The 57,671-nt window shown below is 43.2% G+C and carries 56 protein-coding genes and 2 tRNA genes (2 of these 58 only partly in view); 38 read left to right on the top strand and 20 right to left on the bottom strand.

Annotated features, from left to right (window positions below; all coding sequences use genetic code 11):
• The 4 genes from NZ583_03115 to NZ583_03130 all read left to right on the top strand — a co-directional run.
• Window positions 1-1,191 carry the 3' portion of a PEP-utilizing enzyme gene (locus NZ583_03115; protein MCS7280604.1) on the top strand. 663 nt of this gene lie to the left of the window's left edge, so only the last 1,191 of its 1,854 coding nucleotides appear in the window; the start codon falls outside the window, past its left edge; the stop codon is at window positions 1,189-1,191.
• 46 nt (window positions 1,192-1,237) lie between these two features.
• On the top strand, window positions 1,238-2,299 hold the full coding sequence (locus NZ583_03120) for a phosphoenolpyruvate synthase (protein ID MCS7280605.1): 1,062 nt from the start codon (window positions 1,238-1,240) through the stop codon (window positions 2,297-2,299).
• Window positions 2,300-2,394: 95 nt separating this feature from the next.
• Complete coding sequence (locus tag NZ583_03125) at window positions 2,395-3,723, top strand: phenylacetate--CoA ligase family protein (GenBank protein ID MCS7280606.1); 1,329 nt, start codon at window positions 2,395-2,397, stop codon at window positions 3,721-3,723.
• Window positions 3,724-3,735: 12 nt separating this feature from the next.
• Window positions 3,736-3,918: a hypothetical protein gene (locus tag NZ583_03130; protein MCS7280607.1), complete on the top strand. Its 183-nt coding sequence runs from the start codon at window positions 3,736-3,738 to the stop codon at window positions 3,916-3,918.
• Here the strand turns inward: NZ583_03130 and NZ583_03135 are convergent.
• The 8 genes from NZ583_03135 to NZ583_03170 are packed head-to-tail and all read right to left on the bottom strand — an operon-like array spanning window position 3,906 to window position 13,579.
• Window positions 3,906-5,996, bottom strand: coding sequence for a molybdopterin-dependent oxidoreductase (locus tag NZ583_03135; GenBank protein MCS7280608.1), 2,091 nt, complete (start codon window positions 5,994-5,996; stop codon window positions 3,906-3,908). The genes NZ583_03130 and NZ583_03135 overlap by 13 nt on opposite strands.
• Window positions 5,993-6,982, bottom strand: a complete 990-nt coding sequence (locus NZ583_03140; GenBank protein MCS7280609.1) for an amidohydrolase — start codon at window positions 6,980-6,982, stop codon at window positions 5,993-5,995. The genes NZ583_03135 and NZ583_03140 overlap by 4 nt, the downstream gene beginning before the upstream one ends.
• A 9-nt stretch (window positions 6,983-6,991) precedes the next feature.
• On the bottom strand, window positions 6,992-7,195 hold the full coding sequence (locus tag NZ583_03145) for a 4Fe-4S binding protein (protein MCS7280610.1): 204 nt from the start codon (window positions 7,193-7,195) through the stop codon (window positions 6,992-6,994).
• A gap of 15 nt (window positions 7,196-7,210) precedes the next feature.
• The gene (locus tag NZ583_03150; protein MCS7280611.1) at window positions 7,211-8,896 is read right to left on the bottom strand and encodes an FAD-binding protein; all 1,686 of its coding nucleotides are present in this window, start codon (window positions 8,894-8,896) and stop codon (window positions 7,211-7,213) included.
• 2 nt (window positions 8,897-8,898) lie between these two features.
• The gene (locus NZ583_03155) at window positions 8,899-9,924 is read right to left on the bottom strand and encodes an amidohydrolase (protein ID MCS7280612.1); all 1,026 of its coding nucleotides are present in this window, start codon (window positions 9,922-9,924) and stop codon (window positions 8,899-8,901) included.
• On the bottom strand, window positions 9,921-11,801 hold the full coding sequence (locus tag NZ583_03160; GenBank protein ID MCS7280613.1) for a TRAP transporter fused permease subunit: 1,881 nt from the start codon (window positions 11,799-11,801) through the stop codon (window positions 9,921-9,923). The genes NZ583_03155 and NZ583_03160 overlap by 4 nt, the downstream gene beginning before the upstream one ends.
• Window positions 11,802-11,804: 3 nt before the next feature.
• On the bottom strand, window positions 11,805-12,818 hold the full coding sequence (locus tag NZ583_03165; GenBank protein MCS7280614.1) for a TAXI family TRAP transporter solute-binding subunit: 1,014 nt from the start codon (window positions 12,816-12,818) through the stop codon (window positions 11,805-11,807).
• Window positions 12,819-12,829: 11 nt separating this feature from the next.
• Window positions 12,830-13,579 (bottom strand): FadR family transcriptional regulator, encoded by a 750-nt coding sequence (locus NZ583_03170; GenBank protein MCS7280615.1) that lies wholly within the window; start codon window positions 13,577-13,579, stop codon window positions 12,830-12,832.
• A 147-nt stretch (window positions 13,580-13,726) separates the two neighbouring features.
• On the opposite strand from NZ583_03170, the gene NZ583_03175 reads away from it, so the two are divergent.
• From NZ583_03175 to NZ583_03225, 11 genes are all read left to right on the top strand, one after another.
• A tRNA-Pro gene (locus NZ583_03175) sits at window positions 13,727-13,802 on the top strand.
• Between the two features lie 30 nt (window positions 13,803-13,832).
• A complete protein-coding gene (surE, locus tag NZ583_03180; protein ID MCS7280616.1) occupies window positions 13,833-14,582 on the top strand; it encodes a 5'/3'-nucleotidase SurE in 750 nt (249 codons plus the stop codon).
• A complete protein-coding gene (locus NZ583_03185) occupies window positions 14,579-15,682 on the top strand; it encodes a fructose-1,6-bisphosphatase (protein ID MCS7280617.1) in 1,104 nt (367 codons plus the stop codon). Before surE ends, NZ583_03185 begins: the two co-directional genes overlap by 4 nt.
• Before the next feature lie 2 nt (window positions 15,683-15,684).
• Window positions 15,685-16,995, top strand: coding sequence for a tRNA (N6-isopentenyl adenosine(37)-C2)-methylthiotransferase MiaB (miaB, locus tag NZ583_03190; GenBank protein ID MCS7280618.1), 1,311 nt, complete (start codon window positions 15,685-15,687; stop codon window positions 16,993-16,995).
• Window positions 16,996-17,011: 16 nt separating this feature from the next.
• A complete protein-coding gene (locus NZ583_03195; protein ID MCS7280619.1) occupies window positions 17,012-17,509 on the top strand; it encodes a bifunctional nuclease family protein in 498 nt (165 codons plus the stop codon).
• 2 nt (window positions 17,510-17,511) lie between these two features.
• Window positions 17,512-18,168 carry a histidinol phosphate phosphatase domain-containing protein gene (locus tag NZ583_03200; GenBank protein ID MCS7280620.1) on the top strand — a complete coding sequence of 219 codons (657 nt, stop codon included), beginning with the start codon at window positions 17,512-17,514 and terminating at the stop codon, window positions 18,166-18,168.
• Complete coding sequence (gene hisC / locus NZ583_03205; GenBank protein ID MCS7280621.1) at window positions 18,165-19,232, top strand: histidinol-phosphate transaminase; 1,068 nt, start codon at window positions 18,165-18,167, stop codon at window positions 19,230-19,232. Before NZ583_03200 ends, hisC begins: the two co-directional genes overlap by 4 nt.
• Before the next feature lies 1 nt (window position 19,233).
• Window positions 19,234-19,896: a (d)CMP kinase gene (gene cmk / locus NZ583_03210; protein ID MCS7280622.1), complete on the top strand. Its 663-nt coding sequence runs from the start codon at window positions 19,234-19,236 to the stop codon at window positions 19,894-19,896.
• Window positions 19,883-20,722 carry a 4-hydroxy-3-methylbut-2-enyl diphosphate reductase gene (gene ispH / locus NZ583_03215; protein MCS7280623.1) on the top strand — a complete coding sequence of 280 codons (840 nt, stop codon included), beginning with the start codon at window positions 19,883-19,885 and terminating at the stop codon, window positions 20,720-20,722. The genes cmk and ispH overlap by 14 nt, the downstream gene beginning before the upstream one ends.
• Entirely contained in the window at window positions 20,715-22,331 is a 1,617-nt protein-coding gene (locus NZ583_03220) for a 30S ribosomal protein S1 (protein ID MCS7280624.1), read from the top strand. The genes ispH and NZ583_03220 overlap by 8 nt, the downstream gene beginning before the upstream one ends.
• Entirely contained in the window at window positions 22,331-22,504 is a 174-nt protein-coding gene (locus NZ583_03225; GenBank protein ID MCS7280625.1) for a Trm112 family protein, read from the top strand. The genes NZ583_03220 and NZ583_03225 overlap by 1 nt, the downstream gene beginning before the upstream one ends.
• A 30-nt stretch (window positions 22,505-22,534) precedes the next feature.
• Here the strand turns inward: NZ583_03225 and NZ583_03230 are convergent, their stop codons facing one another.
• The 3 genes from NZ583_03230 to NZ583_03240 form a co-directional block, all read right to left on the bottom strand.
• Complete coding sequence (locus tag NZ583_03230) at window positions 22,535-23,206, bottom strand: hypothetical protein (GenBank protein ID MCS7280626.1); 672 nt, start codon at window positions 23,204-23,206, stop codon at window positions 22,535-22,537.
• Window positions 23,207-23,334: 128 nt separating this feature from the next.
• Window positions 23,335-24,051, bottom strand: a complete 717-nt coding sequence (locus NZ583_03235) for a tRNA 2-thiocytidine(32) synthetase TtcA (GenBank protein MCS7280627.1) — start codon at window positions 24,049-24,051, stop codon at window positions 23,335-23,337.
• Window positions 24,048-24,587: a flavodoxin family protein gene (locus NZ583_03240; GenBank protein MCS7280628.1), complete on the bottom strand. Its 540-nt coding sequence runs from the start codon at window positions 24,585-24,587 to the stop codon at window positions 24,048-24,050. Before NZ583_03240 ends, NZ583_03235 begins: the two co-directional genes overlap by 4 nt.
• Before the next feature lie 103 nt (window positions 24,588-24,690).
• On the opposite strand from NZ583_03240, the gene NZ583_03245 reads away from it, so the two are divergent.
• From NZ583_03245 to NZ583_03260, 4 genes are all read left to right on the top strand, one after another.
• Window positions 24,691-25,149: a hypothetical protein gene (locus tag NZ583_03245; GenBank protein ID MCS7280629.1), complete on the top strand. Its 459-nt coding sequence runs from the start codon at window positions 24,691-24,693 to the stop codon at window positions 25,147-25,149.
• Between the two features lie 52 nt (window positions 25,150-25,201).
• On the top strand, window positions 25,202-26,755 hold the full coding sequence (locus NZ583_03250; GenBank protein MCS7280630.1) for a long-chain-fatty-acid--CoA ligase: 1,554 nt from the start codon (window positions 25,202-25,204) through the stop codon (window positions 26,753-26,755).
• 78 nt (window positions 26,756-26,833) lie between these two features.
• The gene (locus NZ583_03255) at window positions 26,834-27,781 is read left to right on the top strand and encodes a TAXI family TRAP transporter solute-binding subunit (GenBank protein MCS7280631.1); all 948 of its coding nucleotides are present in this window, start codon (window positions 26,834-26,836) and stop codon (window positions 27,779-27,781) included.
• An 18-nt stretch (window positions 27,782-27,799) separates the two neighbouring features.
• Window positions 27,800-29,650 (top strand): TRAP transporter permease, encoded by a 1,851-nt coding sequence (locus tag NZ583_03260; protein ID MCS7280632.1) that lies wholly within the window; start codon window positions 27,800-27,802, stop codon window positions 29,648-29,650.
• On the opposite strand, the gene NZ583_03265 is transcribed toward NZ583_03260, so the two are convergent.
• From NZ583_03265 to NZ583_03305, 9 genes are all read right to left on the bottom strand, one after another.
• The gene (locus NZ583_03265; GenBank protein MCS7280633.1) at window positions 29,621-30,193 is read right to left on the bottom strand and encodes a hypothetical protein; all 573 of its coding nucleotides are present in this window, start codon (window positions 30,191-30,193) and stop codon (window positions 29,621-29,623) included. The genes NZ583_03260 and NZ583_03265 overlap by 30 nt on opposite strands.
• A gap of 31 nt (window positions 30,194-30,224) precedes the next feature.
• A complete protein-coding gene (locus NZ583_03270) occupies window positions 30,225-30,431 on the bottom strand; it encodes a hypothetical protein (GenBank protein MCS7280634.1) in 207 nt (68 codons plus the stop codon).
• Window positions 30,432-31,116: 685 nt separating this feature from the next.
• Window positions 31,117-32,115, bottom strand: a complete 999-nt coding sequence (locus tag NZ583_03275; GenBank protein MCS7280635.1) for an amidohydrolase — start codon at window positions 32,113-32,115, stop codon at window positions 31,117-31,119.
• A 17-nt stretch (window positions 32,116-32,132) separates the two neighbouring features.
• Window positions 32,133-33,611, bottom strand: coding sequence for a tripartite tricarboxylate transporter permease (locus NZ583_03280; GenBank protein MCS7280636.1), 1,479 nt, complete (start codon window positions 33,609-33,611; stop codon window positions 32,133-32,135).
• Window position 33,612: 1 nt separating this feature from the next.
• Window positions 33,613-34,035 carry a tripartite tricarboxylate transporter TctB family protein gene (locus NZ583_03285; GenBank protein MCS7280637.1) on the bottom strand — a complete coding sequence of 141 codons (423 nt, stop codon included), beginning with the start codon at window positions 34,033-34,035 and terminating at the stop codon, window positions 33,613-33,615.
• 4 nt (window positions 34,036-34,039) lie between these two features.
• Window positions 34,040-35,011, bottom strand: a complete 972-nt coding sequence (locus tag NZ583_03290) for a tripartite tricarboxylate transporter substrate binding protein (protein ID MCS7280638.1) — start codon at window positions 35,009-35,011, stop codon at window positions 34,040-34,042.
• Complete coding sequence (locus NZ583_03295) at window positions 35,004-35,234, bottom strand: ferredoxin family protein (protein ID MCS7280639.1); 231 nt, start codon at window positions 35,232-35,234, stop codon at window positions 35,004-35,006. The genes NZ583_03290 and NZ583_03295 overlap by 8 nt, the downstream gene beginning before the upstream one ends.
• 3 nt (window positions 35,235-35,237) lie before the next feature.
• On the bottom strand, window positions 35,238-36,899 hold the full coding sequence (locus tag NZ583_03300; GenBank protein ID MCS7280640.1) for an FAD-binding protein: 1,662 nt from the start codon (window positions 36,897-36,899) through the stop codon (window positions 35,238-35,240).
• Window positions 36,900-36,964: 65 nt separating this feature from the next.
• Window positions 36,965-37,037: transfer RNA gene (locus NZ583_03305), tRNA-Phe, on the bottom strand.
• A gap of 146 nt (window positions 37,038-37,183) precedes the next feature.
• Here NZ583_03305 and NZ583_03310 point away from each other — a divergent pair.
• The 19 genes in view from NZ583_03310 to NZ583_03400 are tightly spaced (at most 52 nt apart) and all read left to right on the top strand, a layout consistent with a single transcriptional unit that may run on beyond the window.
• On the top strand, window positions 37,184-38,836 hold the full coding sequence (locus NZ583_03310; GenBank protein MCS7280641.1) for an AMP-binding protein: 1,653 nt from the start codon (window positions 37,184-37,186) through the stop codon (window positions 38,834-38,836).
• A gap of 31 nt (window positions 38,837-38,867) precedes the next feature.
• Window positions 38,868-39,383, top strand: coding sequence for a ribosome maturation factor RimP (locus NZ583_03315; GenBank protein ID MCS7280642.1), 516 nt, complete (start codon window positions 38,868-38,870; stop codon window positions 39,381-39,383).
• A 6-nt stretch (window positions 39,384-39,389) separates the two neighbouring features.
• Complete coding sequence (gene nusA / locus NZ583_03320) at window positions 39,390-40,652, top strand: transcription termination factor NusA (GenBank protein ID MCS7280643.1); 1,263 nt, start codon at window positions 39,390-39,392, stop codon at window positions 40,650-40,652.
• Window positions 40,653-43,337, top strand: coding sequence for a translation initiation factor IF-2 (infB, locus tag NZ583_03325; GenBank protein MCS7280644.1), 2,685 nt, complete (start codon window positions 40,653-40,655; stop codon window positions 43,335-43,337).
• A gap of 5 nt (window positions 43,338-43,342) precedes the next feature.
• Window positions 43,343-43,642, top strand: a complete 300-nt coding sequence (locus NZ583_03330) for a DUF503 domain-containing protein (protein ID MCS7280645.1) — start codon at window positions 43,343-43,345, stop codon at window positions 43,640-43,642.
• A complete protein-coding gene (rbfA, locus tag NZ583_03335; GenBank protein MCS7280646.1) occupies window positions 43,632-43,982 on the top strand; it encodes a 30S ribosome-binding factor RbfA in 351 nt (116 codons plus the stop codon). The genes NZ583_03330 and rbfA overlap by 11 nt, the downstream gene beginning before the upstream one ends.
• A complete protein-coding gene (locus tag NZ583_03340; GenBank protein MCS7280647.1) occupies window positions 43,966-44,916 on the top strand; it encodes a bifunctional oligoribonuclease/PAP phosphatase NrnA in 951 nt (316 codons plus the stop codon). The genes rbfA and NZ583_03340 overlap by 17 nt, the downstream gene beginning before the upstream one ends.
• Window positions 44,913-45,806, top strand: a complete 894-nt coding sequence (gene truB, locus NZ583_03345; GenBank protein ID MCS7280648.1) for a tRNA pseudouridine(55) synthase TruB — start codon at window positions 44,913-44,915, stop codon at window positions 45,804-45,806. The genes NZ583_03340 and truB overlap by 4 nt, the downstream gene beginning before the upstream one ends.
• 1 nt (window position 45,807) lies before the next feature.
• The gene (gene rpsO, locus NZ583_03350; GenBank protein MCS7280649.1) at window positions 45,808-46,077 is read left to right on the top strand and encodes a 30S ribosomal protein S15; all 270 of its coding nucleotides are present in this window, start codon (window positions 45,808-45,810) and stop codon (window positions 46,075-46,077) included.
• Window positions 46,078-46,088: 11 nt separating this feature from the next.
• The gene (gene pnp, locus NZ583_03355) at window positions 46,089-48,167 is read left to right on the top strand and encodes a polyribonucleotide nucleotidyltransferase (protein ID MCS7280650.1); all 2,079 of its coding nucleotides are present in this window, start codon (window positions 46,089-46,091) and stop codon (window positions 48,165-48,167) included.
• Window positions 48,168-48,173: 6 nt separating this feature from the next.
• Window positions 48,174-49,436, top strand: a complete 1,263-nt coding sequence (locus tag NZ583_03360; GenBank protein MCS7280651.1) for an insulinase family protein — start codon at window positions 48,174-48,176, stop codon at window positions 49,434-49,436.
• Window positions 49,424-49,867, top strand: a complete 444-nt coding sequence (gene dut / locus NZ583_03365) for a dUTP diphosphatase (protein ID MCS7280652.1) — start codon at window positions 49,424-49,426, stop codon at window positions 49,865-49,867. The genes NZ583_03360 and dut overlap by 13 nt, the downstream gene beginning before the upstream one ends.
• Window positions 49,867-50,730 carry a site-specific tyrosine recombinase XerD gene (gene xerD, locus NZ583_03370; GenBank protein ID MCS7280653.1) on the top strand — a complete coding sequence of 288 codons (864 nt, stop codon included), beginning with the start codon at window positions 49,867-49,869 and terminating at the stop codon, window positions 50,728-50,730. The genes dut and xerD overlap by 1 nt, the downstream gene beginning before the upstream one ends.
• Window positions 50,731-53,343: a CBS domain-containing protein gene (locus NZ583_03375; GenBank protein MCS7280654.1), complete on the top strand. Its 2,613-nt coding sequence runs from the start codon at window positions 50,731-50,733 to the stop codon at window positions 53,341-53,343.
• Window positions 53,333-54,025, top strand: a complete 693-nt coding sequence (locus tag NZ583_03380; protein MCS7280655.1) for a segregation/condensation protein A — start codon at window positions 53,333-53,335, stop codon at window positions 54,023-54,025. The genes NZ583_03375 and NZ583_03380 overlap by 11 nt, the downstream gene beginning before the upstream one ends.
• Window positions 54,022-54,846, top strand: coding sequence for a signal peptide peptidase SppA (sppA, locus tag NZ583_03385; protein MCS7280656.1), 825 nt, complete (start codon window positions 54,022-54,024; stop codon window positions 54,844-54,846). Before NZ583_03380 ends, sppA begins: the two co-directional genes overlap by 4 nt.
• Before the next feature lie 35 nt (window positions 54,847-54,881).
• The gene (locus NZ583_03390; GenBank protein MCS7280657.1) at window positions 54,882-55,364 is read left to right on the top strand and encodes an adenosine-specific kinase; all 483 of its coding nucleotides are present in this window, start codon (window positions 54,882-54,884) and stop codon (window positions 55,362-55,364) included.
• A gap of 52 nt (window positions 55,365-55,416) precedes the next feature.
• Window positions 55,417-56,601: an aminotransferase class I/II-fold pyridoxal phosphate-dependent enzyme gene (locus tag NZ583_03395; protein MCS7280658.1), complete on the top strand. Its 1,185-nt coding sequence runs from the start codon at window positions 55,417-55,419 to the stop codon at window positions 56,599-56,601.
• Window positions 56,598-57,671: the 5' portion of a homoserine dehydrogenase gene (locus NZ583_03400; GenBank protein ID MCS7280659.1), read on the top strand. The gene runs 219 nt beyond the window's last position; 1,074 of the gene's 1,293 nt are visible here — the first part of the coding sequence; the start codon lies at window positions 56,598-56,600; its stop codon lies beyond the right edge, outside the window. The genes NZ583_03395 and NZ583_03400 overlap by 4 nt, the downstream gene beginning before the upstream one ends.

Genomic DNA, 57,671 nt, shown 5'->3' on the forward strand with positions numbered 1-57,671 from the left:
ATAAGCGAAAGTGCGATAGGGAAAATGATAGCAGGAGTTGAGGCTTACATGTTTAAACCAGAAGAAGAACTCTGCAGACTCGCAAGGAGAGCCCATGCCGAACCGAAAGTTGCGGAGATACTCAAAAAGGATAAGCCCGCAAAAGAGAAGATGGAGGAACTCAAGACATTTGAGGTTGGAAGAAGATGGCTCGACGAACTTGAGGACTCAAAGGATCCATGGTTCTATGTGAGCTGCGGAAGTGGGTGGTACCATTACGAGGGAAGCTGGATAAATAATCTTGATATACCTTTCGGATACTTAAAGAGTTATCTCGAAAGGTTGGATAGGGGAGAAAAGATTGAAAGGTCACTTAGCGAGATTGCGGAAGCGAGAGAAAAGATTGTGAGCGAGTATAAAAGGCTCATAAAGACTGATGAAGACAGAGAAAGCTTTGAGAGTGCCTACCGCGATTGTCTAACCTTGTACAGATTCGCCGAAGGCCACATATTCTGGGTTGAGAACTGGCTCCACACAATATGGTTCGAAAAGGCAAGAGAAGTCGGAAGGGTTCTCGTTAAAGCCGGTGCTCTCAAGCACGAAGATGACATATTCATGTTCAACAGGCTCGAAATCCCGACTCTCATAGAAGACGTATGCACCGCCTGGGCACTTGGAGAGGGGGTACCCACGCTTAAATGGGCTGAGAAGGCAGAGAAGAGAAGAAAGATACTGGAGGCTGCCGCAAAATGGACACCTTCTCCCGCTTTAGGAGTACCTCCGAAAGAAGTTGCGGAGCCCTTTACTGTTATGCTCTGGGGTATAACGACTGAAAAGGTCGAAGAGTGGTTAAAAGGTGTGTCAATAAAACCGGAAGAGGTGGTGGAGATAAAAGGTTTCGCTTCCTCCAAAGGCCAGGTAGAAGGTCCGGCAAGGGTCGTAAAGACCATAGAGGAGATAGTCACGCTCCAGGAGGGAGAGATACTAGTTTGTCCGTCAACCAATCCATCTTGGGCTCCTGTCTTTACGAAGATAAAAGCGGCTGTTACGGACATTGGAGGGGTTACATGCCACGCGGCAATCGTGGCAAGAGAATACGGGCTTCCTTCAGTCACTGGGACTGGAATTGCAACCCAGGTGATAAAGACGGGAGACATAATAAGGGTGGATGGAGATACAGGTGTTGTGACAATTATAAAAAGGGCCGCATAAATTCGGGGGCCTTTTCGGCCCCTGTCGTCGATTGGGGGGATCTATTATGGGAAAATTCACCAAAGGATTCCATGAGATAAGAAAGGACATGTTCCAAATTTGCGGTGGAAAGGCTTCGCATCTAGGGGAGCTAACAAGTATAGGACTTAATGTTCCGTATGGTTTTTGCGTCACCGCGGACGCTTTTTTCCATCATCTTAGAAAAAACAACCTCGAAAAGAGAGTATTTGAGATCGCAAAAACGATAAACTACGACGACATATCAGATCTTGATAGAAAAACGGAAGAGATCCGTTCGCTAATTGAAAACGCGGATATGCCAGATGAAATTGCGGATGAAATAGTGGAAGGGTACGAAAGTTTAGGAAAGGACGAACCTTATGTGGCTGTGCGTTCGTCGGTTGCCATAAAGGATAGTGACATATCCTCATTTCCGGGACTCATGGACACGTACCACTACGTAAAAGGAACTCAAGCAATTATGGACTACGTAAAGAAATGTTGGGCTTCGGTTTTTACGTCCAGGGCAACGGCAGCGCGGTATAGAAAAGGGATAGAACACGAAAGGGCAATAATCGCGCCTATTATCCAGAGGATGGTAAATGCAAAGTGCGCCGGTGTTATGTTTACATTGAACCCCGTAGATGGAGACGTATCCAAAATCGTGATAGAAGGTGCTTGGGGAATAGGGGAAGGGGTCGTATCCGGAAATGTGACACCCGACAGATTCGTGATAGACAAAATATTGCTCGAAATTAACGAGCGGAAAGTCTCCTTAAAAACGGTGAAGTACGTTTACGACCCGGAACTAAAACGACCATCATACAAGGAAGTACCAGAGGAAGATAAAAGTAGATGCTGTTTAGAGGAAAAGGAGATAATGGAACTTGTAAGACTCGCAAAACTTATAGAAAACCACTACAAGACTCCCATGGATATAGAGTGGGCTGTGGATAAAGACTTTGAATTTCCGAAGAACGTTTTTATACTCCAGGCCCGGGCCGAGTCTGTCTGGAGTAAGAAAAAAGCAGAGCCTGTAATAGGTAAAAAGAGTAGTTATGAACTCTTGATGGAAAGGGCCATGAAAACTATAAAGGTTGGACAATAACGAAGATAAGTCAAGACTTTAACCTAGAATTTTCTTGACATTCGCGATCTTTTTCGGTCTAGTTCAATAACGAATGTAAAACGGAGGGTATGGTCATGGCAGAAAGAGATAGTATCTATTGGAATCCGATTCTAGAGACTATGCCTAAAGAGAAACTAAGGGAATTGCAAATAAAGAAGTTCAAAAGGATCTTTGAGTGGGCTTACAACAATTCTCCTTTTTACAGAAGGCTCTACAAAGAGGCAGGCATTGAACCAGAAGACATAAAGTCATACGAAGACATAAAAAAAGTCCCAAAGATAGACAAAGGGATGTTGAGGGATGTTCAAACGAGAGAGCCATTCCCATATGGAGATATACTTGCCGTTCCTTTAAGAGAAGTTGTTGTTTTCAGGCAGACGAGCGGAACGACAGGAACCCCTGTTTACCAAGCCGACACTTGGCAGGACTGGGAATGGTGGTCGGAATGCTGGGCATACATACTTTACGCACAGGGCTACAGAGAAGAAGATCGAGTCTTTCTTCCCTTTGGTTACAACGTGTTCGTTGCTTTCTGGGCGGCCCATTATGCTGCAGAAAAGATAGGATGTGAAGTTGTCCCGGGTGGGGTACTCGACACGGAAGCAAGGATCTTAAAAATGCAGGAGCTTAAATGTACGGCCTTTGCCGCAACCCCCACATACGTACTGGGTATGGCAGATACAGCGAGGAAAATGGGTATAGATCCAAGATCTTTGGGAATAAAGAGAATTACATGTGCGGGTGAGCCGGGTGCGAGCATTCCGGCAACTAAAAAGAGAATTGAAGAGGCTTGGGGAGCAAAAGTTTATGATCATGCGGGTGCAACAGAGATCGGTGCGTGGGGATACATGTGCACTGAGCAGACGGGATTACACGTAAATGAAGCCTTCTTCCTTGTGGAGATTGAGGATGTGGAGACGGGTGAGATAGTAGAGGAGCCGATGAAGAACGGAAAGATGATCGTGACGGCTTTCGACAGATACGCAAAGCCCTGTATCCGTTTTGATTCGAAGGATATCATAAGGTGGGCAAACTACGATTGTCCCTGTGGCAGAACTTTTAGACTAATAGATGGCGGAGTAATAGGAAGGGCAGACGACATAACAAAGGTAAAAGGTGTACTACTTGCCCCAACTGCCATCGAAGAGGTAGTCCGGAGTTTTAAGGAGCTGAGTAACGAGTATGAGGTTATAGTCTCTAAAAAGGGCGACATAGATGACATACTCTTAAAAATTGAAATATTGCCCGAATACGAAAGTAAAAGAGAGGATATTCTTTCAAGACTTAAAGACCAGCTAAGGCTAAAGACGAATCTCGGTTACAGAATTGAAGTACACCCATTCGGTTCCCTTCCTAGGTACGATGTAAAGGCAAAGAGATTCAAAGACTTAAGGAAGCAGTAAGGGAGGACTGTTATGGAGCATTACGACATTTTCGCAATGGATAAAAAGATACAGGAGATAAAGGAAGCGGTCAAAGAACTCGAGAGGCTTGGGGAAGGAATAGAGGCTGTAAAAAGGAACTTAGTGCGACTTAAAGCGACTCTAAAGATGCTTGAACTAAATATCTCTGATGTAAAGCTTGTCTATCCTTCTTGAGGATCAAGCCGTACTATCCTACAAGGTATCGCCCTAAGGTTGGGTGTCCCGAACTCCCTTCCAAACGGGGGGCTATCGTCTGTTAGGATATTTATATTGGACCTATCCCATCCGAATAAAGTCTCTTCCTTTTCCTCAGGAAAGTACCATCCGTAATCGCATAAAACTGTATTTTCGTGAATGTCCGGATTTATCTTTACCTTTTGGAGTATCCTTCCTTGCCGGGTTTCGATGTATACGTAAGAACCCTCTTTTAAACCGAAAGATTCTGCAACGTCTGGATGGATCTCCACGCAGGGCTCAGGATACTTTTTTCTCAAAGCTTCTATATTTTTTCCTCCAGAGTGTCTAAAATATGTGCGCTTAAGACTCGTAAGGATTAGAGGATATTGAGGATCTTTATCTTCACAAAGAACCTTTTCCAAATCGACGGAAGGTAAAGGGGGAAAACCCCATTCTTCCAATCTTTTTGAATATATCTCCACCTTGCCAGAAGGCGTTGGGAAACCGTTTTGTATGTGATGGTTAGGTTTTGGCTCACCCTTTACGTATCCGATCTCGCATAAATCGTCAAACCTTATCCCTAAAGGAGAAAGGATGTAGTCGAGACACTCTTTTTCGGTTTTCCAGAAAAGATCTCCGAATCCGCAGGGAATGGAGAGTGCTCTTAAAATCTCATAATCCGATTTTGCTAGACCCACGTTTACCACTTTTTTCTGAGCCGAAAGGACAGGGAGCGAATACGGTGGAAGGGAGAGGCTATCGAATTCAAAGAAAGTGGCCGAGGGAAGGAAATAGTGCGCTAAAGAGGCAGTTGGGGTCATAAAATGATCAGAAACGACAAGAAGTTCAACCTTTCTTAGAGCTTCGTACACTTTTTTGGCATTCGGATAAGTAAGGAGAAAGTTTCCACCTTGAATGAATAAACCCTTTATTGGATAGGGGTCCTCTTTAAGGATGGCTTCAATTACAAGCTGAGGCAGCGCATAATAAAGATTGGGTAGCATGTAGCCTTTTCCACCGATCCTCCTTTTCCTCTCCTCCAAAGAGAGAAGGTTATGTAAGGTTAGTTCGGAAGAACCCCTTTCGATTATCGATGGAGCCTTGTAGTATATGTCCCCACCTGGAATATTGAGATTTCCGGAAATAGCCCTCAAGATACATATCGCTCTTGCCGTCTGGAAGTTCTGAGTTGTGTGATCTATTCCGTTTCCCCATTGAATAACTGAAGGTTTAAGTCCTGCGTAGGCTTTTGCGATCTTTAAGATGAGATCCTTCGGTACGTCAGTTAATTTCTCCACCACTTCGGGTTTGAATGGATCCAACGTGTTTTTCAATTCTCCGAAGCCTATAGTATACTTCTCAACGAAATCTCTATCGTAAATTTCCTCTTTGACAATGACATAGATGAGGCCTAAGGCCAAAAGAAGATCACTCCCAGGCCTTATCTTCACCCATAGATCCGCAATTTTTGCAATCTCAGTCTTTATGGGATCGATAACTATGAGAAAGGCTCCGCTTTTTTTTGCATCTTTTATTCTCTCGTAAACATGATGAAGCGTCTCAGAGACGTTATTGGCCCATACTACAATGCACTTGGGTGGGTACTCGAGATCACATATCGCGTAAAAACCGTAAGTCAATGTGGATGCCATCCTGCGCGGAATAAAGCAAACGTGTGCCATCGATGTGATATTTGGGCTTCCGAAAGCGTTGGCAAAACGGGAAAGGTAATCGTCGTGGAGACCCTTTGCAGACCCTCTCATGAAAACTATAGATTCCGGCCCGTATTGAGCCTTTATCTCCAATAACTTTTCAGCAATTTCTCCTATTGCCTCATCCCAGGATATTTTTTTCCAAAGCTTCCCTTCTTTACGTAAGGGTATAGTGATCCTTTCTGGATGGTAAAGATAATCTATGGAGGTTAGCCCCTTTATGCAGAGCTTTCCTCGATTAAGAGGGTGATCAGGATCCCCCCTTACTTCGACGACCTTTGAATCCGAAACTTTAACGATGATTCCGCACCCTATCTGGCAAAGACCACAGGTGCTTTTAATCTCTCTTTGAGCGTATCTCATAGTTTAAAAAGAGTTTTTGCATTTTCGGAGAAGATCTTTTGGCCTTCCTCAGTAGAGAGATTTAGAGATTTGAGACTCTCTATTGCCCTTTCCACACCTCCTATTGGATGAGGATAATCGGTCCCAAAGAGCACATGGTCGATCCCCATGTATTCTATCGCACACCTCATCGCGGGCAAGTGGAAGGAGACGGTGTCGATGTAAACGTTCGTTTTGTAATATATAGAAGGTTTTTTCATTGCTGAAAATTTAAAATCCTTTCCGTAGGTTTCATATGCGTCATCCACTCTTCTCACCAGATAAGGAAATACCCCTCCAAGGTGAGGATGGATGACCTTTAGGTTTTGAAACCTGTCGAAAACACCGAATAGTATGAGTCCTGCAACTGCAATAGTCGTATCCATGATGAATCCAAAAAGGGGGATTGGCATCATGACCTTTTTTAGAACTGTTGTAGTAATAGGAGGTCCTGGATGAACAAGGATTGGAAGATCAAAATTCGATGCGGCCTCGTATATCGGATAAAATTCCTGGAAGTATATCGGTTTACCAGCGACATTTGAGAACATAATAACTCCTTTTGCGTCAAGATCCCTCTTTGCCCGTTCTAGTTCCTTTACTGATGCTAAAACGTCTTGAATGGGAAGAGTCGCCAAAAAATGAAGTCTCCCTTTGCTCTTTTGACATATGGAAGCAAAATAGTCATTGAGCTTTTTTGCCCAAAAAACACCATCCCTTTTAGGCAGTAACTCTACACTCGGTGTCGTAAGACTCATCAGATTGACATCTATTCCTTTTTCATCCATATCCTTGATCCTTTCTTCCACATCCAAATGTCCCTTTTTTTCGATTGTTGCAAGCCTCGTTCCCTTAAAGTAGATGAGAATCTTCTCTTCCTTTTTTCTGATCGTTATCGTTTTAGAGTGGCTTTCCAGATAGTCAAGCCATTCTTTCGGGTATAAATGGTTATGGACATCTATTAACAAATCACCCTCCTAGTAAAGCATCTCCACAGGGAAGAAAATCTTTATGGCACCCATCGGACACTCAAGTCTACAGGACCCACAGTGCCAGCATTCATCGGCATACTTGACAATTGGCATATTTTTTTCGGAATCGAAATGTATAACATCCAAAGGACATATCTTATCGCACATCCCACATCCAGAACATCTATCCATATCTATATTCGGGGGCATGTTGTCACCTAATCCTTAAGGAATTTTGTCATAGCTTAACTTTTTAAACTCTTTTACAACTTTCCCATCTTTCTGAAAGATCACTATTTCCCCCTCAAACTCTTCCTTTGTCTCCGGATAGTCAGAACGGAAATGGAAGATTCCGAACCTAGTTTCTTTCCTTTCCAACGAAGCATGGCACATGATCGTACCGATATCTATCAGTTGGTTTGTTTCATGAACTCTCATAAGCTCGTGAAAATCTTTTGCCTTGAGAGCTTGCGCCTCCTCTTTTAAGCTTTGAAGCTTATCTATTGCCAGATTTAAACTTTTTTCATTTCTTACGGGTCCTGCGTATTCCCACATCACTCTCCTTATTACATTTTCCACTGTTTTATGATCTAGATTTCCAGTGACCCATAGCGGTCTATAGATTGCTTCTTTTAGTCTCTGAATCTCTTTTTTATCGACTCTTATTGGGTGAGAGTAGTTTTTGGCATATTCAGCCGCCACTTTGCCGGAAAGATATCCTCCGGTTGTGCACAAATGCACGCATCGCATCTGGTCAGTACAGTCACCACAGGCAAAGAGGCCTTCTATCGAACTTGATGTCCTCTCGTCTATCATTATTCCGCTTCCACAAACTTCAGAAGGACCTGCCTGCATACCTTCCGAATACATAACCTCCAAAGGTTCTTTAGAGAGATCCACCCCCTTTTGTTCCAAAAAATCAGGAAGGGTATCTTTGTCGTAACCGAGTGTCCGTTTTAGATGGTTTAGATCAGCTTCCGAGAGGTGGGTACAGTCGATGTAAATCGGTCCGTTTCCCATTTGGATCTCTTTCATGACCGCATAAACAAGCATACTTCTTGGAGCTTTGTTCCCCATAGGATGGTATTTTGCCATAAATTCCTCGCCGTAAGCGTTGATCAACCTTCCACCCATTCCCATAAGAGCGTTCAATCCGGCCGCACTGAACCCTTTCGGCACGACCGTAATCCTCATGTACTCCATGTTTGCGAGCTTGGCACCGACTTTATAAGCCATAACTTGTGCTGCTCCAGTATTTTGTGGACACTGCCAAGTATTAAAAGGGAGCCCTGTTGGGTTATGGAAGAGCCTTGTTGTGCATCCTGTGGCTAAAATAGTCGCCTTCGCTTTAACTATATAAAAATCCCCCGTTCTTATATTAAAGCCAACTGCGCCTATAACTCGTTCCCCATCATAGAGGAGATCGGTCATCATACATCTCTCTAAGGCAAAGACCCCAAGTCTTCTTGCTTCTTTTGCTAAAGCCGGTTTGAGATTCTTACCGTTAAAGTTTATGAAATAGGGTCCTGGCTGTCCTAAGGACTGGGTCCTAAGATACTTACCGTCACTCTGTTTAAGGGTGCATCCTATCTTTTCCATCCTTTCTAGTGCCGCCTCAAGTTCCTTGCAGAAGACTGCATCCTGTACCTTCAAATCTACTGCTCCTCGGGCGATCTTCGCCACATAACTTAGGTACGCTTCTCTCGTATCCCACGGTCCTGTATTGAGATAGGCCATGAAATGGTCAACCCCTCCGGCGGTTGCCCCGCATCTTTCGAGTGTCCCTTTATCTGCCACTATAACTTTTACGTTTTTCTCTAGTGCGCCAAGCGCCGCATTATTACCGGCAAGCCCACCGCCTACTATGAGAACGTCCGTTTCGAATTCGTATTCTCTTATGTTTCCGATCATGGCTAATTTAGTCTCAGTAATCTTTTTGCATTTCCCTCAAATATAGCAGTCTTGTCTTCCTCCGTAAGAATGTCGAGAGTCTCGATTATATGGATAGTTTCTCTTATGTAAGGAGAGTCCTCCTCGTGTATGTTTGGACGTGAGTCGAAGGGCATGTCGGTTCCAAATAGTACATGATCGACCCCAAAAAAGAGGATTCCACACCTTGTGGATTCTTTTGCGCCGAAAAGAGCTGTGTCCGCATAGAACATTTTAAAGTAATCGATCGGTCTTTTCTTCATAGATTTTATGAGGGATTCGTAGTCTTCACCGGAAGTCCTAGAACCGAGCATGTCCCATGCTGGTCCAACCCTTCCAGCCTGGTAAGGTGCTATCCCGCCCAGGTGATGGGTTATTATCTTTATGGAGGGGTACTTCTCGAAGATTCTGGAGAAGACTAAGTGTGCCATGCACACACTCGTCTCATACGGCCATCCGAATATGAACCATATCTCGTAATGGCTTTTCGTTTCCGCCTTATAATCGGGAAAGTCAGAACCCCTCGTGGGGTGTATCCATATGGGTCTTTCGATTTCTGCCATGTATTTGAATAGGGGTTCAAATTCTGGCCTATCCAATGGTTTCCCAAGGACATTGGTAAAGAGCTGAATCCCGAAAGCTCCAAGCTCATCTATTGCACGTTGAGCCTCTTTTAGTGAAGCGTCTATGTCATTCAATGGAAGGGAGGCGACAAACCCCAAAAACCTATCGGGGTATCTATCTACGATCTCTTTCATTGAGTCATTTGCGATCCTTGCAAGCTCGTATGTGACATTCGGTGGGCCGAATGTTTCGATTGGTGGAGCCGCAAGGGTCAAAACCTGAACGTAATTTTCAAACTTATCCATGATTCTAAATCTGTCTTCGAGCTCGTAGAGGGCATAAATATTTCGCACCCTTTTGTTCATATCTTTCGCATGGGGCGCGAGCTTTTGGACCTTATCCAGGTATTTTTTTGGCAAGATGTGGCAGAACATATCGATCTTCATCTCTTACTCCTCTTTATCCATTCGTAGATTATAAAGGGGGCCGATATTGAAAGGCCTACTATATCGTAAATTACTCCCGGCACCATAACTGTGAGACCACTTAGGAATAGAATCGCCCTGACCCATAATTTTAGTTCGCTAAAAAGATAGCCCTCAACTCCGATAGCGAGAAGTACCACACCTATGACTCCAAAAATTATGGACTCGACTATTTCGATAGGTGACCCGATGAGGATTAGACTCGGTTTAAATATGAATATGAAGGGCACAATGTAAGCAACGATACCTAGCTTCATCGCCTGGTATGCGGTTTTGAGCATATCATCCTCTGCTATAGCCGCTGCCGCGTACGCTGCAAGGCAAACAGGTGGGGTGAGAAAAGAAAGAACTGCGAAATAAAAGACGAAAAAATGGGCAAGAATCGGTTGTATTCCAAGCTCAATAAGGGCGGGGGCAGCAAGCGTTACCATAAGGAGATAAGAACCGGTTGCGGGCATTCCCATACCGAGAATCACTGCTCCAAATGCCGTAAGGAGAAGTAGAGGTACGATCTTCTTCCCGGCAAGTTCAACTAGAAGAGCTGAGAACGAAAATGCAAGTCCCGTAATGGAAAGAATCCCTATAAGAATTCCAGCTCCTGCACATGTTATACAGATCTCCAGGAAAAATCTTCCACATTCCGAGAATATGGGGAAGATACTTTTTGCTCTCACTCTTTTTAGCACGAGCCACCCTAGAAGAAATGCGAATGCTGTAGTATAGATACCCGCGTATTCAGCCTCCATCTGCTTAAAAAAGAGAAGATATATGAGAAGTAGAAATGGGATGGATATAAGCCAATTCTTTTTCAAAGTTTGGTATAGGGATGGGATTTTACTTTTCTCCATCCCTTTAAGTCCCAACTTTGCGGCCTCCAGATCTACTTGAACGAAAACGGCAAAATAGTAAAGTAAAGCGGGTATTATGGCGGCGATAGCGACCTTTGCGTATGGAATTCCTAGAAAGGTGGCCATGATAAATGCCGACGCTCCCATAATGGGAGGCATAATCTGGCCGCCTGTTGAAGAGACGGCCTCTACAGCCCCTGCGTAGTAAGGCTTGTAGCCGGCTTTCTTCATAAGAGGTATGGTGAATGTGCCTGTTGTTACAACGTTGGCAACCGCGCTTCCAGAAATCATGCCGAAAAGGGAAGATGCGAAAACAGCTACCTTCGCCTGACCTCCTCTAAATCTTCCTAAAATCGATGTTGCCACATCGTTAAAAAACTCACCCAAGCCGACCTTTGATATGGTCTGTCCGAATAGAATGAATACGAGAACGACTGTGGATGATACGATAACAGGAACCCCAATTATCCCTTGAGGATCAACGTAGAGGTAGTTGGCCAAATTCTTCCAAGAGACACTCTTTAGGCCTAGTGGAAGGTGGGAAAGAAAAAGGGCGACCAGTATGAAAAAGACGATAATTACTAAAAAAGGGTATCCCGTAACCCTTCTTATTGCCTCAAGGGTAAGTAGGATGGCAAGTATGCCTAAAAAGATCCTGTGGGGTTTTAAGAGCCCGACTTCTATCATTATTTCGTCGTAGAAGATGCCCAGATAAAAGAAGCAGAAAAGAGAAACAGATGCAAAGACGAAATCGTAAAAAGGGACTTTATCTGAGGTTATCCTTCTTGAGGGACGGATGAATATAAAAGTTGAAAAGAGTGTAAGTCCGTAGATCAAAGCTACCCATTGGTGGATGTGGAATGACTTAGAGAAGTATGCAGGGAGGTTTAGAATAGCTGTTATCGCAAGGAGGGGGATAAGGAATAGGCCTAAGTTTCCGACTATCTTCGCTATCCCCCCCGGATCCCTAAAACGGGATACCCTTTCCATCCTTTACCTTTTTAGCTGAGCGATAAGCCTGGACTGGATCTCTTCCATCTCTTTTGTCCAGAGTCCTTTTTCTTTGAAGTATTTGACTACGCCAGGATGGTAAGGGATTACTATATCCTTAGAGACGAAAACGTCTTGATCCCAATCTTTTAAGAGTTTATGGACAAGCTCAAACTCTTTATAGTTCTCATAAAGAGCCTTGACTATTGTATAAGCGACACTGTCAGGGAGCTCAGCCGTTGTTGCGAGATAGATGTCATAGACCCATAGGTACTGTTCCCCGCTTATGCCGACCGTACCAGGTCCTTCCTTAACCTTTGCCATGTAACCTGGAAAATACTTTTTCATCCTCTCAACGAGATGGGGTGAGGGATCGAGTGGCAAGTATCTGGCACCCTTTTTAGCGTTGAGTTCCTCGATCACGGGAGAACCGAGCGTTATTGTGCCTGAAGCATCGGCCCTACCCTCGATTACCGCTTTTACCCCATCGGGTGGGGAATGGACAGGGACCATTATCACGTCTTTTTCCTCGAGCCCTCCGTTGGCTAAAAGGGCTAGGGTCTGGAGTGTTATGGAAGTCCTAGGGTATTTCCCTGCCACCTTCTTCCCTTTAAGATCGGCTATCTTTCTTACAGGAGAGTCCTTAGGCACAACGATTCCGATCTTATTCGGGACAGTGGGCGTGAGGATTCTCAAATTCGGAAAGCCCTTTCCCTGAGAAAGTTTCTCCCATTCGTACTTGCCTAAAACTGCCATCTCCGCGTCCCACATGTTCATGACTCCTAGTTGTATCTCACCCCTTGCCATATAAGGCATCCACGCCTCCGGCCCCGACATCGGTTTAACTATCGCCTTAAGGTTAGTCTTTTCATTTATGACTTTTGCTGCGGCAACACCGATTGTGTGGAAGAACGCACCTATTGGATTCGTTCCAATGTTTATCTGATCGGTCGAAAAGGAAAGATTGGCGAAAAATAGTATGAAAGAGGCTAAAAAAAGAAGAGTTGTCACTTTCATGTTTACCCCCTTCACGTTCTTTTTTGTGAAAAATAGTCGCTTTTTGCAAGCGCTTTCTCCATAACATCACCCACGTATCTTAGGTGATCTTCCAGTAACCTTTTCACCTCCTCTTTTTTTCCGTTTTTTAAGGCAAGAACTATCTTTTCGTGATCTGCAACGTTCTTTTTAGGAAAAGAAAAGGGAAGTTTCACCTGACTTCTAAAATCCGAAACGACCGTCATTATGAGTTCTATTACTAGGATGAAGACCGAATTCTTGGAGATCCTTGCCAGGTGTCTGTGAAACTCGATATTTTCGTGGAAAGGCTGAATTTTGTTCTTTATCTTTTCCTTCGACACTCGAACGTTCTCTTCAAGCGTTCGAATGTCTTCGGCGGTAACATTTTCTAAAACATGCTTTATCATAATCTTTTCGATCTCAATCCGTGCAACCGTGAGATCGTGGATATCTATCTTTCTCATAAGAAATGCTTCAAGAAAGAGGTTAGAAAATGTGTTCATTATTGTGTCGGCAACAAATGCTCCCTTACCTAAACCTTTCTCAACTTTTATATAGCCTGAAAGCTCAAGTAGTCTCATGGCCTCTCTTATCGTCTGTCTTCCAACGTTAAATTTCCTTGCAAGCTCAGATTCTGACGGAAGCCTATCGCCAGGTTTAAGCTCACCGGCTAAAATGAGCCTCTTAATCTCGTCTGAGACGACTTCAAACGTTCTCTTTCTAATGATGGGGGTAACGTTGAGAAGATGTGATACAGTCATAATGTCATACTTTTTACACCTTTATTTGGGGGATGTCAAGAAAAGCGGATAACAAGTAAAAAATCCTTAGGATTGCGTATAGAACAAATTTTGTTAGACCAATAGGTGTGGACAAGGAAAAAAAAATCGATTAAACTTATACCAAATCGGGGCGTGGCGCAGCCTGGTCTAGCGCACTTGCTTGGGGTGCAAGAGGTCGCAGGTTCAAATCCCGTCGCCCCGATTGTTCATTTTACGGGCTTGAGGGGAAATCTTGCTAATCCTCCTTACAAACGACGACGGTATAAATTCAGAAGGTATAAAGTACCTCAAAGAAAATCTATCGACAAAACACGAAGTTTTCGTAGTAGCACCGGACAGAGAGAGAACCTGTTCTGCCCATTCGATTACTCTCCATAAACCTTTAAGGATCACCAAGCATGAGGATCGCGTTTTTTCGACGAACGGTACACCTGCTGATTGCGTCCTTTTAGGGGTAAAGTGTGTTATTAAAAGACTACCTGATCTTGTCATCTCAGGAATAAATGGAGGTCCTAACCTTGGTCAGGACATATTCTATTCTGGCACGGTCGCAGCAGCAAGAGAAGGTGCCTTTTTAGGGATTCAGTCCATCGCAGTCTCAATAAACACTTACTTTGGTTTCAGATTCGAAGATGCCACGAAAATTGTGGAAGACATTATCCGAAGGTTAATGAAAAATCCGCTTCCAAAGGGTATCTTTCTCAACATCAACATTCCCAATCTTCCCTACGGGGAGATTAAAGGGTTTATGGTCACATCACCCGGTGTGAGAATATACGACGACAAAGTTATAGAAAGGGAGGACCCGAGGGGAAAAAAGTACTACTGGATAGGTGGTAGTATAAATAACGTAAAACCTAAGCGAGGAACAGACTTCTATGCTGTCAAAGAAGGATACGTGTCCGTCACACCACTTGACGCCTATTATCCAGCAAGCAGATCGAAAGATTTGGTCAAAAAAATTTTCCGGAGGTGTCTATGAAGGTCACTCTTTCGGTGATTAAGGCGGATATTGGAAGCATTGGAGGTCACCTAAGGCCGAGCAGTCAGGTTTTGACAAGGGTAAGGGAATATGTGGCGGAAAACGGTAAGGATCTCATATACGATTTTTTCGTATCGTATACGGGAGATGACATAGCGATTCTTTTCTCACACGGTTTGGGCGTGGGAAATGAAAAGATCCATAAACTCGCATGGGATGCGTTTGTTGCTGGAACAGAGGTCGCAAAAAGTCAAGGTTTGTACGGGGCGGGACAGGATCTTTTAAAAGATTCTTTTTCTGGAAATGTCAGGGGAATGGGTCCTGCCGTGTGCGAAATGGAGTTTGAAGAAAGACCGAACGAACCCTTCGTTCTTTTTGCCGCGGATAAAACGGATCCCGGTGCGTACAATCTTCCCCTTTATTTAGCATTTGCGGACCCAATGTACAACTCGGGTCTCATCCTTTCTCCGAATATGGAGAAGGGGTTTAAATTCACCATAATGGATGTGAGCTATACGGAAGGGGACAGAATTATAGAACTTTATGCTCCCGAGGATCTCTACGACATAGCAGCTCTTTTGAGGGACAACGAGCGGTTTGTTATCGAATCTATCCATTCCAGAGAGACTGGTGAAATAGGGGCGTGCGTGAGTACGACAAGACTCCACAATATAGCGGGAAAGTACATAGGAAAGGACGACCCAGTTATGCTTGTTAGAGTTCAGGGGCCTTTTCCGGCAACGGGTGAGCTTTTGGCACCTTTTAGCATCGGACACTACGTTGCCGGATTCATGAGGGGAAGTCATACGGGCCCTCTCATGCCGGTAAAGATGAACTCCAGCGTTTCATATTTCGACGGACCCCCTTGTGTCTGTGCCATAGGATTTTGCGTTCACAACGGAAAATTGACGGAGCCGGCAGATTGTTTCGACCATCCTTACTGGGACTGGGTTAGACAAAACGTATCTAGAAAGGCAACGGAGATGAGAATGCAAGGGTTCTCGGGTTGTGCTATGCTGCCATACTCTGAGCTTGAATATGGAGGAATTGTCAAAAAGATGGAAAAACTGGAACGGAAATTCAAAGTCAGGGGGCGGTAAGTTTGAAGTTCTTCATCGAAACTATGGGATGCCAAATGAATGAGCACGATTCTGAAAAGATGGCATCCCTCCTAAAGGGAAGAGGATTTGAAGAAGTGAGTGATCCTCTGCATGCAGATGTCGTAATTGTAAATAGTTGCTGTGTGAGAAAGAAGGCGGAAGAGAAGTTTTTAAGCTACCTCGGCAGGCTAAGAAGGTTAAAAGGGAAAAAAAACCTGATTATAGGAGCAACCGGTTGTATTGTTCAACTAGAAAAGGAAGCATTAGTCGAAAGAATGGGATATGTGGATTTCTTCCTCGGCCCTTCTTCTATCCACAAAATAGTAGATGCCGTAGAGACGGCAAAGAGAGGCATAAGATATTGGGACTTCACTGAGGACGGAACCGAAACGCTCTGTCTGAAACCTGCAACGGAGCAAAAAAAGATAAAAGCTTACGTTACGATCATGAAGGGCTGCAATAACTTCTGTAGCTACTGTATTGTCCCATACACCAGGGGAAGGGAAGAGAGTAGAAGAAGCGAAGAAATACTTGACGAAATAAGAATGCTCGCCGAAAGTGGTGTAAAAGAGATAACCTTACTCGGTCAAAATGTAAATTCCTACAACAGAGGCTCAAACGACATCCCATTTCCGGAATTACTGAAGAGAATTAATGAAATACAGGGAATTGAACGAATAAGATTCGTGACTTCTCATCCCAAAGATCTCTCCGACGATCTTATAAACTGTTTTGGAACGTTAAGTAAGCTCTGTGAACATATTCACCTTCCCTTCCAGTCTGGTTCAAATAAGATACTTGCCCTCATGAATAGGAATTACACGAAGGAAGAGTACCTTGAGAAAGTCGAAAAACTGAGGAAGGTTTGTCCGGGAATTGCTATAACTGCTGATTGCATCGTTGGATTTCCTGGAGAAGAGGATGAAGATTTTGAAGAGACCATGGATCTTGTAAGGAGGGTTAGATTTCACAATATCTTCTCGTTCGCCTACTCCCCAAGAAAGTATACTTCGGCACTTCTTCTACCCAATCCTGTGCCGAGAGAAAAAGCATTGGAAAGACTCTACATACTCCAAAAAGAACAAAAAAGGATAACACTCGAACGGAACATGGAGCTCGAGGGAAAAAAGGTGGAGGTACTGATAGAAGGGGTGAGCAAAAAGTCAAGCTCAGAACTTACGGGGCGCACAAGGACAAATGTAATTGTAAATTTCGAGGGACCTATGGGGCTTATAGGAAGGACGGTTGAAGTTCTTGTGACAAAAGGTTATGCTAATTCGGTAAAGGGGGTTCTTATAGGGCACCAAAAGTAAAAAATAGGAGGAAAACATGTTACGAGAAATGAGGGTTGCCGGCATAACGGTTGATCCATTCACCAACACGCCCATTGTCATTCTAAAGGACATGGAAGATAGGGATGTTCTTCCGATCTGGATAGGATTGTTGGAGGCAAGCAGTATAGCCACGGCCTTGGAACATTTGCCAACACCAAGGCCTATGACTCATGATCTCATGAAAAACATTCTTGAGAGTTTAGGGGTAAGGGTGGTGAAGATAGAGATTAACGATCTTAGGGACAACACTTACTACGCTTTAATCCACTTGGACATAAATGGCAGAAGGCTTGTTATAGATTCCAGACCTTCTGATGCGATAGCCCTTGCCCTTCGGGTTGAAGCACCGATTTATGTTGATGAGGAAGTACTTAGAAAATCCCAAAGGGCAGATGTCGAAAAGAAGGGAGACAAGGTCGTTACCGATTCAAAAGAATGGGAGGACATCTTAGAAAGCCTTTCTCCAGATGATTTCGGCAAATACAAAATGTAACCATGATAGACCTTCACACCCACTCTTTGCTGAGCGACGGGGAACTTGTGCCGTCCGAGCTTGCGCGAAGGGCATACGTAAAAGGGTACAAAGTAATTGGGATATCCGATCACGCTGACTTAACGAATTTCGAAAGAATAACTCAGTCCATCCTAAAGATAACGGAAGGCCAATACTGGGGAATTAAGATAGTTCCGGGAATAGAGCTCACCCACGTTCCTGCATCCATGTTGAAAAACGTAATAGAAAGGGTGAGAAAAGAAGGGATATGTTATGTAACTGTGCACGGAGAAACGATCACCGAACCGGTTGAGGAAGGTACAAATAGAGCCGCTATAGAGGCAGGATGTGACATTCTAGCCCATCCAGGCCTAATAAATGAAGAGGATGTGAAACTTGCTGCAAAAATGGGAGTTTTTTTGGAGATAAGCGCAAGGAAAGGACATTCTTTGGGAAACGGGAGAGTGGCAATGCTTTCAAAAAAGTACGGGGCCAAGCTCATATTTGGAAGTGATGCCCATAGCCCGAGTGACCTTGTGGACGAAACTTTAGCGAAAAAGATCGTCGTTGGTGCGGGGTTGGATGAGGACGACTTTTACGAAATGCAAAAAGTTGCATGGGAGTTTGTAAAAGAAATTGAAAGAAGGAAAGGAAGATGAAATTCAGCGTTGATGAAAGGCTAAAAAACCTTCCTTCTTACCCTAAGGCTTCCGCATACGGGTATAATGGTTCCTTCGTCCAACTTTCCGCAAACGAAAGTCCCTATCCACCTTCTCCGCACGTAATCTCCGCCCTCATAGACTCTCTTATGTATCTTAACAGGTATCCACCCAGCGAAAACGAGTTAAAAGAGGCGATAGCGAAAAGATTCAACGTGGCTTCTGAGAATGTGATAATCGGGTGTGGATCGAATGAGATCATAGAGCTTGTATTGAAGGTGTCAAAAAAAGAGAGTAAAAACAAAGTCATCATACCCCATCCAACTTTCGCTTTTTACGCAATAGCGGCAAATATATACGGCTACGAGGTAATTAGGGTCCCCCTTAGAGATTTTCGCATTTCCCTCGATGAAATAAAAAAAAACTTGGATGAGAAAGTAAGGGTCATATTCCTTTCGAATCCCAATAATCCTACAGGGACCATAATGAAAAGGGATGAGTTTGAGTCGTTCATAGCGGAGATACCCCCGGAGATTCTTCTAGTGATAGACGAAGCATACTACGAGTTCGTAGAATCGAAGGAGTATCCGACTTCGTCCAAATACATCGAACGGGTGCCGGTTATAACTCTGCGAACTTTTTCCAAAGCGTATGGACTTGCAGGATTAAGAGTTGGCTATGGTATTGGCGATGCGGAGTTTATAGAGATTCTCCATAAGGCAAGGCAGCCATTCAGCATAAGTAGTTTAGCACTTGTAGCGGCTAAAGCTGCTTTGGAGGATGCCTCATATACTAAGAAGATCGTAAAATCTATTTTAAAACAAAAGGAGATACTTTACGATGGTCTTCGCGAGATTGGAATCGAGTTTGTTCCCAGTGAGGCGAATTTTGTTCTAGTAAAATTCGGGAAGGGGGCGGAGAATATTTGCAGAATGCTTTTAGAGCAAGGTATTATAGTCCGATGGATGGGGCCTATGGGGCTTCCGGAATACGTCCGAGTTACAGTAGGAAAGAAAGAAGAGACCGAGTTGTTCTTAGGTACACTCAGGAGGCTTGTAAGCTGAGATGAAAAAACTGATAATCACCATAGATGGCCCGTCGGGAGCTGGGAAAAGCACTGTGGCTAAAATCCTAGCGGAAAAACTGAACTACAAATACATCGACACAGGTGCGATGTTCAGAGGGGTTGCATATGCGTATAAGCAGAAAGGGAAAGTGGCTAAAATAGAGGATATTTTGAGGGATCTAGGGCTCAATTTCGAGTTCGAAAAAGAAACGAAAGTTTTTTTTGAAGGGGTGGAACTCAGAGATGAACTTCGGGAACCCGAAATTTCGATGCTCGCATCTAAGCTTTCAAAGAATCCTGCTGTTAGAGAGTACCTAAAAGAATTGCAAAGAGAGGCTGGGAAAAACGGAGGAATAGTAATAGAAGGGAGAGATACGGGAAGTGTGGTCTTTCCAGATGCGGATCTTAAATTTTTTCTCGACGCTAATTTGGAGGAGAGGGCTAGACGGAGGTTCTTGGAATTAAAGAGAAAAAAAGATGATGTAGACTTTGAAACTGTAAAGCTAGAGATAGAAATAAGGGATAAAGAGGATAGCCAGAGGAAAATAGCTCCCCTTGTTATTCCGCCAGGTGCCTTCTATTTGGATACTACGTATATGACGGTAGAGCAAGTAGTTGACGAACTTTTAAGAAGGATCCGGATTGATTATGGAGATAGTTAGGGCAAACAATTCGGGTTTCTGTTTCGGAGTGCGAAGAGCAGTTGACATGGTATCCCGATTACTGGAAAAAAAAGAAGGCCCAATCTACACAATCGGTCCCATAATTCACAATCCTGATATGGTTCGGCTTTTAGAGGAGAAAGGGGTTATTCCTGTAGAAGACGTAAAAGAAGTGGTTCGAGGGACCGTGGTCTTTAGAACTCACGGGATACTTAAAGAGGAGGAAGATTACATAAGGAGCAAAAGAATAAAAGCTATAGATGCTACCTGCCCTTTTGTGAAGAGAGTAAGAAAGGAAGCTTGCAAGTTGAAAAAGAGCGGATACAAGGTTGTAATAGTCGGAGACAGAGAGCACCAAGAAGTCAAAAGTATATTGAGTTACGTAGGGAATGATGGTATTGTAATTGAGCATCCGCAAGAGATAAAGGGCAAAAAGATAGGAATTGTAAGCCAGACTACACAGAGCCGCGAAGTCCTAAAGAAAGTCGTAGATAGGCTTCTTGAGACTGCGGAAGAGATAAAGGTGGTAAATACAATATGCGAAGCCGTGGAAAGAAGGCTGAAAGAGGCAATAAGTATAGCCGAAATAGCCGATGTTATGATAGTCGTAGGGGGGAAGGAGAGTTCTAACACAAAAAAACTATTCAAAGCTGTAAAAAACGTAAGGCCTCGTTCGTACCATGTGGAGAACGAGGAAGATTTAGACCCCCTGTGGTTTAAAGGTGTCCGGGTTGTGGGCCTTACTGGCGGAACATCAACGCCCGATTTTATTATGGACAGGGTCTATTACCGCATAAAAAACGTGTGTGGGGGAAAGGATGGCTGAGATAGTAGAAATCGGAAGAGAAGAAAAGGTAGACACGGAGATCAACGCACTTTATGAATCTTCAATGAAAAACCTTCAGGAAGGGAATATCCTTAAGGGAAAAGTCATAGCCATAAGTGAAGACTCGGTGATAGTCGATGTGGGACTGAAATCTGAGGGAAAGGTCCCCCTTAGTGAGTTTCTGGATCGGGAAGGGAAACCCAAAGTCTCTATAGGTGACACTTTTGAGGTAATGATTGTGGGGAAAGAGAAAGAGTTTGGACTTCTGCTTTTATCTAAACAGAAGGCCGACAACGTGAGGCTATGGGAAAGGATAAGACGATCTTTGGAAGGGGGAGAGTTCGTAGACGGAGAGATTATCTCCCAGGTAAAAGGCGGTTTTCTCGTTGATATAGGGATTAAAGCCTTCCTCCCTCTTAACCATGCGGATAAAAGGCCTGTGAAAAACCCGGAGTCATTTGTTGGAAGGAGATCTAAGTTCAAGGTACTAAAAGTTAATAACAAAAAAGGTGGTGTTGTTGTCTCGAGGAAGTTATACCTAATAGAGGAAGCGGAGAGGAAAAGAAGAGAGTTCTGGAAAAACGCTAAAGTGGGAGAAGCCATGTATGGGCTTGTAAGGAAAATAAGTGATGAGGGAGCGCTCGTTGATTTAGATGGGGTATCCGGTTTCCTCCCCGCTGAGGAGATAAGCTGGGGAAGAGTTTTACATCCCAGGGACTATCTCCGCCCCGGTGACGAAATTCGGGTGAAAATCATAGAGCTCGATAGGGAAAACGAAAATGTAAAGCTAAGTATGAGGAGGCTAAAACCAGATCCCTGGGAGAAGATAGATGAAAAGTACAAAAAAGGTTCCAAGGTCCAGGGAAAAGTGGTCGGCTTAACGGATTACGGTGCCTTCGTGGAGCTTGAAAAAGGTGTTGAAGGTCTTTTACATGTAAGTGAGATAAGCTGGGACAAAAATTTAAAAAATCCAAAAGAGGTCCTTTCGAAGGGTAAGATTGTAGATGTTATGGTGCTTGATGTTGACAAGGAGAAAAGAAGGATATCTCTGAGTATGAAGCAACTTTACGATCCGTGGGAGGTGGTACAGACTCTATACCCGCCCGGAACAGTGGTCACGGGAAAAATAAAAAACTATACGGACTTTGGCATATTTGTTGGACTTGAGGAAGGAATAGATGGGTTAGTACACATATCTGAGGTATCATGGTCAAGAAGAAAATTACCGCTATCCGAGATGTTTAAAAAGGGTGAAACCGTTAAGGCCCTCGTTCTTAACGTTGATAAAGAGCAGAAGAAGTTTTCGTTGAGCATAAAAAGGCTAAAAACCACCGATCCGTGGATGGGCATTTCCGAAAGATTGAAATCTGGAGATGTGGTGGAGGGATATGTTACGAGCATCGTCGATTTTGGAATCTTTGTAGAAATTGAGGAGGGTGTTGAAGGACTTGTGCATGTATCACAGATGGACGGAGTCAAAGGCAAAAAGCCAGCGGACATTTTTAAAATCGACGAAAAGCTGAAGGTGAGAATTCTAAACGTGGATGAGAAAGCGAAAAAGATAGCTTTGAGCTTAAAAGGTGTTGAAATTGAAAAAGGGGAGGAGTAATGCCAATAAGCAAGGATCTACTCGAAATCCTTTGCTGTCCCAAGTGTAAAGGAGATGTGGTTCTTACAGAAAAGGAAGATGGTCTTGTTTGCCAAAGTTGTAAGCTCATTTATCCAATAATCGATGATATTCCAATAATGCTTATCGATGAAGCGAAAAAGTTTGATACCTAAGTTTTTTATGAAACCTGCCAGGACCTAGTTTCATTTCCTATTTCGGTAAACTAAGGATTCCACAAAAGACCCGAGATCCTGTAAGATCTCCTCCTTCTTGAGGTTTTTTTTGAGATAGGGGAAAAGATCGAAACCGATCATGCGACCACATGCCCTGAGAAGTAAGACTTTCTCCTTTTTTTCGAGGTACAACTCTCCTTTTTTTTCAAAAGCCCTAACGTGTCTGTGGAGCCTGAGTATCATTTTAACTAAATCGTTTGGTCTTCTACTCATTCTTAGTTTTGCTCTGTCAAAGTCGAGAACGCAAAGTTTTTTCGAATCTATAGCAAGTATATTCAGTAGATGAAAATCAGGGTGGAACAGGCGTAGATTATAAAGCTCGGCAAGAAGCCGCGCAAGGGAATAAATGTACCTTGCCCTTCTTAGACCTCTCGTCTCTTTCAAAACTTCCAAAAAGGGTTTGGAATTCTCAATCCGTTCCGTAATAAGGTAAAGCTTTTTAAAGAGAAGTCCCCTTTTGACAATTGCGCAGTAAGGAGTGGGGCAGATAAAACCCCTCTCTTTAAGGTAAAAGAGGACTGACAGCTCTCGGATTGCCCTTTTTTCCGAAAAGTAATTGTCTCTGGTTATGAGCCTTAGTAAGCCTCCGTGGACATATTTCCGTAACGCAAGAACCTTCCCGTCGCATTTTATAAATAGCACTTTTCCCCTTTTAAAAAGAGAAGCCTTTGAATAATTCTCCACCAGTCTTACAAGTTCGTATTGCGAAAGTACACTCCCTTTGAAGACTATCTTATAGCTCCCAATTGATATAGACTTTAATTCGCCGTTCACAGGAGGTACTGAGTTCTTACGCGTTTTAAACTCCTAAATATGTTCTTCTTAACGTCCGGGTTTATCGCTTCGAGTTCTTTTATGATCTCTTTCACCTTTCTTCTTTTGGATGTGTCTTTTTGCGGACATAAAGATTCGATAACTGGCAGGCCTAAAGCCTCGGACAATTTTTTTAAGTACTTTTCCTCCACATAAGCAAGCGGCCTAATGATGGCTAAAGTACCGCCGAACATCTCTTGGTACGGTCGCATCGTCGATATCTCCCCATTAAAAAAGAGGTTTAAAAGCATGGTTTCGGCTATATCGTCCATATGGTGTCCGAGGGCTATCTTTGTGCACTTTTCTTTTTTGGCCGTATCGAAAAGGGCCTTTCTTCTATTCCAGCTACACCAAAAACAGTCGAAATTTTTATTTGTTTTCCACCAAGCTTCTGGGGGTGAAGCTATAACATAATCGATCGATTCCTTCTTAAAATATTTTACGAGACAATCCTTGTCTATCCACTCAAAGCCCATATCCACAAAACAAGCCAAGATCTCATACTTTTTAGGAACGAACCTTATCCTTTCCTTGAGTATCTTTAACATGCAGAGACTGTCCTTCCCGCCTGAGACCGCAACTAACACTCTATCTTTTTCGTCTATCATTTTATAATCCCAAATCGCCTTCCCTACCTTTTTGGATGTAAAGAAAAAGAGCCCGTCCACGTTCATATGGCTTTAAGTAGATGATCGACGTCACTTTTAGCAAGCATTATGGCATCCTTTTTTTCGTCGCAACCTTTTGCTTCTATGTGACCTATGTGGTCAATTCCCAAAAGATTAAAGGTCTTCCTAAACATGATGAGGGCCGAATCCATCATATCCTTATCATCTCCGCCACTGGTCATTAGAGTTATCGCTTTTTTACCTTTTATCCTGGAATTATAATTCCTGTCCATAAACGCCATCATTCTATCGATTACGAGTTTTAACTGGGCAGAAACCGAAAACCAGTAAACCGGTGAAGCAAAGACTATAATGTCAGAATCGTATACATACTTTCTAACATCCTTCATATCGTCTTTAATTTTGCAGTTGCCTTCATCTAGACACATAAGACAACCCTGACATGGCCTTATGTTTAAATCGTTAAGGTAAAGAATCCTTACGGAGTGTCCTTTCTTTTCTAAACCCTCTATGAGGTGATTTAGAAGCCTTTTGGTATTTCCGTCCCTTCTTGGACTTCCGAAGAGAACTGTCACGTTCATAAAGAACCTCCCTTTATCATTTTGGCTAAAAATAATAAACGAAAGAATGCGCCATGTAAAATGGGTTTGAACCGTAAAACTTACACAGCTAAAATGGAAAGTGGTGCAAAATAGGTCTCTAGATCTATTAAAACTTACAGCGATCGTATTTTTTCTCTTTTTGGAGACAGAGATCATTCTTGTTAGAGTTTCGCCGGGAAAGACAATATACTACACTTCCGTGAAAGACGGAGACACTTTAGAACTTTCACACGTAAATTCTATCTACGAAAGAGAGGTTAAAGAGGTGCTTAGAGTTGAAAGAGGTTATATAGAACTTTCAGAGGTTATTACAGACTCTTACGGAGTAAAAGAATACTACCTGCTTGACAACTTTGAAACTAAAAGGGGATGGAAAGTCATCCGCTTAAGGAACACAGAAGAGAGAAATTTTAGCTTGAAAATCAAAGATAGGTCTGTCGGAATTGAAAAATACGCGGACATGTCTATTGAGATAGAGATACGCGGAGCATTTTTTGCATACGGACTTTTTCTCATTCTGTGTTATATTTGGGTACATTAACTTGTGTCTTACTTGTCACATAATATTAAAAACTTCCTAATGGGGGTGCCATATGCATCTTGGCCAGCTATTAGAAAGGTCCGCAACACTTTATCCTTCAAAAAAGGCTATGATTTGCCACTCGGGAAGATTCACCTACAGAGAGGTTAGAGAAAGGGTATTAAGACTCTGCAACCTTTTAAGAAAAAATGGAATAGGGCCAAAAAGAAGCGTTGCCATCATCTCGTACAACTGCCACAGATTCTTTGAAGCGTACTTTTCGTGCGCCATCGTCGGCGCATTTCTCGTTCCCATAAACTTTAGACTAAGTCCTCAAGAGGTGCACTTCATCCTAAAAGATGCTGAAGTCTCTCTACTCATTAGCCATTTCGATTTTGAACATTTACTTTCCGACTGGATACGTAATGAGGGGAAAAACGTACCGGTTTTTTGGATAGATCCGCCAAGCGATGACTATCAATCGTACGAACGGGCCATTTCAGGTGAATCTTCAATTTATGACGAAAAATGGGGACCGGGAGACGATCTTACTGCTCAAATATATTACACCAGCGGCACAACCGGGAGGCCAAAAGGGGTGATGCTCTCCCATAAAAACTGTTACATTCACGCCCTTTCTGCTATTGCTGAACTTAAGCTTACGGATGAAGATGTGTGGTTACATGTCGCTCCCATGTTCCACCTGGCCGATGCATGGGCCACATGGGCAGTAACCTGGGTTGGAGGAACCCATGTGATGGTAAAGAGGTTCGATCCGAAAGAAGTGTTAGAGACGATCGAAAAAGAAAAGGTCACGATAACTAACATGATTCCAACGATGTTGAACCTTCTCGTAAAGCATCCGGATTTTCGAAAGTTTGACTACTCGAGCTTAAGAGTCATGTTAAGCGGAGGAGCTCCGATAGCACCTGAGCTTGTGCGAATGATAATGGAAGGTTTCGGATGTGACTACATTCAGACTTACGGTATGACCGAGACAAGTCCCTACCTTACTGTATCGATACTTAAAGACCATCTCAAAAAACTTCCTCCGGAAGAACAGTTCACATTCAAAGCAAAGACGGGAAGACCGTTTTTGTGTATCGATCTTAAAGTTGTAAGAGATGATGGAAAAGAGGTGGAGCCAGACGGAAAGGAAGTCGGAGAAATAATAGTAAAAGGTGACAGCGTTATGAGTGGATACTGGAAATTACCAGAGGAGACACAGAAAACACTAAAAGACGGATGGCTTTATACAGGGGATCTGGCCACAATAGACAAAGAAGGTTACGTAAACATAGTCGATAGAAAAAAGGATATGATAATAACTGGAGGTGAAAATGTCTATTCCACCGAGGTGGAGGCGGTTCTTTACGAAAATCCAAAAGTGTTAGAGGCCGCTGTCTTCGGTTTGCCAGACGAGGTGTGGGGAGAGATAGTCTGCGCTGCAGTTGTACTTAAGCCAGAAACTTACGCGAATGAACAGGAATTGATAGATTTTTGTAAGGAGCGGCTTGCAAGATACAAAGCGCCTAAAAAGATTTTCTTTTTGGATGAGTTGCCCAAAACTGGGTCGGGAAAAATTGCCAAAAGGATTTTGAGGGAGCAGTTCAAGAGTGAAAAGTAGAATCAAGTTCAAAAATTCCTTGACAAAGGGGCTATGCACATATATTGTATACAGAAACAAAAATGAAGGAGGGGTCCCATGAAAAAAATTGTGTTTGTGGCCACAATTTTAACTTTTATGCTTTCGGCGTCTCTTGGTTTAGCACAGACGAAGATCACAATCGCGACTGGCGGGACAGGAGGCGTATACTATCCTTACGGGGGCACAATGGCTGAGATTATATCGAAGTACGTTCCGGGCGTTACGGCGACTGCGGAGGTAACGGGCGCTTCAGTTGAGAATGTGAGGCTTGTCGGTTTAAAAAAGGCGGAGCTTGGCCTTGCAATGAACGACACAGTATACCAGGCGTATAAGGGAGAGGGAAAGTTTGCGGATGGAAAGATAGACTCTTTAAGAACTGTCTTTCAGATGTATCCTAATCTCTATCACATTGTGACACTAAAGAAATATCCAATTTACAGAATTTCGGATTTGAAAGGCAAAAAAGTCTCTGTTGGCGCACCCGGAAGTGGAACAGAACTCAAGACGAGCCAGGTTCTTCCCGCCTTAGGGGTTCATTACAAAGACATGAAGGTTTTTAGGCTCTCTTTTGCTGAGAACACAACACAGCTTAGGGACGGAACGATTGAAGTTGGTATATGGTCTGTTGCTCCACCGACTTCTTCTATCATAGATCTTGCAACAACCCACGAGATCAGATTCATTCCGTTCTCGAAAGAAGAGATAGAGATAATAGAAAAATCCTACCCCTATTATGTTGCTACAGTCATTCCAAAAAATACTTACAAAGGTCAAACAGAAGACGTGCCCACGATTGCGGTTTGGAATTCAGTTGTCTGCCACAAAGATCTGCCAGAGGATCTTGTTTACAGGATCACGAAGGCAATCTTTGAAAATAAAAAGATGTTGGTGGACACCCACAAAATTGCTGAATTTACTAGTCCGGAAATTTCGGCTACAAAGAGCCCGATCCCCATACACCCTGGGGCCTTAAGATACTACAAGGAGATTAAGGTTATAAAGTAACCTAAAAAGAGAGGGGCCATGACAAAACTCGCAAAAATAGTGGGGGTTCTTTTTGCCGTTGCAATGTCACTTTTTCACCTTTACACCGGAGGATTTGGAAGTTTAGATCCGTGGACACAAAGGGTCGTGCATTTAAGTTTGGGTCTTGTTGTGGCCTTCCTCACCTATCCTGCCCTGAAAGGAAAAGAGATAGGGTTACTCGATGTTGTTCTTTCGGGCCTCAGTATTCTTTCGGGACTCTACATACTCGTCAACATGGACGCTATCATCGATCGGGCAGGAATGCCAAGCAAATGGGATGTCTTCTTTGGGTTACTAACAATCGGTCTTGTTCTTGAAATGACAAGAAGGGTCATAGGGCTTCCCCTCGTGATTGTAGCCCTCGTTTTTCTCTTCTATGCCTATTTTGGTCCATACCTTCCGTCAACAATAGCCCACAAGGGATACGACTTAGAGAGGATAGCGGCCCATATGTATACCACCTTAGAGGGGATATACGGCATACCGATTGGTGTTTCAGCAACGTTCGTAATACTTTTCGTTATTTTTGGCGCATTTCTAGAGGCTACAAAGACGGGAGATTTTTTTATTAATCTCGCCAATAGTATAGCAGGCAAGGCCGTAGGTGGACCGGCAAAGGTTGCGGTGATATCTAGTGGTTTTTTTGGCACAATTTCTGGAAGTGCTGTGGCAAATGTCGTAGGAACTGGAACGTACACGATTCCTCTTATGAAAAAAACAGGCTATCGTCCCCATTTTGCTGGAGCCGTTGAAGCTGTTGCATCAAGCGGCGGACAACTGATGCCTCCCGTTATGGGAGCTGCGGCATTCGTTATATCAGAGATGACAGGAATAAGCTATCTCAACATATGTATCGCCGCACTAATTCCGGCAATACTTTACTACACAGGACTTTTTACAGCGGTTCATCTTGAGGCGAAAAGATCGGGTCTTAGGGGACTTACAGACGAAGAAGTTCCAAAACTTGGCCACACCTTGAAGAGTCAGGGATACCTTGCAATATCTGCGTTTGTTCTCGTTTATTTTCTCGCCGTAAGACTTACATCTCCTTCTTATGCTGCCTTTTGGGCAATTATATCGGCAATTATACTGAGTTTTGTAAAAAAAGAGACAAGACTCGGGGTTCGGGGATTTGTTAGAGCATTAGAGGCCGGGGCCAAAGGGGCGTTAAGTGTTGTTGCAGCGTGTGCCGCCGCAGGGATTGTCGTTGGAGTTGTCACGCTTACGGGATTGGGTCTTAAATTTTCAGGGATGGTTCTTTCTTTGGCTCATGGAAACATTTATTTAACTCTCATCTTCACAATGATCGCCTCTTTGATACTCGGTATGGGTCTTCCAACAACAGCGGCGTACATAATATGTGCTATCCTTGCCGTACCGGCCCTCAAAAATCTTGGAGTGAACGTGCTTGCAGCCCACCTTTTTGTCTTTTACTTTGCCATCATATCAGCGATAACTCCACCCGTCGCACTTGCAGCCTATGCGGGAGCAGGGATTGCAAAAAGTGACCCCATGAAGACAGGCTGGACTGCATGTAGGATCGGGCTTGCCGCATTCATAATTCCTTACATATTCGTCTTTAATCCGGCTCTTCTAATGCAGGGTAAGTTTTTAGAAATACTGTGGATCAGCCTTACCGCATTTGTTGGGACGTCTTTACTTGCATCGTCAACCATAGGCTGGCTTTTGACGAATCTCTCTATCTGGGAAAGAGCATTAGTATTTTTTAGCTCAATATGCCTAATTGAGCCTAGGCTCACGACTGACCTCCTATCCCTTCTCTTTTTCTTGCCGGTACTCCTAAACCAGCTGAGACTTTCAAGAAGAAAAAAATTTACCGCTAATTAGTTCTGTGAGCCTTAAGGTAGTATCTATGGTCTTGGAGTTTTTTTCCGAAAACAGCATTCCGAAAAGCTCAGAGAGTTTAAATTTTCCCGATAGATAAGCTTTTATGCCTTCCCATATCAGACACGGGCTAAAATAGGAAATTTTGTAAAGGTTACAGAATTCCTTATAGAAATCTTCGAGATCGAGTTTAGTTGGCAAAACAGAGTGGGCTATGTCGAAAAGATCAAAATCGAAGGAAGTTATTTCACTTTTGAGATCTTCGTAAAGCTTTGTTCCGTGAAGGAGGGTGAAGACAGAAAAAGTAGGTGTCTTTATGCCCCTAGAGACAAGATAGGTAGAGATCTTTCTAAAATCTTCCTTGCCGTATGCCGGATCTATTATGAAAGAAGCCCAGACCTGAATCTTTAGATCTCTTAAACGCTCAATGACCATGTCGTTAAAACGTACCTTCGTCTTTTTATTACGGGCGTATAATTCTTCGTCGTCTCTTTTTTCGAACCCAATAAATACGCCCCTAAGCCATATTTTTTTCCAAAGCTTCACAAGATCAGCGTAAGTTGCGATGGTGTCGCTTCTAGCTTGGAACGTGTAACGTTTTTTTATCCCAAATTCTCTTAATTAAAAGAGCTATTCTTTCTGCCCTTTTTGGACTCCGAAGAAAATTTTTGTCCACAAGTAGGACGCAGGGTTCATCGAGTCGATTGAGTTCTTCAACGACCCTCTCGGCAGTCTTCATCCTCACTTGTCTTTCGTAAAACTGCCATACATAAAAAAAGAGCACCGATGAAAACAACCCCTCGATGTTTTAAAAAGAGCCAAAGATTTTTGAAACCCAAGATGATAATTTTGTCTCTTCACAAATCCCTTCTCGGGATTGGAAGGGAGTCCAGGTCGTCTTTTTTAGCCTTCCCCTCTGAAAAAGAATCTTTCGTTTTCCCTTATTGCAAGTCCCTTAACCTCCTTGAGATCAGCCCCTTCCGAATACCATCAATTTAGAAAATGTCCTCTCACCCTCCCCAATCACAACTACGTCGCATGTACTGTCCGAAAGAGTGGTAAGATTAAGCGAAGCGTGCTCTCCCCCTACGGCTATCATTGTTTTGGGTAATATCTCTTTTATCCTTTTTTTAAGCTTTACGAGAGGATTGTGATCTACGGTGTAAGAAAGGTTTATATCCCGCGTACGTCCGGACGGAAGTATGAAAGAAAGGAGTGGAGTCTTTTTTCGAACCTCAAATCCAATATCTGTATTTCATCCTCTTTATTGTCGCCAGCTATACATTCTAAACCCTAAGGCTCCGCAACAACCATCCGGGTAAAGCCGAGGGCGCCACTTTTTGGGTGAAGAAGAATCTTCACGTGTGAGTCGATTATACAACGTTGAAGGTTAAATGCACGATACAGAATTTGACATTTTTCAATTTTTTCTCAAGCCGTTTTCAAAGTAAAAAGTTTTTTTAGTTCTTTTAGTTTAACTTAAGGATCCTTTGGGCGTTTTTGTAAAAGACCTTTTCCTTTACAGAGTGTGAGTCTATCATACTCTCCAAAGCCTCAATGGTGGAACGGATTGATATATCGCCATTTTCCACATCGTACGGCATGTCAGTTCCAAAAAGGAGATGATCTTCGCCAAAGAACTCAAGGGCGCATCTTAAAGCCAGAGGATTTCCATTCAGTGCAGTATCCGCATAGAACATCCTATAGTATTCGATCGGATGTTTTTTTAAACCAGGAAAAAACTTGAGTCCGAGCCGTTCCAGTCCATTGTCGTAATGGACAACTATGCGATTCGAAAGATAAGGTATCATACCACCGGCATGATGAGTTATAAATTTGATGTTTGGTAGACGCTCAAATATGCCAGAAAATACAAGCCTCGTCATGGCTTTTGCAGTTTCAAAAGGCCATCCAAATATCGAAAATATCTGGTGGTAAGAGAATTGCTCTACGGCGTAATCGGGCTCACTAGAGCTTCTCATGGGATGTATCCAGATGGGAAGATCATAATCTGCCATAAGTTTGTAAAGCGGAAAGAGCTCTTCAGAACTTAGTGGTTTTCCAAGAACCCTAGTGTAGATCTGAATACCTTTAAATTTAAGCTTTTCTATAGCCCTCTTTGTCTCCTCAATAGCGATACTTATGTTGTTAAGTGGGATATTTGCGATGGCTCCCACAAATCTGTCAGGATAATTCTCTACTAGTTCTGCCATTTCATCGTTACATATACGTGCGAGACGCAAAGCCTCATCGGGGTCGCTAACTACCTCTTCGATGGGAGGCATCGTCGTCGAGATAACCTGTTTGTATCCTTCGTACTTTTCCATTTTTTTTATCCTTCCATAAAAGTCGGTAAGGATAGGACGTTTATCTTGCACCGCCTTTTCGGTAGGAAACCTATCGGCGTATTTGTAAAGAGCTTCCTTGTACTTAGGAAGCATGACGTGATTAAAGATATCTATCTTCATACTTCCCTCCTAAAACCTTATTTTCGCTTCTTCTTGAAAGCGGAGATCACAAGGATCAAAACGACAAGAATTATGGTGAGAGAAATTGGTCGCCTAAAAAGGGTCAGGTAATCGCCCTGAAACGCAATCAGCATCTGGCGCATGTTGAGGTCCAATAATTTCGAGAGAACCATCGACAAGACCAATGGAGCAGGTTCAAACTCAAGCTTCCTCAAAAAATAGCCGATGAGCCCAAAGACGCAAACGACGTAAACGTCGAACACACTGTTATTTATACTATACGCCCCTATAACACACAAAAGAAGAATGAGCGGGTAAAGAATCCTGGGTGATATCTTAAGTATTTGAACCCAAAGCGGGATAAGGGGAAGGTTGAGTATGAGTAACATCACATTTCCGATGTACATGCTACTTATTACTCCCCAGAAGATGTCCGGTTTCTCTTTAAGTAAAAGCGGACCGGGAACTATTCCGTGTACGAGGAAAGCTCCAAAAAGGACCGCAAGCATAACGTTGGGAGGAATACCTAGCACTAGAAGAGGGACAAAAGAAGTTGAAGCAGCTGCGTTGTTTGCAGATTCAGGCGCAGCAACCCCTTCTACTGCTCCAGACCCAAACTTCTCAGGACTTTTTGAGAACCTCTTCTCGACGCCATATGCCAGAAATGAAGCCACAACTGGTCCGCCACCAGGTAGTAAACCGAGCATAAAACCGACCAATGAGCCCCTAAGAATAGCCCATTTGGCCTCCAACCAGTCCCGGTAAGTGAGGAAGAGGTTTCTGATCTTTGTTCTTACGAGCTCGGGTTCTACAATTCTTTCCATGTTTACGAGAACTTCTCCTATTCCGAAAAGACCCATTGCCACCTGTGCTATGCCTAAGCCCTCGAAAAGATAAGGAATGCCAAAGGTGAAACGCTGTGCGGATGTGATAGGATCGAGTCCCACACACCCAAGAATGAGTCCAAAAACACACATTATGAAAGCTTTTATCCTAGAGCCGTGGGAGACGTAAACGACGAAAGTGAGTCCAAGCAAAACCAAAGCAAAATACTCACAAGGACCGAATCTTAAGGCTAAACCCACAAGGGGTTTTGCGATAAGCGTAAGCCCTATTATTCCAAAAGTTCCGGCTATGAATGAACCGATTGCGGCTATGGCTAAAGCAGATGCAGCGCGGCCAGCCCTTGCCATTTGGTAGCCATCGAGACAGGTGATTACACTTGCCGCCTCGCCAGGGACGTTAAGAAGAATTGATGTTGTGGATCCGCCGTACATGGCCCCGTAGTATATCCCGGCAAGCATAATTATCGATCCGGCAGGCGGTAACTTGAATGTCAAAGGAAGGAGTATGGAAATGGCTGCAACAGGCCCAAGACCAGGCAAAACCCCAATTAGGGTTCCTAGTGTAGCTCCCGCCAAACACAAAATCAGATTTTCGGGGGTCAGTGCGATTGAAAAACCATAAATCAAACTAGAAAGTGTATCGCTTACCACTTCAACCCCCAAAAAGGCTTCCTCGGGGTAGTGGCACCTGAAGAAGGATCTTAAAAACGATATATGATAGAAATGATGCCGAAAGAGAATAGATGACCGATCTTGGTAATTTAAAACCGCAGAGTGCAAAGATAAAGATCATAAAAAGTATAGTCGCTACGAGAAACCCTAAAAGTTCAAGGACCAAGGCATACGTAAAGAGGAGAGTGAAGACTAATACAGGCCTTTTCCAGTAAATTGGGACCTCATCCGCTTTACTCTTCATGTACAAGACTACCGAAAGAATAATGAGTATCGACGATGAAAAAAAGGGCAGAAAGCCAGGTCCGGGCGAAGAAAAACCGATCTTCAGCTTGAACGAAACATAAAGCACGTAGATACCGACCAGTAGGAAAAGAAGCGAAGCTATCTGCCCTTTCTTCATCCCCTTAGTACGGTCTGGTTGCCGATTCCTTAATAAGCCCGGTTTCTTTCAGAGTCTTTTCCAGTTTGAACCACATGGTCCTTAAATATTCCGTGTACTCCTTCGATCCCATAAATATCGGTATCATGTCCAAACTATCGAGAACGCGCTTGAACTCAGGTGAATCTTTTGCCTTGCTAAAGGCATCCTCCAATTTTCTGACCACCTCATCAGGCATCTTTGCAGGGCCCAGAATAGAAAATACCGTTTCGTTAACAAAGTCGTATCCCAGTTCCTTTAAAGTAGGGACTTCAGGATGCTTAGGATTTCTTGTTGCCTGATGGTAAGCAAGTACTCTGATCTCACCCGATCTCACATATGGAGCATGCTCCGGTCCGGAAGAGCAGATATCCACGTGACCTCCAAGGAGAGCAACAAGAGCATCTTTTGACCCGGGATAGGGGACATGGATTATGTCGAGTTTATCTTTGAATTTCACGTATTCCATCGCATGGTGCATGGCAGTGCCAACTCCGGCTGAGCTGTACTTTAGCTTGCCCGGATTCTTTTTTGCGTACTCCACGAGCTCTGCATGAGTCTTCCAGGGAGCGTCTTTTCTCACACATGTTGCATTCTGTGGAGACGCAAACGCAACAATTGGAGTAAAGCTCGCTAAAGGTTTGAAACTCACTTGCTGAAAGTGTGGTGCCCTTATTATGCCTGTACTAGTTGCAGCACAAAGGAGGTATCCGTCAGGTTTTGCGGTCGAAATCAGGGTAGGTGCTACTGTTCCGCCACCTCCAGGCTTATACTCGATAATGAAACTGGTCCCCAAAAATTTTTCAGCAGCCGAGCACAGGGCCCTCGTTGTAAGATCCATCGATCCACCAGCTGTGAATGCCACATATACAGTTATAGGTCTTTCCGGATATCCGGCGGCAAAAACCTTTCCACAAATAAAGGCTAAGAGCAAAATAAAGAGAATTTTTTTAAACATGGTTCCCTCCCCTTTTATAGGATAACATCAAAGGCAGTGGTATCCTAAGCTTTATAGCCCCGTTCGGACATTCCTCTACACACAATCGACAGTGAAAGCAGAATTCCGGGTAGGCAACATGAGGGACACTGTCTTTTTCGCTGCCAAAATACACATCTTCCGAGCACACATCAACACATTTTCCGCAGGCCGAACAGAGCTCAGGTTCTATCACTGGAGGCATAAATCAGATTCTTTTCCAAGTGTATACTAATTTTCCATCCTCTTTGCGGAAGAAAAGCCCTTTCTCGTTTAAGCTAGGATCTAGGAAAGGATAATCCATCCTCTTATGAAAGCCTCTACTTTCCTTTCTCTCGATCGCACCTAAAAATACAATTTCCGCAAGATCAAGAAGGTTAAATACCTCTAGTACTCTTGCAACTTCCCATTGATTTCTGGCAGTGGCGGTCTTGTAAAATTTTTCTTTTAGCCTTTTCAAATTCTCGTATCCAGCACAGAGAAGGTTTTCATACCTCAAAGTTCCCGCATAGTCCCACATTATCTGTTGAAGACATATATTGGCCTCAAACCAAGTAGCCCCAACTTTTCTGTTTCTAATTTCTGCCAAAAATTCCTGAAGACGCGCTGTAAGCTCCTTGAGTATCATAGATTCCTTTTTTTCCACCTTATTTACCAGGCTTGCCGCATTTTGTCCGGCAATCCAGCCAAGTGTTGCCGCAGGCCCCACTCCGACCATTACCTCATCACCGGCTGCAAAGACTTGTGGCTTTGAAGTCCTACATTCTGTATCTATCCATATTTTCCCTTCAGGAATTAGATGATACGTCATGAATTCTACCTTGTCCTTTTTGAGGTCAATCCCTTCTTCTTTTACGTGATCGAGAAGAGAAGCCATCCCTTCGTGTAAGAAAAATTCAATCATGTATTCGTAGTCTTCATCGGTTATGCCCTCCATATCCATATAGACAGGGCCTCTTCCTTTTCGAACTAATATTTCAGGCAAATCTGGCCTTGCCTCGAGTACCATATCACCGTACAACCTTTCTGGCCTCTTAACGTATGGGCCGCAGGGTTTACCGTTCCCGTCCTTTAGCACTCCAACCCAAGTTGCCTGCCCAAACCTGGCAAAGTACTTAGGTCCCATGTGCCTTTTTGGCAATTCGGGACTCACTATATCTATGCCCGCCCTGAGCGCCATTGCCCTGCCATCCCCTGTCAATGTTAGGCAATTAGGGGTGCTGGAGAGCCAACCAGGTACTGGAGGAGGGTATAGCCTATCTGTCGTTCCCGTTGCAAGAACAACAGCCCTGGAAACATACACATGAATCTTTTCTTCCCTCGTATGAATCGCCAAAACCGCACACGGAGAGTCTTCTTCTATGATCAAATCCTTTGCCATCACTCTGTTATGAATCTTCACTCCCCTTTCCTGAGCCTTTCTGTAAAGAACCTTTTTTTGATTTTTGCCCCTGTATTTTAGATGGGTAAAAACCTCCCCGGGAAAAGAATGGCCCGCAAATTCCCATTTCTTTCCATTCCTCATCGGTATTCCCCAGTCGTCCCACACCTTTACGATTTCAAATGAATGTTCAAGAAATTTTTTTATCACCGCAGGAGGTGTACCAGATTGCATGATCGCAAGCTTCGGGCCTTTAAGACACTCTTTTAAAAAGGAGTCAAGATCCGCTCCGTGTACTTCAGGGATGTAACACCAGAAATGATCGTTTCCAGATCTTCCACGACCGCTGAATTCGGCATTGCCTTTTTCAATTACAATCACATCCGCGCCTTTGTCTTTTGCTGAAATGGCAGCCATAAGTCCAGCTATTCCACCACCAACACACAATACATCAGTAGTATACATTTCTATGGGGTAGGAAAAAACCATAACAATAGACTATAAATGGTTAAGAGTCAGGATGTCAAGGATAATCGAGTAGAATAGTTGAAATGTGCCGAGGAACGGAATCGAACCGCTGACACGAGGATTTTCAGTCCTCTGCTCTACCGACTGAGCTACCTCGGCACAGTCTTTATTTTAATAGAAGCTTTTTGCTCGTGTCAAGGGTCATCCAATTATGCTTTCCTTGTTTTTCCTCACTGGAAATCGATATTGAAGAGGGACCAGGGAAAGTTTTATACTGATGGAAAAACAAAAGGGGGTTTCGATACATGAAATATCTTCGAGGTTTTACTCCGTATCCAAAAGAAGAAAGACTAAGGTATAAAAAACTGGGTATATGGAGGGGGATCACATTTGGAGATTTGATTGACAGGGCGGCAGATATTTATCCGAGAAGAGAAGCCCTTGTCGATAAAGACATGAGGTTTACCTATTCTGAGGTTAGAGAGCGAGTGAATCGGCTCGCAGTTGGATTTATCGAGTTAGGCATAAAAAAGGCTGAAAGGGTTTTGCTTCAGTTACCGAACTGGGCCGAGTTCGTTTTCGCGTATTTCGCTCTTCAAAAGATAGGAGCAATCCCTGTGCTCCTCATAGACAGGTACAGGCAGTACGAAATTTCCCACCTCTTTAAACTTACGGGGGCTAAGACATGGATAGTACCTGAGGCTTATGGAAAGACCGATTACATACCCATAATAAGGGATGTTCTTGCCACAACGAAGGGCATAAAAAACGTTATACTCGTAAGAAGCAAGAATCAGAATGGGTTTACGAGCCTAGAAAGACTTTTAGATACGAAAATAGACGAATCTTCACTTAGGTTACTGGAGAAGAGAAGACCTGATCCTATGCAGGTAGCCCATATGGGTCCAACAGGAGGGACAACAGGTCTACCAAAGGTCGTCCCGAGAACGCACAATGACTACTTGTGCAGGGTTGAGTACTCTGCTTACGCCCTTGAGATGACATTAAATGATATAACTCTAATCTGCGCTCCCATTGGCCACGATATGGCCTTCAGCATGGGTCTTTGCACGACTCTTTTTTCGTTCGGAAAGGTTGTGATGTTGGACTCAACAAGAGCCCAAGACATACTCCCTACGATTGAAAAAGAAAAAGTAACATACACTTGCTGGACACCTACATTTGTCGCCAGAATCCTAGAGTTCGAAGGCCTAAAGGATTACGATCTGAGCTCGCTTAAAAAAATGTACTGCGGCGGTGGAGCAAGCTCGCCTAAGCTTGTGAGAGAGGCGATAGAGAAATTGAGATGTATTTACGTTAACGCATATGGCGGTACGGAAGGGATGAAAGCTCAGACGAGATTAGATGATCCACTGGATATTGTAGAGAGAACGGTGGGAAAGAAGGTCTGCCCATACGACATCTATAAAATTGTGGATGAGAAAGGAAACGAGCTTCCTTTTGGCAAACAGGGCGAGCTTGTCATAAAAGGTCCATGCGTCTTTACAGGTTATTACAACGCTCCTGAGGAAAATGAGAAAGTATTTACTAAAGATGGGTTTTTCAGAACCGGAGATTTGGCAATGATGGACGAGGAAGGAAACATAACAATAACAGGAAGGATAAAGGAGATGATAAATAGGGGTGGAGAGAGTATAAGTGCTACGGAGATAGAAAATCTCATATTAAGCCATCCGAAGGTTGCCCTTGTGGCGGTCATAGGAATGCCTGATGTGACGATGGGAGAGAGGGTCTGTGCCTACATAAAACCAAAGGAGGGGGAGACGATAACCTTTGATGAAATAATAGCCCATCTTAAAGAGAAGAAAGCTTCAGTTCTTCAGTTTCCCGAGCGAATAGAATTTGTGGATTCCATGCCCCTTACAGCGGCTAATAAGATAGATAAGAGGGCTTTGAGGGAAGACATAAAGAGAAAGATTGGCTGGAAGGACGAATGATCCTTATTTTGATTGAAATTGGCCAGATATTATGTTAAAAGAATCAGGTGTCAAAGTGGGTTTAACCCACTTTTTTAGTATGGGAGAAATGGAAAATCCTATCGTTGAGAGGATTAAAGATCTGGTAAAACCTATCCTTGAAGAGGAAGGGATCGATCTCGTAGAGATAGAATTCAGGCCCAAAGGAAAGAGGTGGCTTCTAAGACTTTACATAGACAAAGAAGGCGGAATCAATATCGGTGACTGTGAAAAAGTAAGTAGAGAGCTTAGTACCCTTTTGGATGTGGAGGACTTAATAGACCATCCGTATACTCTGGAAGTCTCTTCTCCAGGTCTTACAAGGCAGCTAAAAAGGGCGGAAGAATTTAAAAAGTACAAGGGAAGGCTCTGTAGAATAATCACAAAAAGAGCCCTTGATGGAAGGACCGATTTTTTGGGCGAGATTGGTGAAGTACAAAAAGAGGGTGTGGAGTTGAAAGGGAAGGACAGATCCGTAATCATACCGTTTGAGGCAATAAAAAAGGCCAATTTAGAATTTCAGATTTAGAGAATCATGGCTGGCTATTTTGGACTGAATTACGTGATAGAGCAGGTAGGGAAAGAGAAGGGCATCCCAAAGGAAACGATCATAAAAGTGTTGGAAGAAGCTCTGCTCCAGACTTGTAAAAAGAAGTTTGGGCAACATCTGGACCTTGAAGCGAGATATAACGAGGAGTTAGACGAAATTGAAATATTCCAATTCAAGACCGTTGTGGAAAATCCAAAAAATACCGACACTGAGATTTCTATCGAAGAGGCAAAGAAACATGATCCCGAATGTATGGTGGGGGATAGCATAGGGATAAAGCTTGATACTTCCGCCCTAGGTAGAATAGCGGCTCAGACGGCAAAGCAGATCTTGCTTCAAAAGATAAGGAATGTGGAGAGCGAGGTTGCCTATAACGAATACATAAATAGGAAAGGGACAATTGTATCTGGAATAGTACAAAGAGTCGAAAAGAACCACTACGTTGTCAACTTGGGAAAGGCAGAAGCGATTCTTCCTTTTAGAGAGACTATCCCAGGAGAAGTTTTCAAACAGAGAGACAGAATAAAGGGGTACATACTCGATGTGGAAAAGGGACAGAGGGGCTGTACGATACTTCTTTCTAGAACGCATCCCGGTTTCCTTATAAAGTTATTTGAGATGGAAGTCCCTGAAATTCAGGAAGGGATAGTAAAGATAAAAGGTGCAGCAAGAGAACCTGGTGAGAGAGCGAAAATTGCTGTGCACAGTGAGGATCCTGATGTGGACCCCATAGGAGCCTGTGTGGGTATGAAGGGATCTAGAGTCCAGGCAGTCGTTCAGGAGCTAAAAGGCGAAAAGATCGATATAGTTCCATGGAGTCCCGATCCGGCAAAGTACGTGTACAACGCACTGGCCCCGGCGAAGGTTTCTAAAGTTTACATAAATGAGGACGAAAAGTCGATGGAGATCGTGGTAAGCGATGATCAGCTATCGTTGGCGATAGGAAAGAAGGGGCAGAATGTTAGACTTGCATCGAAACTTACCGGATGGAGGATTGATATAGTTAGCGAATCTGAGGTGGAGAGGTCATCGAAGGTTGTGATAACTGAGCTTATGGAAAAACTGAACATAAACGAGATACTCGCACGGATACTTTACGACGAATATTTAAGAGAGCCAGAAGATATTGCCAAGCTGACCCCTGAAGAGATGAATAAAATCACGAGCATAGCTATAGATGATTGTAAAAACATAATTGAGAAAGCCAAGAACTACGTCTCTAAAACTTCCCATGACAGGGTGGAGTAAATGACGAAGATAAAGCTCACAACGCTCAAGGATAAATCCTCCGACGACGAACTTCTGCTCAGACTTAAAACGATGGGTGTTAAGATAAAGGATAAGGCTGAAGAAGAGCAGAAGGATGAGCAAAGAACGGAGGAAAGAAAGGAAGAACCGGCCTTTATCGAAAAAAGACTAACATCAACGATAATAAGGAGACGAATAGCTACACCACAGAGGGAGGAAGAAAAACCTCTCCAAGCTGAAAAGGAAACTGTTCCGCCGAAAGAGGAAACTCAGACGAAAATCGCAGAAAGAGTGAGACTAATAGAGGAACAGAGAACTGAAATCGAAGAAGTAAAAAGACCGGAGCCTTCCGCGGCAGAAGAGATTCCGAAAAAGGAAGAAGAAAAAATTCCTGAAACGAGACAGAAGGTAAGGATAGAGCCTATCTCTGAACCAAAACCGGAAATAAAGGTAAAAGAGAAGGAAGAGGAACTGAGGTTAGAAATTGTAAAGCCGGAGGCACCTCCACAAAGAGTTCCAACTGTGGAAGTCCAGATCGAGGGAAAATCCATAGCTGAGTTTTCCTTTGATAGACCAAAGGGAGACTTTGAACTTATAGGAGAGGAGAAAGAGAAAGAAATCACAAGGGTTTTGGAAGAAGCTTATGGGAAAGACTTGGACGTTGACTTCACTTACGTGGAGGAAGAGGAGGACGAGAGAAAGAGGAGAAAAGTTGAAAAGCTTCTTCGGAGATTTGAGGAACTGGAGATAGAAGAAGAAAGGCTAAAAAAGAAAATTTTGCCCAAAAGGAAAGTGCTTGTTCAAGAGGAGATCCAGCCGAGAAAGAAACAGAAAGTCTTTGAATTTCCTGTGCAGAAGGGCAAAAAGGAAAAGAGAGTTGAGAAGGAGGAAGAAAAAAAACCAGAACCCGTAAAGCAGGTAAAAAAGACGGTAAAAATCGGAGACGAGATACAGGTCGGAGAACTTGCGAAGAGGATGGGGATAAAAGTCCAGGAACTTATAGGTAAGCTTCTATCTTTAGGGGTTATTGCCACTATCAACCAAAAGATCGATTTTGACACCGCTTATCTCGTGGCGCAGGAATTTGGGTGTGAGCTCGAAAAGGAGCTCTCGATAGAAGAAGAGTTTTTCGCAAAAGAAGAGGAGATGCAGGATAGACCTGAGGACCTAAAGCCTAGACCTCCTGTTGTCACGATCATGGGTCACGTTGATCACGGAAAAACTCTTTTGTTAGACACCATAAGGCACACAAATGTGGCTGAGAAGGAGGCGGGAGGAATAACTCAGCATATAGGCGCGTACATGGTGAATGTGGACGGTAAAGACATAATCTTCCTGGACACTCCTGGACACGAGGCTTTCACGGCAATGAGGGCTAGAGGGGCACAGGTGACAGACATAGTCGTGCTTGTGGTTGCGGCAGATGATGGTGTTATGCCGCAGACGATTGAAGCCATAAACCACGCAAAAGCCGCATCTTGCCCTATAGTCGTGGCCATAAACAAAATAGATAAACCTAATGCAAACCCAGAAAAGGTCATGAAAGACTTGGCTGAGCTTGGGCTTGTACCTGAGGAATGGGGAGGAAACACTCTCTACGCAAAAATATCGGCAAAGAAAAAGATAGGGATAAAAGAGCTCCTAGAATTGATAATCCTTCAAGCTGAGATGCTTGAACTCAAGGCTAATCCGAATAAGCCGGCAAGAGGCGTGATCATAGAATCTAAAATGGATAAAGGGCATGGACCCGTAGGTACAGTCATAATCCAGGAAGGGACTTTAAAGGTCCATGATCCTTTCATAGCAGGAACAGTTTTTGGAAGGGTCCGAGCCATGTTTGACGATAAGGGGCAGAGACTGGACGTAGCCACCCCTTCAATGCCGGTACTTGTTACTGGGTTTTCGGAAGTTCCACAGGCCGGCGACAAGTTCATCGTGACAAGTGAGGAAAAGTACGCAAAGGAGTTGTCTAAGTTTAGATTGGAAAAATTAAAAGAAAAAGAGTTTTCCTCAGTAAAGAGAGCTAGCCTTGAGGACCTCTACGTAAAAGCCTCTGAGTCGGAAAAGGTAACACTAAATGTGATAATAAAGAGCGACACAAGAGGCACGGCAGATGCAATATGTGAGGCCCTGAAAAGAGTTGGGAATGAGAAGGTCGAAGTTAACATACTCCATAGCGGGGTGGGAGCAATCACGGAAACCGATGTTAATTTGGCCATGGCATCGGGTGCAATAATACTTGGGTTTAACACAAAGCCTGTACATAAAGCAAAGGAGCTTGCCGAAAGGGAAAACATAGAGGTCAGAACTTATTCGGTTATATATGACCTAATAGATGACGTCAAAAAGGCTTTGGAAGGGAGACTCAAGCCAAAGATCGTGGATGTGTATATTGGAAAAGCGGAAGTGAGGAAGATCTTCCATATCTCAAAAGTCGGTACGGTCGCAGGCTGTTTTGTTTCAGAAGGGAAGGTTTTGAGGAGTGCAAATGTGAAACTCATAAGGAATGGGGAGGAGATTTTTAGCGGAAAAGTGAAGTCTTTAAAAAGGTTTAAAGACGACGTAAAAGAAGTGGCTCAGGGATACGAATGCGGTATAGCGCTTGATGGAACAGACGATATCCAAGAGGGGGACATCCTTCAGTTTTACGTACAAGAAAAAGAAGCACAGAGAATTGAGGGGTAAAAGAGATGTTCGTCGGAATATCCAGCGTAGAGATATTCCTTCCGGATAACCATTCCTTGAAAGACAAGAGGCAGGCGATAAAAAAGATAGTCGAAAAGGCCCGCTCCAGATTTAACATTTCCATAATTGAGGTAAACAAATCGAACTTATGGCAAAAGGCTTGCGTTGGCTTCTCAGTTGTGGGAGAGAACGTAGATCAGATAAACAGGATCATCGAGGATGTACACAGTTTCATAGAGAGTCTGTATATAGGAAAAGTAATAGATACGAGAACCGAGATAATTAAGATGGGAAATGAAATATAGAAAGTTCAGGATCCAAGATCTTTTGCGCGAAGAGATTTCGGTCATAATCCAAAGGGAACTTCGAGATCCTGGTTTGGGGTTGGTGACTATAATCGATGTGGAAATGTCTGAAGATTTGAGACAGGCTAAGGTCTACTACAGTGTTTACGGGTCCGAAAGTGACTGGCAGAAGACGAAAGAGGCCCTGGACAGATCGAAGGGATACATAAAGTTTTTGCTTGGAAAAAGGATAAGGATAAAGTATATGCCTGATCTGGCCTTCTTACCTGACAGATCCTACGAGAGAGTGTTAAGGATCGGTGCCATATTGAGTAAAAATAAAGATGCCGCAAAAGATTAAAAAGATTTTAAAAAAAAACGAGAGTTTTCTCCTTTGCACTCACGTTGATCCAGACGGTGACGCTTTAGGTTCACTCTTTGCCACGTATTTTTGGTTAAGGCAGATGGGAAAATCGGTGCGGGTCTACCTTGAAGATCGGATACCTTACAGATATGCCTTCCTTCCTCGCCCAGAGAGTTTGGAAGTTCAAATAAGGGACTTAAATTTTGATGCTGTGTTTGTGTTAGACTGCGGGGATATAAGTAGACTGGGAAAAAGCTATGAATTAATATCCAGACACACTCTTATAATCAACATTGATCACCACGAAACGAACCGCCGTTTCGGAAAGATAAACTATGTCCGCCCTAATGCATCTTCAACAGCCGAGATAATTTTCAATATATTCAGCTCATTAGGTACAAAAATAACTTGGGAGATAGCCATAAACATCTACACGGCCATCTTCACAGATACGGGTTCTTTCAGATTTCCAAACACTAACGCCAAAGCGTTTCAGATATGTGGAAAACTGGTGAGATATGGCATCTCTCCAGCATATGTTGCCGAGATGGTTTACGAAAATCACCCCAAAGAACGGTTTCTGCTTCTTTCAGAAGTACTAAGAACCCTGGAAGTGTCAGAGGGCGGAAAAGTGGGTATAGCTCTTATAACTTCTGACATGTACCGTAGGGCCAATGCCTCCTATGAACATTCGGATGGGTTCGTGGAGTACATAAAGGAGTTGAGAGATGTCAAGCTTGCCATAGTCATAAGAGAACTTGAGAACGGGAAATGTAAGGTGAGTATGAGATCAAAAGACGACTTAGACGTTGCCCGTATATGCCAAACGTTTGGGGGAGGCGGACATAAAAATGCGGCAGGATGTGTTTTGGAGGGTAGACCTGATAAGGTAAAAGAGATTATAAAGGAGACTGTGCTTAAAAAAGTATGAACGGGTTTTTGATAATCGACAAGTCTAGTGGGATGACATCCTTTGATGTTATAAGGAGGCTTAAAAGGATCGCCAAGTTTAAAAAAATAGGGTACGTGGGCACCCTTGACAAGAACGCAACCGGGATTCTTCCTGTTGCTATAAACGAGGGTGTGAAACTTATTCCTTACATCGAAGACATGGAGAAACGTTATATAGCCCGAATCCTTTTGGGGGTTGTAACAAATACTTACGATGTCCAGGGGAAGGTGCTAAGTAGAACCGAGCCTCCCAAATTCGATCAAAAGTTTATAGAAGAGACTCTTCAAAAATTTCGGGGAAGGATAAGACAGAGGATCCCTCCATTTTCGTCAAAAAAAGTTGGTAGAAAACCGCTTTACAAACTGGCTAGAAAGGGTATCCAGGTAGAACCGATGTTTAAAGATGTTGAGATATATGATATAAAATTAACAAGTTACGAACACCCTTATATTGACATCGAACTTTCCTGTTCAAAGGGGACCTATGTGAGAAGCTTGGCAAACGATTTAGGAGAGATGTTAGGTTGTGGTGCTACTTTATATTCCCTTAAAAGGACAAGACACGGCGAATTTGGGGAGGAACTGGCGGTAAAGGTGGAAGACATAAAAACGGTAGAGGACATAGAAAAGAACCTAATACCGTGTGAAAAGGCTTTAAGTGCCAGTAAAGAAGTGATCATAGAGAAGCCGCTTGAAAGGTTTTTAAGACATGGCATGCCCATTCCTATTTTTGGCAACGCTAAAGATTTTAAGGAGGGCGAACTGACTAAAATACTAAACAAGGAAGGAAAAATGATGGCCATCGGAATTGCCGATCCTTCCTCGAAGATTATAAAGGTAAAAAGGCTCATGAACGTGTGGGAGGTATGATATGCCCTTAGACAAAGAGAGAAAGAGAGAGATTATCGAAAGTTTCAGGCTCCATGAGACCGACACTGGTTCTCCCGAAGTACAGATTGCTCTATTGACTGAAAGGATAAGATTACTTACTGAACATTTCAAAAGGTTCCCGAAAGATCACAATTCTAGAAGGGGGCTCCTCATGCTTATCGGTCAAAGGAGGAGCTTGCTAAATTATCTGAAAAACAAAAATTTGGAAAGGTACAGAAAGTTAATTGAAAAATTAGGTTTGAGGAAATAGGGTTAGGTTTTATGCAAAAGCGCACCATTACTATTGAATTTGCTAACCGGCCACTGAGTATAACTGTCGGAGAGATGGCAAAGCAGGCCGACGGCAGTGTGCTTGTTCAATACGCCGACACGGCCGTTTTGGTTACGGCGGTTGCTGAAAGAAAGGAGACGGACCTAGATTTTCTTCCCCTTACAGTCAATTACCAAGAGATGTCATACGCGGCTGGACGTTTTCCCGGGGGTTTTTTTAAAAGAGAGGGAAGACCATCGGACAGAGAAATCCTCATATCAAGACTCATCGATAGACCCTTAAGACCCCTTTTTCCCAAAGGCTTTAACAGAGAAGTCCAGATTATTGCAACGGTCCTTAGTGCCGACCAGGAGAATGACCCGGCCATCCTTGGGATAATTGGAGCTTCTTGTGCGCTTACTTTATCCGAAATACCCTTCGAAGGCCCAATTGCTGGTGTAAAGATAGGAAGGAAAAACGGATCATTCATCATTAATCCCACAACCTCCGAGATGGAAGAGAGCGACATGGAAATAGTTGTAGCGGGTACGAAGGATGCGATCATAATGGTTGAGGGAGGGGCTAAATTTGTAAAAGGCGAAGACCTGATTGACGCGGTCCATTTTGGACACAAAAGCATGCTCCCATTGATAGAATGTCAGGAAAGGCTAAAAGAAGAACTAGGAATAAAAAAGTGGATCTTTGTCGAACCAGAGATAAGAAAAGAACTAAAAGAAGAGGTTAAAGAAAAAATCAAAGATGACATAAACGAGGCATTAGCTATACCCGAAAAGAAAAAAAGGAGGGAGAGACTAAAGGAGATAAAGGAGAGTCTTTCAAAACTCTATCCGGATGTGAGTGTTAAAGATCTCGGAAAGATATTTGACGACGTACTAAGGGAACTTATGCGAGAAAAGCTGCTCACTACCGGTTTGCGGATTGATGGACGGAAGCCCAATGAGATAAGGGCAGTGGAAGCAAAGGTTGGAATCTTTCCGAGGACTCATGGTTCAGCTCTCTTCACAAGAGGAGAAACCCAGGCATTAGCTATAACAACCTTCGGTACTTCCGAAGACGAGCAAAAAGTTGAATCTCTACTCGAAGGCGAAGTCTTCAAAGCATTCATGGTCCATTACAATTTTCCGCCATTTTCCGTTGGAGAGGTAGCTCCCCTTAGGGCACCCACAAGGAGGGAAATTGGACATGGCTATCTAGCGGAGAGAGCTCTCTCCCCTATACTTCCGCCAAAGGACGAATTTCCCTACACCATAAGAATAGTTTCAGAGATTCTGGAATCTAATGGATCTTCCTCCATGGCTACGGTCTGTAGTGGGTGTCTTTCTTTGATGGATGCAGGCGTTCCGATAAAGGAACCCGTTGCAGGTATAGCGATGGGTCTCGTAAAAGAGGGAGACAGAGAGATCATTCTCTGGGACATACTGGGGGATGAAGACCATTTGGGCGATATGGACTTTAAAATTGCGGGATCCAAAAGGGGTGTAACAGCTATCCAGATGGATCTCAAGATAAAGGGCATAACAAAAGACACAATGCTCAGGGTCGTAAAAGAGGCTCAGGAAGGCATAGAAAAAATACTATCCATCATGACTCAGGTCATGCCAAAACCCAGAGAGAAACTGTCTCCTTACGCTCCAAGGATTCTCACGGTCAAGATAAACCCTGAAAAGATAAGGGACATAATTGGCCCCGGTGGAAAAGTGATAAAGAGCATAATAGACCAAACAGGTGTAAAGATTGACATAGAAGATTCAGGGATGATAAAAGTGGCCTCCCACAATGAGGCTTCAGCACTTAGGGCAATTGAGTTGATAAAAGAAGCAGCAAGGGAGGTTGAGCTCGGAGCTATCTACCAGGGCAAGGTTAAAAGGATAGTTGATTCTGGGGTAATCGTTGAGATATGGCCGGGCTCGGACGGTTTCGTCCACATAAGCCAGCTTGCAGACGGATACATAAGGAGGATTCAGGACATAGTGAAAGAAGGGGACACGATCCCTGTGAAGGTCATAGAGATAGATCAGTTTGGAAGGATCAAACTTTCGAGGAAAGCTGCCCTCAGGGAAAGAAAATGAAAAGAGATGTTCAGAAAGACAGTTCTCAATAATGGTCTTACTGTAATAACCGAGTCAGTTCCACATTTTTCAACCGTTTCAATTGGAATGTGGTGGAAGACAGGGGGAAGATATGAGAATCCCCAAAATAATGGGATCTCTCACTTTATCGAACATATGCTTTTCAAAGGAACAGAAAAGAGGTCTGCTTACGAGATAGCTAGAGAAATTGATGCGGTTGGTGGGACGATCAATGCTTTTACGGGGAAAGAGTATTCATGTCTTTATGCCAAAGTTTTAAGAAAGGACGTGGATCTTTGCCTCGATATTCTATCCGATATGTACAGGCACTCTCTTTTTTCGGATGAGGACATAGAGAAAGAGAAGTATGTCGTCACACAGGAGATAAGAATGATCGAGGATAACCCGGAAGAGTACATATTCGACTTTTTCTACGCAAATTATTTTAAGAATCACGGTCTAGGTCTTCCAATCTTGGGAAATAAAGAAAATGTGGAATCCTTTAGGCGTGATATTTTGATGGAGCATTTCAAAATGAATTATTCTCCCGAAAAAATGGTCATTACTGCCTCGGGAAGGATAGAACACGAGGAATTTTTAAAAAAAATTGAGACCCTGTTTGGATCAATAGAAAATGAAGAGGCTTCCATTCAAATTGATGACCCTGTACCTAAGTCTCAAACAACGATTGACGTCTTTCGCAAGGACTTAGAGAGCCTATACATCCTTGTAGGAACAGAAGGTGTAAGTCAGATAGATGAAAAGAGGTACATATTATATTTGCTTAATGCCATATTCGGAGGAAGCATGAGTTCTCGCCTGTTCCAAGAGATCAGGGAGAAAAGAGGCCTTGTTTACTCCATATACTCATACGTTAACTGTTACTTCGACACCGGAACTTTTGGCGTGTCAACATCGACTTCACCCGGTGATGCGCATGAGGTAATAAAGCTCATAAAGAAAGAGATTTTGACCCTAAAGGAGAAAGGGATCTCCGAAAGCGAGCTCAGATTCGCCAAAGAGCATATAAAGGGAAACCTACACATAAGTCTGGAGAACACCGAGGCTAGGATGGGTAGAATCGCAAAAAACGAGATTTACTTCGGTAGATACATACCTGTTAGAGAGACTCTAAGGGCTATAGATAAAGTCACCGTCCGGGACGTTAACGAGCTGGCAAGAGAAATATTTAGTTGCTTTGATAAAATTTCTCTCGTTATTCTCGGTGATACTGACATAGAACCGATAAAGGAGATATGGCTAAACTAGAGATACGTTTTTCGAAGAGACCTGAGGCGAAGACACCAATTTACGGAACCCCTTCCTCTTCGGGTTTAGATCTGTTTTCATGTCTTGAAGAACCTATAGTGATTGAACCAAAGAAATGGGCCGTTATTCCGACCGGTATTAGATTGGCTATTCCTGAGGGATACGAAGGGGAGATAAGGCCAAGAAGCGGGTTAGCTTTAAAGTATGGAGTAACCGTGCTTAACTCACCGGGCACAATCGACTCTGACTACAGGGGAGAATTGAAGGTCATTCTCATAAATCATGGGGAAAGCCCCTTTTATGTTGAGAACGGTATGAGGATTGCCCAGCTCGTGATAAGGAAGGTCGAAAGGGTTGAGCTTGTAGAAGATAGATCTTTACCTGAAACGGACAGGGGGGAAGGTGGTTTTGGCTCAACCGGGATCAAGTGATGGTAAGCTTCGATGAGATTCTCGATAGCTATATAACCTATCTCACAGCAGAAAAGGGAGCGTCACTAAACACAATAGAATCTTACACAAGGGACATAATCTCTTATTTAGAGTTTGCAAAAAACGCTCAAGAGGAGTTACATAAGAGAGAGACGGTTGAGAAATTTGTTGTGCATCTGAGAAAAAAAGGTCTAAAGCCAAGAAGTATCTCCAGATACATCTCTTCACTTAAAGGGTTTTTTAACTTTATGGTAGGAGAGGAATATCTAAAAGAGAATCCTCTGTGTGACTTTGAACGTCCAAAGATAAATCCTCCCTATCCCTGTGTGCTTTCGGAAGAGGAGATAGAGTCCCTACTCCTTTTGCCGAATGACACAAAAACCGGACTTAGGGATAGAACGATGCTTGAACTTCTTTATGCGACAGGGATTCGGGTTTCAGAACTTATAAACCTTAAAAAGAGTGACGTCAATATCGACGCCGGATTCATAGTGACTGTTGGTAAAAGGTCGAAAGAAAGGATAATCCCGCTAAATAGGCATTCAGTTGAGGCACTGAAGGAATACTTTGAGAAGGTGAAACCGAAAGGAAAGTATCTCTTTCCAAACAGGAAGGGAGAAAGACTGTCGAGGCAAGCAATCTGGAAGATCATAAAGAAATACGCAAAAGCCATCCATCGGAAGAAAGTCTCTCCCCACACCATAAGACATACCTTTGCCAGTCACCTAATCCAAGGAGGAGCAGATTTAAGGTCGGTTCAAGTCCTTTTGGGTCACGAAGATATCTCAACGACCCAGATTTACACTCACATAGACAAGAGGCGCCTAAAAGAGATCCACAAGAAGTACCATCCAAGATCTTAAATGAAGGTCATAACAACGCACACATCCGCAGACTTCGATTCCTTATCTTCAATGATTGCAGCAAAAAAGATCTACCCTGATGCGGTGCTTGTTTTTCCAGGTTCACAGGAAAAGTCTTTAAGGGATTTTTTGATTCGATCCACCCTTTACGCGTTAAATATCACAAAGATAAAGGATATAGACCTAGACTCAGTAGACACACTCATTTTAGTTGACACAAGACAGAGATCGAGGATCGGAGATTTTGCAAAGATTCTTAAGAAAAGCGACTTAAAGATCCACATATACGACCACCACCCACCAACAGATGACGACATAAAGGGCGAGGTGGAATATATCAGAAATACCGGCGCTGCAGTTACAATTCTAGTTAACATCTTAAAGGAGAGACAGATTCCGATTTCGGCTGAAGAGGCAACGATCATGATGTTAGGAATTTACGAGGAGACGGGAAGTTTCACTTACCCCTCTACGAAGACTGATGACTTTGAGGCCGCATCGTATTTGCTTTCCAAAGGTGCGAATCTCAATGTGGTTTCTGACATGCTCGTTAAAGAGCTTACAGCTGAACACGTTGTCCTCTTAAACGAACTTATTAGTAACGCCACGAGCCACAACATAAACGGAGTGAACGTAGTTATAACAGAGTGCATGTTGAGTCATTACGTAGGTGAAGTAGCACTCGTTGTTCACAAACTCAGGGATATGGAAAACTTGAATGTGATATTTGCCCTGATTGGTCTTGAAGACCGGGTCTTCATCATTGGGAGAAGCAGAATCCCAGAAATAGACGTGGGATATCTTCTTACTTTTTTTGGAGGGGGAGGCCATAAGGAGGCAGGATCTGCCACAGTGAAAGGAAAAACTACGATGGAAGTGAAAGAAGACCTCATAAAGGTACTTAAAGCCAACGTAAGAGTTGTCTTTCGGGCGAAGGATGTGATGTTTTTCCCGGTAAAATACGTGGAAGCCAATGAATCGATAGATTCTGCGAGAGAAACGATGGTTAAATACGGTATAAACGCTATGCCTGTTATGGAAGAAGATAAAGTGGTGGGGATAGTGACAAGGCAGATTGCGGAAAAGGCTTGCTTTCATGATTTGGGACATATGCCCGTAAAAGAGTACATGGTAAGTGAGATAAAAACTGTAAAAGAGGACGACCCGATAGATCTCGTGAGGGACGTCCTTCTTTTCTCGAACCAGAGATTTCTTCCTGTTTTGAGAGATGGGAGACTTGTGGGAGGAATAACGAGAACTGATCTTTTAAGACTTGTGGAAAGTAACTCTAACGTTGTGTCGGAGCAGCCCTACCTCGAAAAGAGAAGAACCATTAAGCATCTTTTACAGGAAAGAATCAAGGGAGACATATTCGAAAGGTTAAAAAAACTAGGCGAAATTGCAGATACAATGGGCTACAGGGCATACATTGTTGGGGGCTTTGTAAGGGATCTCCTTTTGAAGAGGGAAAATTACGATGTGGACATTGTAATTGAAGGGGATGGGATAAAGTTCGCAAAAGAGGTAAAGAGAATCCTGTCAGTCAAGTTAAGGGAACATGTAGAGTTTGGGACTGCAACGCTTTACTACCCGGATGGTTTCAAAGTGGACGTAGCCACTTGCCGTGTAGAATACTACAAAGAGCCTGGCTCACTTCCAGTAGTTGAAAGAGGCTCATTGAAACTTGACCTATCAAGAAGGGACTTTACGATAAACACCCTTGCCATATCTATCAACCAAAACACATTTGGAGAACTCATCGATTACTTTGGAGGTCAAAGGGACATAAAAGAGGGAACGGTACGGGTTCTCCACAGTCTCAGTTTTGTTGAAGATCCAACAAGGATTCTCAGGGCAATAAGATTTGAACATAGATTCGGTTTCAAAATAAGCAAACACACTATGAATCTCATAAAGAATGCGGTAAGAACAGGATTTCTATCCAAAGTAGAAGGAATAAGGATCTGGAACGAGTTGAGACTCTGCCTTATGGAACCCACCCCTGAGAAAATAATGAAGAGACTCAGCGAACTTGGCGTACTGTCTTCCATATACGAGGAACTTTTATTCGACGAAAAGAAATACAGGCTCTTTGAGGAGATAGCCTCAATCCACAGGTGGTACGAATTACTATACAAAGACAAGCCTGCTCAAAAAATACACATGTATCTTATCGCTTTGATCCACGACATGCCTAAGAACCGTATGGACGATTTCATGGAGAGACTTGAACTCGGTGAGTCACTTAAAAGCAAGTTGAGATCGGATATAGCTTCTCTTTGTAATTTTAAAAACCTCGTTTCGAAGTTTAAGGATATGAAAAAAAGTGAAATTGCAAAAGTTTTAAGGGAGATGTCGCAGGAAGCGATTCTTTTTGCGATGGCATCCAGTGAAGATGAGGCGTTAAGAAAAACTATATCGAACTATATCACTACCCTTTCATACGTTAAGCCGGAAATTACGGGCGTGGATTTAAAAGCAATGGGATTGAAACCGGGTCCGATCTTCAAGGAGATCTTGGAAAACATAAGAGACCTTAAGATAGACGGTCTTTTAAAAAGCAAAGACGATGAGATTAGGTACGCACTGAGTTATATAAACGATGCTAGCTGAGCTTTTAATCCCTTCCCTCAACGTGAGACTAGCCTCATACGAGGGTCCTTTATCGGTAATTCCGCTTCTAGTAAAGAGAAACCGGTTGAGCATCTGGGAAGTGCCTCTGTGTCAGATAACAGAAAAATTCATGGATTACGTTGAAGCAGCAAGGGAGATGAATTTAAAGATAGTTGAGGAATTTATCGATGTTGTCTCTTTACTTATGGTCCTAAAATCTAGGGCCCTCATCAATTTTGAGGAAAAAAAGAACGATGTCGAAGAAAAACCTTTGGAAAACATATGTGAACACGAGGTCTTAAAAAAATGGGCATCCGTGCTTGAAGAGTTGCCCCTTCTTAACAGAGATACTTTTAATCGTGGGAGATCTGTAATCACCCAGAGGGGTGATTTTGATCTCTATAATCTTTTTATGACCTTTTTTGAAATTGTAAAAAGGGAACAGGTGAAATGTATTGAAATAAAACCTATAAAGCCAGCTCTTCAAGAGATTTTTTCGGAGCTTGAGGAGAAGATTTCAAAAAGAGGAATTTACATATTTGACGCAACAGATGGGGCAGACCTTTCCACAAAAATAGCGACTGTTTTATCGATGTTGGAAATGGTTAAAAGAAAAGTTGCGAGAATCATCCAGTATAGACCCTTTGGAAAAATTATACTAAAAAGGAGAGAGACGCTATGACCAAAAAGAGAGTTGTGCTTCTCATACTTTTTGTATTTCTCGGCACTCTCATTTTGGGTTCGATCCTTGCCAGATTCACGATAAAAAGAATCGGGGTCATAGAGGTGGAAGGGGTGATAACTGACTCAAAGGAGATACTTGAACAGATTGAAAAATTTAGGGAGGATGAAACGATAAAAGGGGTGGTAGTTAGGATAGAGTCTCCTGGTGGCGCCTCCGCATCTTGTCAGGAAATACACGGAGAACTAAAGAAGCTGAGAGAAAAGAAAAAGGTTTTTGTATCAATGGGATCTGTGTGTGCTTCAGGTGGATATTACATTGCGGTTGCAGGTGAAAGGATCTACGCGATGCCATCCACAATAACCGGAAGTATAGGAGTGCTCATGGAGCAGATAGTCATAGAAGATTTGCTAAAAAAAATAGGACTTCAAACGACTACCATAAAGGCTGGAGAATTCAAAGATACTGGCAGCCCTTTTAGGAAAATGAAGGAGGAAGAGAAAATCTATCTCAAAGGAATAATAGACGCAATCCACGAACAGTTCATAGAAGATGTGGCGAAAGGAAGGAACATCCCGATCGACAAGGCAAAAAAGTTAGGTGACGGAAGGATCTTTACTGGAAAGATGGCGAAAGAATACGGACTCGTCGACGAAATAGGCACCTTTTACGACGCTCTCGAAGATCTAAGGGTCGCGCTCAACATAAAAGAAAAACCTGAAATCGTTTACGCCAAAAAGAAGATCTCCATCTTTGAATGGTTGTTGTCCACCTTCTTTGAGGAGTTTATTAAGAAAGGATTAATAAGTGGGGTGGGCTAGTCCCTTTTTAAAAAAATCAAATAACGGAGGTAACCATGGAGATAAAGGCCATTCCGGTCGAAATCCCAGAGGGTGCAAATATCATAATAGGACAGGCCCATTTCATGAAAACCGTGGAGGACTTGTACGAGATTTTAGCTTCATCCTCTCCTTCTTTGAGATTTGGGATTGCATTTTCTGAGGCATCAGGGCCATGCCTTGTACGATGTGAAGGGAACGACGATGAGCTTATAAAGAAAGCTGCAGAGACGAGTCTTTTGATCTCGTGTGGCCACTCTTTCGTAATATACCTTAAAGATGGCTATCCTATAAACGTCTTGAATGCTATAAAGGCTTGCCAGGAGGTATGTCACATTATATGTGCAACAGCGAATCCGCTAAAAATAATTGTAGCTGAGGACGAACAGGGAAGAGGGATAATAGGCGTCATTGATGGTTTTAAACCGAAGGGTGTGGAAAAGGAAGAGGATAGAAAGGCTAGAAAGGAATTTTTAAGGAAGATCAAGTACAAGCTTTAATTTGGGAATCTTATTGATTGTTGGGTCTATCTGTGTTACTTTCAATTACCCAATGGAGGAATTTTACAGAATTTCAAGACTACCTCCCTATATTTTTGGGATCATAAGGGACCTTCTCATAGAAGCGAGAAGGCGAGGGGAAGATATTATCGATTTGGGCATGGGAAATCCGGATATTCCTACTCCTAAGCAGATAGTGGCAAAACTTGTGGAAGCAGCAAAAAATCCTAAAAACCACCGATACTCTGTAACAAAGGGAATTTATAAGTTAAGAGTTGCGATCTCACAATGGTACAAAAGGAAATATAACGTTGATATCGATCCTGAAACTGAGGTAGTGGTGACAATGGGAGCGAAAGAAGGGTTAGGGCACCTTGTCCTTGCAACCATAACTCATGGTGATACTGTGATAGTTCCCAGCCCTGCATATCCGATTCATACTTACTCTGTAGTTATAGCAGGAGGGGATTTAAGGACAATCCCTCTCCTTCCTCTGAATGGTTTCTTCGAAAGGTTAGAAAGTGCAGTTAAATCTCAATGGCCAAAACCGAAGATGGTAATTGTAAGTTTTCCAAATAACCCGACAACTGCCACAGTGGAGATTGACTTCTTCAAAAAACTGGTTGCCTTTGCAAAGGAATACGGCCTTATGGTTGTGCACGATATCGCATATGCCGATATAGTTTTTGATAACTACAGGGCACCTAGTTTTCTGGAAGTAGAAGGCGCAAAAGATGTGGGAGTAGAGTTTTTCTCCCTTTCAAAGAGTTACAGCATGCCAGGTTGGAGGGTTGGATTTGCGGCTGGAAATACAAAGATGATAAATGCACTTGGGAGGATTAAGAGTTATTTCGATTATGGGATGTTCCAGCCTATCCAAATTGCCTCAATCATCGCCCTAAATGAATGTGACAACGAGGTCAAAGAAATCGTAGAGAAGTATAGAAGAAGGCGGGATGTTCTCTGCGAAGGGCTTTCGAGATACGGATGGATTGTAGAAAAACCTAAGGCTACAATGTTTGTATGGGCAAAGATCCCTGAACCTTTCAGGGAGATGGGATCCTTTGAATTCTCAAAGTTACTGCTCAAAGAGGCGAAGGTTGCAACTTCACCTGGGATTGGTTTTGGGGAGTACGGAGAAGGGTATATAAGGTTCGCATTAGTTGAGAACGAACACCGGATAAGACAAGCAGTAAAAGGTATAAGGAATCTTCTCTTTTCAGCTAGGAAGAAATGATAAAAGTAGGGATTATAGGGTTTGGAACAGTCGGGGAGGGGACCGTAAAAATTCTCAGGGAGAGTCAAAACCTCATAAAAAAGAGAACAGGCCTAGATGTGAGGCTAGTAAAGATAGCCGATACAGATCTCGAAAAGAGAAGGCGAGTGAAAGTGGAAGAGGACCTTTTGACAGAAAATGCCTTTGAAATCATAGAAGATAAAGAGATTGACATAGTTGTTGAACTTATAGGGGGCATACATCCAGCCTACGAGTATATCTGTGAAGCGCTAAAACGGGGTAAATGGGTCGTGACGGCAAATAAGGCATTACTGGCGGAGAAAGGAATAGAGATCTTTAAACTCGCTAAAGAAAAAAACTGTGAAGTTGGATTCGAGGCATCCGTATGCGGCGGAATCCCAGTAATAAAGGCGATAAGGGACGGTCTAATAGGCAACAGAATAACTTCAATCCTCGGTATTTTGAACGGCACGAGTAACTATATTCTTACAAGAATGGAGGAAGAAGAGTCTTCCTTTCATGAAGCTTTGTCGGAAGCTCAAAGATCCGGATTCGCCGAAAAAGATCCATCTCTGGATGTAGATGGAATAGATGCGGCACACAAACTTTCAATCCTCATCCTTGTGGCCTTCCATCACCCTGTGAGTACGAAAGAGGTTGCCATAAGGGGGATCAGGAAGATAGATAAGGTAGATATAAAGTTTGCCAAAGAGTTTGGGTACAAGATAAAACTTCTCGCAGTGGCAAAGCTTGTTGGAGATGAGATTGAAGCTAGGGTTGAACCGGTTATGCTTCCTCTTGACCACCCTTTAAGTAGTGTTGACGGAGTTTACAATGGAGTTTACATAGTTGGCGACAGAACAGGGCCGAACCTGTACTATGGAAAAGGTGCAGGGGGAGACCCAACCGGAAGTGCAGTTGTAAGTGATATACTCGATATGGCCATGAGGATGGAGGCAGGACGAAGGATTCCGAGAATTCCAGTGATTTCAGATGAGATAAAAGGAATAAAAAAGGTGGATGAAGCCTACGCCCCTTTTTACATGAGGTTTATAGCCGAAGATAGACCG

The organism is Thermodesulfobacteriota bacterium (assembly GCA_025062045.1).
In the GTDB taxonomy this organism is placed as follows: Bacteria; Desulfobacterota; Syntrophorhabdia; order Syntrophorhabdales; family JANXAF01; genus JANXAF01.

Bases quoted from the DNA above. Each gene is read 5' to 3' on its own strand.
- NZ583_03250 (MCS7280630.1), top strand. From the start codon at position 25,202: ATGCATCTTGGCCAGCTATTAGAAAGGTCCGCAACACTTTATCCTTCA.
- NZ583_03390 (MCS7280657.1), top strand. From the start codon at position 54,882: ATGGAGATAAAGGCCATTCCGGTCGAAATCCCAGAGGGTGCAAATATC.
- NZ583_03160 (MCS7280613.1), bottom strand. From the start codon at position 11,801: ATGGAAAGGGTATCCCGTTTTAGGGATCCGGGGGGGATAGCGAAGATA.
- pnp (MCS7280650.1), top strand. From the start codon at position 46,089: ATGCAAAAGCGCACCATTACTATTGAATTTGCTAACCGGCCACTGAGT.
- NZ583_03375 (MCS7280654.1), top strand. From the start codon at position 50,731: ATGAAGGTCATAACAACGCACACATCCGCAGACTTCGATTCCTTATCT.
- NZ583_03380 (MCS7280655.1), top strand. From the start codon at position 53,333: ATGCTAGCTGAGCTTTTAATCCCTTCCCTCAACGTGAGACTAGCCTCA.
- cmk (MCS7280622.1), top strand. From the start codon at position 19,234: ATGAAAAAACTGATAATCACCATAGATGGCCCGTCGGGAGCTGGGAAA.
- ispH (MCS7280623.1), top strand. From the start codon at position 19,883: ATGGAGATAGTTAGGGCAAACAATTCGGGTTTCTGTTTCGGAGTGCGA.
- NZ583_03300 (MCS7280640.1), bottom strand. From the start codon at position 36,899: ATGGTTTTTTCCTACCCCATAGAAATGTATACTACTGATGTATTGTGT.
- NZ583_03120 (MCS7280605.1), top strand. From the start codon at position 1,238: ATGGGAAAATTCACCAAAGGATTCCATGAGATAAGAAAGGACATGTTC.
- xerD (MCS7280653.1), top strand. From the start codon at position 49,867: ATGGTAAGCTTCGATGAGATTCTCGATAGCTATATAACCTATCTCACA.
- NZ583_03340 (MCS7280647.1), top strand. From the start codon at position 43,966: ATGCCGCAAAAGATTAAAAAGATTTTAAAAAAAAACGAGAGTTTTCTC.
- rpsO (MCS7280649.1), top strand. From the start codon at position 45,808: ATGCCCTTAGACAAAGAGAGAAAGAGAGAGATTATCGAAAGTTTCAGG.
- NZ583_03360 (MCS7280651.1), top strand. From the start codon at position 48,174: ATGTTCAGAAAGACAGTTCTCAATAATGGTCTTACTGTAATAACCGAG.
- NZ583_03135 (MCS7280608.1), bottom strand. From the start codon at position 5,996: ATGAGATACGCTCAAAGAGAGATTAAAAGCACCTGTGGTCTTTGCCAG.
- NZ583_03315 (MCS7280642.1), top strand. From the start codon at position 38,868: ATGTTAAAAGAATCAGGTGTCAAAGTGGGTTTAACCCACTTTTTTAGT.
- sppA (MCS7280656.1), top strand. From the start codon at position 54,022: ATGACCAAAAAGAGAGTTGTGCTTCTCATACTTTTTGTATTTCTCGGC.
- NZ583_03290 (MCS7280638.1), bottom strand. From the start codon at position 35,011: ATGTTTAAAAAAATTCTCTTTATTTTGCTCTTAGCCTTTATTTGTGGA.
- NZ583_03295 (MCS7280639.1), bottom strand. From the start codon at position 35,234: ATGCCTCCAGTGATAGAACCTGAGCTCTGTTCGGCCTGCGGAAAATGT.
- NZ583_03165 (MCS7280614.1), bottom strand. From the start codon at position 12,818: ATGAAAGTGACAACTCTTCTTTTTTTAGCCTCTTTCATACTATTTTTC.
- NZ583_03200 (MCS7280620.1), top strand. From the start codon at position 17,512: ATGATAGACCTTCACACCCACTCTTTGCTGAGCGACGGGGAACTTGTG.
- NZ583_03150 (MCS7280611.1), bottom strand. From the start codon at position 8,896: ATGATCGGAAACATAAGAGAATACGAATTCGAAACGGACGTTCTCATA.
- nusA (MCS7280643.1), top strand. From the start codon at position 39,390: ATGGCTGGCTATTTTGGACTGAATTACGTGATAGAGCAGGTAGGGAAA.
- NZ583_03330 (MCS7280645.1), top strand. From the start codon at position 43,343: ATGTTCGTCGGAATATCCAGCGTAGAGATATTCCTTCCGGATAACCAT.
- NZ583_03185 (MCS7280617.1), top strand. From the start codon at position 14,579: ATGAAGGTCACTCTTTCGGTGATTAAGGCGGATATTGGAAGCATTGGA.
- NZ583_03170 (MCS7280615.1), bottom strand. From the start codon at position 13,579: ATGACTGTATCACATCTTCTCAACGTTACCCCCATCATTAGAAAGAGA.
- truB (MCS7280648.1), top strand. From the start codon at position 44,913: ATGAACGGGTTTTTGATAATCGACAAGTCTAGTGGGATGACATCCTTT.
- dut (MCS7280652.1), top strand. From the start codon at position 49,424: ATGGCTAAACTAGAGATACGTTTTTCGAAGAGACCTGAGGCGAAGACA.
- NZ583_03220 (MCS7280624.1), top strand. From the start codon at position 20,715: ATGGCTGAGATAGTAGAAATCGGAAGAGAAGAAAAGGTAGACACGGAG.
- NZ583_03275 (MCS7280635.1), bottom strand. From the start codon at position 32,115: ATGAAGATAGATATCTTTAATCACGTCATGCTTCCTAAGTACAAGGAA.
- NZ583_03155 (MCS7280612.1), bottom strand. From the start codon at position 9,924: ATGAAGATCGATATGTTCTGCCACATCTTGCCAAAAAAATACCTGGAT.
- NZ583_03310 (MCS7280641.1), top strand. From the start codon at position 37,184: ATGAAATATCTTCGAGGTTTTACTCCGTATCCAAAAGAAGAAAGACTA.
- NZ583_03240 (MCS7280628.1), bottom strand. From the start codon at position 24,587: ATGAACGTGACAGTTCTCTTCGGAAGTCCAAGAAGGGACGGAAATACC.
- NZ583_03145 (MCS7280610.1), bottom strand. From the start codon at position 7,195: ATGCCCCCGAATATAGATATGGATAGATGTTCTGGATGTGGGATGTGC.
- NZ583_03125 (MCS7280606.1), top strand. From the start codon at position 2,395: ATGGCAGAAAGAGATAGTATCTATTGGAATCCGATTCTAGAGACTATG.
- NZ583_03255 (MCS7280631.1), top strand. From the start codon at position 26,834: ATGAAAAAAATTGTGTTTGTGGCCACAATTTTAACTTTTATGCTTTCG.
- infB (MCS7280644.1), top strand. From the start codon at position 40,653: ATGACGAAGATAAAGCTCACAACGCTCAAGGATAAATCCTCCGACGAC.
- NZ583_03235 (MCS7280627.1), bottom strand. From the start codon at position 24,051: ATGAACGTGGACGGGCTCTTTTTCTTTACATCCAAAAAGGTAGGGAAG.
- hisC (MCS7280621.1), top strand. From the start codon at position 18,165: ATGAAATTCAGCGTTGATGAAAGGCTAAAAAACCTTCCTTCTTACCCT.
- rbfA (MCS7280646.1), top strand. From the start codon at position 43,632: ATGAAATATAGAAAGTTCAGGATCCAAGATCTTTTGCGCGAAGAGATT.
- NZ583_03225 (MCS7280625.1), top strand. From the start codon at position 22,331: ATGCCAATAAGCAAGGATCTACTCGAAATCCTTTGCTGTCCCAAGTGT.
- NZ583_03260 (MCS7280632.1), top strand. From the start codon at position 27,800: ATGACAAAACTCGCAAAAATAGTGGGGGTTCTTTTTGCCGTTGCAATG.
- NZ583_03395 (MCS7280658.1), top strand. From the start codon at position 55,417: ATGGAGGAATTTTACAGAATTTCAAGACTACCTCCCTATATTTTTGGG.
- NZ583_03285 (MCS7280637.1), bottom strand. From the start codon at position 34,035: ATGAAGAAAGGGCAGATAGCTTCGCTTCTTTTCCTACTGGTCGGTATC.
- NZ583_03195 (MCS7280619.1), top strand. From the start codon at position 17,012: ATGTTACGAGAAATGAGGGTTGCCGGCATAACGGTTGATCCATTCACC.
- NZ583_03130 (MCS7280607.1), top strand. From the start codon at position 3,736: ATGGAGCATTACGACATTTTCGCAATGGATAAAAAGATACAGGAGATA.